This window comes from Candidatus Moraniibacteriota bacterium (assembly GCA_016699795.1).
In the GTDB taxonomy this organism is placed as follows: domain Bacteria; phylum Patescibacteriota; class Minisyncoccia; order Moranbacterales.
In genome coordinates, this window is sequence record CP065011.1 from 1,036,868 (window position 1) to 1,094,538 (window position 57,671).

Here is a 57,671-nt window from a genome sequence, read left to right on the forward strand (position 1 = left end):
TTTTGATCTTTTGGAGGTTTCGGAAGAGAAAAGAACTATCGTATTTGATCGCATTTCTCAGATTCTTCTTCAATACGGAACGATACGAGATTCACAACAAAAAGAAAATACTATTTTTTTACTTCTTTCTTATGGAGCAGGAGAATATGGCATAAAAGTTGAAGTAAATACCAGAAAGGTCGGATCTTTGTATGAAATGAAACAGTATTTTGGCATTCCAATGCTTGTTATGAAAAAAGAATCGATGTTTGCAAGTAAATTAATAGCGCTCATAGAAAGAAAAAAATTTGCGGCTCGAGATATGTATGATGTATATTATTTTCTAAAAAATAATTGGGATATTGATATTAATGTTTTGAATAAGTATGGAAAGAAAAACATTGTTTCTTTTTTGGATGAATGTATTCATTTTGTAGAAAATACCCCGGATAACTCTTTACTGGGAGGATTGGGAGAACTTGTCGAGGAAACGAAAAAAGACTTTATTCGAAATAAAATGAAGATGGAAATAGTTTTCTTTCTTTCCATTCGGAAAGAACAATACAAAAAGAGATACTAACTTTTTTAACAAAGAAAATTATTTGGATTTTATAAGTTGAAAGAAAGAAATGGAGGTTAGTAATAGTTCCTTTATGTACTCATTACTCTCCGGCTACTCCGTCGGCCTCGCATCCCTCATCAACTGGCTTTTACCGAAAGAGGGAAGTGAAAAATAAAGAAGTTTAACAAAAAATTAAGAATGCAAAAATTCCTCTCTAGCTCTCCCTTTGCCAAAAGGGAGTACTCCTAAGGGGGAGGGATTTGTATAAATTTCAAGCTCTAAGAAAAATTGTTGAACTTAGTATCGAAAAACTTGACGTAAAGCCATATTTTAGGTATATTTTTTGTACATTATTTTAAATACATTATGAAACAGCTTTCTACTCGAACCATATCAATTATTTCTCTTATAGCCATTGCCATTTTGGCATTAGGAATTTTTGCAATGCAAAGAGTTTACAACACACCTCTTCCTGTTGTGGAGGATGAAGTTGAACAAAAAGAGAATCTGAAAACAAATGATGATAATAACTCTAAAAAAGAGCAACAAAATATAGATGAAAATATCATGGCTATGGTAGAAACATTTGATGTTAGTGATTGGCAATTATATTCAAATAATGAACTTGGATTTAGTGTGAAACTTCCACCAACTTTTGATCTTAATGATCCCAGGATTTATGAAGATGAAAAATTCTTTGTAAAAAGTGTTTGTTTTCCAGATAATCAAGATATGCAGCTATATGCCAATGAAGGAGCAGAATCAAGGGGTCCAAGATTATTATGTTTTAAGAAAGGAGCATTGGGAAATGTGGATGACCTTATGACTAAATTTAAGGATAGTAGTAATCAATTTGTAAAATATAATATTCTTATTTCTCATGATATTTCTGCAAAACTTTATTTTGGCTTTGGGAGTGGAATAATCTTTGAGTCTAATAAATATAGATTGACAATCGAAGACTCTTACACCTTCAAAAGCGCTACCATTTTTAACAATGTTTCAAATTTGTATTACCTTGGCATGATCAAAACATTTGTTTTATTTGATGAGAAAAAGTAATAATTCATTTTCGGAATAATGCTCCAACCAAAGAGAAATCCTTCCCTTTGGTTGCCGGCAATGTTTCGGTATTCTGACCTTTGACAAATAGAGGAGTCTATTCGAATGAATATTCGATTGTTTCTCGTACTATGCTTTTTTACCACATCTTTCTCAGCATTCTCTGCTGAATCGATTCGTACGGTAACGGGATTCTATTATCCCATTGGAATGACAAAAGATACGATTGTAAAACAGGAAATACTTGATACGATAGCTAAGAATATTATTTTAAAGAATAATTTTCCAGAGTAAATCTTTCTTTGATTATCTCATTTGGATGTAATGGTTAGTTGATAGGCTACCGACGATGACCCATGGACTCAGTTTGACACTGGATATATGACTATCGAAAAACTTGACATAAAGCCATATTTTAGGTATATTTTTTGTACATTATTTTAAATACATTATGAAACAGCTTTCCACTCGAACTATAGCCATTATTTCCCTTATCGCCATTGCCATTTTGGCATTAGGAGTCTTTGCAATACAAAGAGCTTACAATACCCCACTTCCTGTTGTGGAGAATAAAGTTGAACAAAAAGAGAATCCGAAAACAAATGATAAAATCTTCATTGCCGATGTTGATATGAATATTGAAAATTGGCAAACGAAAGAAACGAAATTCTTTACGATTAAATTTCCAAAAGAGTGGTATTGGTTGGAATCTGATTTTGAAAAGATAGGATATCATTCACAAGCAATCACCAATAATCCAAATTTTGATATAAACAAGTATCCTGACATTGGAATGTTTACTGGATATGATTATCCAATGATACTTAAAGAAAATAGTGAGGTTATTATAACGTTTGGAGGTTTTCCCACATCCAATTCTGGCACACCAAAGGATAGCTCTGATTATATTAAGAAATCCGTTTTAGATAAAAATTCTTCCGCTCAGTGCAAGGAAATTCAGATTACTAATAACAATGATAGAAATGTAACTCTTTTTATTACCTGTTCTTTTATGGATATATATGGGTACAGCATAAAGAAGTATAGCGCTATTAATAACGAAATTTCTATTACAATAACCATTGGAATGACAAAAGATACGGTTGTAAAACAGGAAATACTTGATACGATAGCTAAGAATATTATTTTAAAGAATAATTTTCCAGAGTAGACCTTTTCTCGATTACCTTATTTGAATATGATTGGGTAATCTATGAAGCGGTAATATCCGTTTCTCAAAAAGCAATTGTTTTTTGACAATTTGAAAGAGGAGTTTTTTCCATGAACATGCTAATGAAGACTGTGCTATACACACTTCTTTTCTTATCTAATATGGGAGTATATGCCGGAACAGATGAATGCTATGGATATAAATCTACAACGAGTCATTTTGCGTGTGGTGAATATGGCAATTGTGTATGGTGGGCTGCATATATGCGTCCGGATATTGCTAGGGTTATAACGGGAAGTGGTTGGAATGGTGGAGATTGGTACGCTAAACTTAAGGGAACGATTCCAGTTGGTTCCGTTCCGGAAGTTGGTGCAATTGTGGAATTTGAAGGCCACGTTGCGTTTGTTAAGGATATACTGGACGAAGGAGCATTCGCTGTATCAGAAATGGATTATTATGGGCAGTTTGGTTCGGGCGTACAATATGCCACATACACTCCCAATGGTGATGGGACCTATCAACGAAATAATGAATCAAAGAAATGGACCCTCAACGGTTTCATTTATGCTGAAGATCCGGCAGTTATCCCTGGCAACACTTTTACGGTACGTCGGGTAGGTAACTATGCTTGGCATCCTGCAGACAGTTCGTGTATCAATGCAAAAAATTGGTACGGACTCAATAGCGATCGAAAAATCGTACGTACGTACGACGATAGCCAAGTATGCCAATGGATCTACGAAACACTCTACCCACAAGAGGTAAGCTATAATGCACTCTTCGGAAATGCTAATGCGTGCTATCAATAAGACGCAAAACGACCATTTGAGAGGTGCTAATCGTGAAAACGAAACGATTCTTTGAAGTAGTAATTACTTCCATTTTCCTCTTTGCTTTCGCAAGCGTTTACGCTTCCGATTGCGGAGAATTCGCAACTATCTCTGTTCCAAGTTCGGGCGGAGGATATGTGAGTGGAGGCGATGGCTACATCCCACCCCAAAATCCAACTCCCACAGACCCTGTCAATCTTACCCAAGATACTGACATTCTTGGTGCTGACGGCAATGAACTCTATGCTGGACGTGACTCAATCCTTTCTGGAATGAAAGTAAAAGTCCGCGTTGCAGTGCAAGCTGAAGGAGGGGATGCAGGAAACTGGAAAACGAGAAACGATGCCGACACTATAGACATCGCTTACTCCGTAAGTTCCAATGATGGTCCTTGGACTCAGTTTGATACTGGGTACATTACCATTTCTAAACTTGATGAAGGAGTTACTATTACAGAAACGAAAGAATACACTATTCCAAATGGCATCTCTTCGATTGCATTTCGCACAGAAACCGATTATCGAGATGAAGTCGAAGAATATGATGAAGGAGATAATACCAGTCGCGTAGAACGATTTGAGATTTCAAATCTCAAACCTGACTACAGCATCACTGATGTTTTCTTCTCTGATCCCAGTACAGGAGCCATATACCGAAATGGTGCAATACTCTTAGAAGATAGAGAGTGGTATCCCTATTGTGAGATAATGAGCACAGGAGAAATCAATGCTCCTATCAACGTAGAAGTTTCTCACCGTATGGATGGAACAGAAAGAGATACTGATACGCTAGGAATAGATGATATTTCTTTGGGACAAACATATCGTGAAGTCGTCTGGAGCAAATGGAAACTGGGAAATACAGGAACACGTACCTATACGTGCTGTGTAGATTCCAAAGGTTGGCTTCCAGAACTCAATGAGAGCAATAATTGCAAGAGTGCACTCTTTACGATAGTTCCATGGAAACCTAGTATCACCATCACTGATCTCTGGGTAGACTATGATGGAAAAGTAGTTCGTAATGGTGGAACAGGGAGCAAAGGGAAACGTTATCATCCTAATGTTACCTTCACCAATACGGGAAACAAAACAATGTCGTGTGGTGCTGAAGCAAAGTACTACATTAATTCTAACTCCTATAGAGATAGAGACGGGATCGATCCTCTTTCCGTGAATCAATCCGGACATGAGAGAGTCGAGAACGACAATATCAAACTTGGAGATGGAGGATGGAGATCATATCGTGTTACTATCCAATCTAGCTGTGGAGAGTTTCCTACAGTGGAAAGGACGATGAGTTTTTATCTTCGATGATTCTCGAGAGACTTCCCGCAAGGACGCGGGAAATACTGAAATGAATGAAGATGAACCAGTTTTGAAAAAGGCTGGTTTTTTTGTTTTTTTTCGCATCATTACTCATCAACTGGCTTTTACCTCCCTCCCATCATCCGAAAGAAGAAATAAAGTAACGCCATGGCGATCCAGAATTTCTCCCCCTGAGAAAAAAAGGGAGCTTTTTTCTTAAAGGAAAGAATTATACGAGAAAAGGGAAATATTCATGGTTACATGAAGGGTGTAAAAAATAGTAACCAATTGGAGTAACAAAATTTCTTCTTGTGTGTTAATATGGCTATATGAAAAATTTTCTGAAAAAGCAAATGAGAAAAAAATCGTTTCGCTTCATCGTGATAGGTTTCATTGCGGGACTGGCTTTATGGAATGCAAATTCCCTTGTTACAGGGAAGATTGGGACTATGTTTGTGCCACGAGAAATTTCTAAAGACTATTATGTTTATAGAGAATTCATAAATTCTCAAGATGAATATTTTCGAGTTCTTGGTATTCCCGTTCCTTCTAAATGGATGGTTTACACGAATAAACATCCAAAAATGAGTTTGGTAGATCTTACTCGTGAAGCCTGGCAAGAATTCGCTATTCCTCACATCGATGGACATCCAGAACGAAATGAACGTTGGTTATTAAGCCCCCTTGAGCAAGATTTTTCTGAGAGACTTTTGGATGTTTCCGCCATTCGTTATATTGCCATTCCAAGAGATGATGCGAAAAATGCAGATGATTTTTTTGGTGCTTATGGAGAACGAAAAGTATTTCTTGCACATTTAGACGCTATGCCTTTTTTGCATCGTATAGATGCTAAAACAGGGGAGATTATTATCTATGAGAACCCAGATGCACGACCACATATATATCTTACCAATGAAAAAGAGAGTATTGAAAAAGAGATCCCTTATACTCCCACTGATTTTCAATTTATTTCCCCATCTCAGTACAATATAAAGAATATTACATTGGCAGAAAATTTAGAAACATATCTCAACTTTAGCGAAAGCTATCATCCAGATTGGAAGATTCGCGTAGGGGATTTCTCTTGGTGGGATTCTCTTTGGGATAAACAGTACTTCCTTTCCGATGAATACCATATAAAGAATGATGCGGGTCTTAATTCTTTTATTCTACCAGAAGAAGTTTTGAAAAGTGAAAAATCTCTTACATTATTTTTTCGTCCACAAGCACATCTTTATTTGGGTTTAATCTTTTCAAGTTCCTTATTTTTTATTTGTATTGGATATTTACTATGGGTAAGTTTTCGATTTTTAAAACTTCGGAAAAAACCTAAAAAATAAAGTATTTAAAACAAATTTTTTATCTTCTTTATAAAACAAAAATCATCCTTCTTTCTTTTTATTTAATGAGAATGTTTATTTCTTTTAGATGAAAAAATATACAATATTTTTATTTTTACAACAACTAATTTTCTTAAATTTTTTCTAAGGGACGTTTCTTTAGTGTCAAACCGGGTGTTTCTTTTTCTACCTTTTTGGCTTCTTCTAAAGATTTCTTTGTAGGGGAGGGGAGTCCTCCGGCTATTTTTCGAAGAGCTATTCCATCAATTTTTAGAACATCATTCCATTTATCTAAAGGTTCCAAAATTTCTCGAATTCTTTCTTCATCAAAAGAATATGTTTTCCGATATGTTTTTTCAATCATTTTATCTTCACCAAAAACACGAAGGAGACCTTCTTGATTCATAAAATCTTCAATAATAGTCTGCATTTTCTTGATTCGGGAATTATGAGAAGTAATTTCTTTTTTGAGTGTAATATATTCATCAATAGCTTTTTGAGCATCCTGATGCTCTATTTTTTCTTTTTCTACACTATGTCGCCACATAGGACAAATGTTTTGAAACCCACACCAAGAGCATAATTTTGAGGCTCTTGGTTCGAATTTCTCTTGTTCTATATTTTCGATTACACTCAAGAATAAACGAGCGACTTCGCTAAGATCCTCAAGTGTTCTTGTCGCGGTTATTTTCTGCCTATGTTTCAGATAATAGAGACTTACTTTAAGATTTTTTAAATTATTTTTTTCTTTCGGATACATTTTCAAAAATGCCAAAAGATAGATAGATAACTGAATACTTGTATCCGCATCATGTTGTGTCGGCATCTTTCGAGCAGTTTTATAATCAATGATTTCATAACCATCAGCTGTTCTATCTATACGATCGATTATTCCAGAAATAACATGCGCATTTTCTTGGTTTTTTTCATCAAAAATATCTATTTCAAAACGTTTTTCAAGAGCAACGATATTTATATTCGCTATATCATTATCTTCATAATAGCGTTGTATGATATCAACTCCTTGAGAGAAGGCTCCTCTATTTTCCATTTCATTTTCAAAAAGAGAGTCATCCCAATGAGAAGCATAAAAATCAAGAGCATTTTCGAGACTGGGCGAAACAAATCCTGGAGTATGGATATATTGCATAACTTGATGCAAATGCGTTCCAAAAAACTGTTCCTTCGTTCGAGGTTCTTTTATTTTTTCAATTTCTTTATATTTATATTTGAGCGGACAAGTTTCGTAATTATCAAATGATGAAAATGAAATTCTCATAAAAAATAAATTTTAAAAATTTTGGACTAACTCATAAAAAATTAAAAGAGAGGAGATGCTAAATTTGAAAAACAAAAAGAGAGAAGAAACAAACTCACATAGAGAAAGGGATGAGAATAACCAGTAACAAGTATACGTGAAAATTATTTTTTGGTGAAATATTAGGTGTCGCAGAATGTATATTTTGCGACACCCCACAATTCGATTCTAGAAATTCTTCCTTAGGAATTACTCCATTTATATGCCTTATGTGAGGGAATCTTTTAAAAAATTAGATTTTATGCAAAAGTCTTATTCCTTGTAACTCCCATTCATACAAAAAATTACTTTTTTATATTTAGATACTATTTAAGGAACCAAAGTAACACCTTCTGGGATTTGAGAATCTTTCGAGAGATTATAGTATTCATTTTGTATTTTTTCGACTTGTTTAAGCTGATCTTCTATAGAATCACACTGATCTATGAACTTTAAATCTTGAGGACGATTCATATTGATAGAATCATTCATTTTTTCACACGAGATGTTGGGCATACTTTTAATTATTTCTTCGGGGGAGTCATAGTTCTTTTTTGATTTCGTTTCCGATTTTCCAAAACCAAAAGTAGGAAATATTTTTTTCTCTATATCTTTCATACATTCTCTATCTATAGAAAATCCCATAGGACGACTATCATTCCAAGTATAAAAAATTTCTCCATCAAAGATACTAATATTCAAACCTTCCTCAGTAGAAAAACACTCCGTTCGATAGATAATCCCATCTGTATATAAAATATGTCTCCCCTGTTCATTATTAAAAGAACAGCGACGCTTTTCTCCTTTTGAAAAAGAATCTGGCAATGCTTGCTTATCGTCATTCCCTTCTTTCTCCTCCCCTACTACTATTGGAGTAATTTCACCTTCTTTAGATACAGAAGAAGAAAGTGTGTCTTCTTCATTAGATATTCTAGTTTCTTCTCTTATCGATGAATTTTCTTTATCTTTTTCAGCTTCATTATTTAGTGAGGGTTCATTTATTAAAGAACAACCAGAAAGAAAAAATACAAGACCAATACCTATCGAGAATCCAGAAAAAATATTCTTTCTCATACATGCATTTCTTTTTTTATAAATGAATTTTTAAAATATCTTCTTTTATTTGTTTTTTAAAATAGACTCCCCCACCCTCCAGACATCTCCCGCTCCCATAGTAACAAGAACAATATTTTTATCCAAACTATGAAGAAGGATCTGCTCTGCTTTTTCTAAAGAGTGTACATTAAGAGCTTTTTCTGGAGTTATGTGATTTATTTTTGCTACGAGATCATCACTAGAAATCGTACCTACTTTTTCTCTTGCACTAGCATAAATATCCAAAAGAAGGACAACGTCAGCATAATCCAATGCTAAAGCAAAAGAATCCATAAAAGTTTCTGTTCGAGAAAAGGTGTGTGGTTGGAAAACAGTAATTATTTTTCTTTTTGGATATGTCTTTCGAAGAGCTAAAAGTGAGGCTTCAATTTCTTCTGGATGATGGGCGTAATCATCATATAAAAGTGCTTTTTTATATTCACCTTTTTTCTCCATACGTCTCGTCGTTCCAAGAAAATTTTTCAATGCAGTACCCACCATTTCTAAAGGTATTCCTAAAGCATCACAGAATGCTATAACTGCGGTAGCATTCTGAATATTATGCTTTCCCAAAAGTTGAAGTGAGAAAATTCCCAATTCCTTTCCTTCTTTCTGAATTGAAAAAGATTGAGCAAATCCTTTTTGAGAAGAAAGTTCGAAAATACGATATTTTGAATCTTTATGATAACCATAGGTTAAACGACGAGAAGCAACATTTTCCGTTACTTTGAGAGCTCCTAGATCATCATTTGAAACAACAATCCATCCATGAAGAGGAATTTTTTCAACATACTTTTTGAATGTGTTTTCGTATTCCTCTTTAGTTGGAAAGAAGTCGGGATGATCCCACGTTACATTAGTAATAATAAGTGACCAGGGATAATAATAGCGGAATTTATTTTGGTATTCATCTGATTCAAAAATAAAATAAGGGCCTGTTCCTGAAAGAGCGCCACTTTTCCAATTAAGAACTTCACTTCCCACCAAAGCACTTGGTTCTTTGTCTAAAAAATTAAGAACATGACCCAACATAGCGGTTGTTGTTGTCTTCCCATGAGTACCTGAAACAGCGACAGACATTTTCTGTTTTGTGATCATTCCTAAAAATTCTGGATAAGAATAAGAAGGAATTTTTTGTTCTTCGGCAAAAGAAATTTCTTCATTTGTTTCTTGATTGTAGGCAGTTGAATATACGATAACATCCACAAATCGAGAAATGTTTTTTTGAGAGAATGGGGAAAAAACTTTAATACCTGCTTTTCTTAAAAGAATATCGGTAAAGAAAATTTCTTCGCTATCCGAGCCAGTTACAGAAATTCCATGTGCTTTAAGAATCATCGCGAGTGATGCCATTCCCGCGCCCTTTATACCTACAAAATGTGCATGCTTATAAGGAAATTTCATTTGCATAAAAGAGAAAACTTTTCTAATTTTTTATCGGTGTTGTAGCACACGAAGTAGTAGCACATTCCAAAATAAGATCAGCAACTTTTTGTGCTGAATCTGGAACATCGAATTCAGCGATATTTTTTTGTATTTCTTCACGAAGTTCTTTATCGAAAAGTATATTTTTTATTTTTTCAGCAAGCATTTTTTCCATAAGATTCGCTTCTTCCAAAACTAATGTTGCTCTTTTTTTGGCAACAATAAAAGCATTCATTCTCTGATGATCATTCGCACTACTAGCCAATGGAATAAGTATGGAAACTTTTCTACAAGCAGCGATTTCAGCAATTGAAGTTGCTCCTGCACGACTAATAACAAGATCAGCCACTGAAAAAGCGTCTTTCATTTCTTCCTCATGAAGAAAAGTAATAGGATGGTAACCATCTCTTCCAGGTTTTATGCCTTCTCTTTTTTTGGCTCTTTCTTCAACTTCTTTCATATTCCCCTCCCCTGTTTGATGTATAATTTGAGCATAAGGAAGAATTTCAGCTAAAATATCTACTATATGCATATTAATAGCTTTTGATCCTTGGCTTCCCCCGAGAACAAGAATTACAGGTTTAGATTCTGAAAGAGAAAATGTTTTTCGAGCTCTCTCAGGATTTCCTTCAGTAATACCTAATCGAGGGATATTCCCTGTAAAGAAAACTCTTTCTTCTAAAAAATATTCCTTTGCTGAAAGAAAACCCAATCCTATTCGATGTGCGAATTTTCCAAGTGTTCGATTAGAAGTTCCTGGTATAGCATCTGATTCATGAATAACAACAGGAATGCGATACATACGAGCTGCTATCGCAACAGGAAAAGAAACATAACCACCCTTAGCAAAAACTACATCAGGCATTTCACGAAGAAGATACATGAGTGATTGAAACCATCCTATTAAAGTTAAAAAAGGATCTGTAAAATTTCTCCAGGAAAAGTATCTTCGTATTTTTCCTGCTGTAATGGTATAAGATCGATCACTCGCTTCATAGAGTGATTTTTCAAGTTCTGAACCTGATCCTACATAAATAATTTCTAACTTTTCATTTGAACGTTTTCTTAGCTGATCTATAACTGAAATGGATGGATATATATGCCCGCCGGTTCCTCCACCGGCAATAACAATTCGTTTCATAGTTTCATTTTCATTATTTTCGAAAACCTTATTAATAGTATACTACAATTTCTTATTATTTTCGAACAGATTGTCTGCTAATATTTAAAAGAAGTCCCATAGCAGCAAGTGAAAATAAAAGAGATGTTCCTCCATAACTAATAAAGGGCAAAGGAATACCTGTAAGAGGAAGAATTCCTGTTATCGCACCAACATTAAAAACGACCTGCATAGCAATCCATGAAGTTACTCCTATAGCAAGAAGTCTTCCAAAATCGTCTGGGGCTTCTACTGCTATTCGAAATCCTCGCCAAATAATAACAGCAAAAAGTATTAAAAGACAAAGTGTACCTATAAAACCCCACTCTTCCCCAATAATGGCAAAAATGGAATCACCAACAGGTTCAGGAAGATAGTTAAACTTTTGACGACTCTCTCCTAAACCAAGTCCAAATAAACCTCCCGAACCAAGAGCTATAAGTGCTTGATTTATTTGATAACCCTTACCTTGAGGATCAAGTTCTGGATTAAGAAAAACCATAAGTCTATCCCAACGATAAGGAGCGCTTTTTACAATAATGAAAAACCCTAACATCCCAACAACACCCAAAGAGGCAAGATGCGAGATTTGAGCACCAGCAGAAAAGAAAAGTATAACGGAAATAAAAATTATTGATCCAAGCGTTCCAACATCTGGTTGATTGAGAATAAAAACACCCATAAGAGAAAGAATGATAAGAAAAGGAATAAGTCCTTCAAAGAAATTACTCACCTTTTTCTTCCCCTTACTAGAAAGCCAAGCGCTTAAATAAACAATAATTGCTATCTTGGCCATTTCTGAAGGTTGAAAAGAAACTGGGCCAAGATTAAGCCATCGAGTTGCTCCATAAGCTTCATTTCCAAAACCAGGTACAAATATTAAACCAAGAGCTATAAGAGAAAGAATAAATCCAAATACAGAAAATTTTCGCCATTTATGATAATCAATCAGACTAAGGAAAAAAAGAACGGCCATACCAGGAAGAACTCCAAAGAGTAACTGTCTTTTAAGAAAAAAATATTGATCCTGAAATCGAATTTCTGCATACAGCGCAGAAGCACTTGCAATCATTAATAAACCAAAAACAACAGCTATAACTACAGAGCCGAATAATACTTTATCGTATGCATGTTTATACTGTAATCTCATTTCTTTTCATCTTTTTCAATAGGTACAGAATTTTCCCTTTTCCATTTTTCAATATGAGCATGATTTCCACCAAGAAGCACTTCTGGGACTTTCCAATCATGAAAAATTTCTGGTCTTGTATAAAGAGGGTGTGAAGATTCGCATGATTCCCCATAGCTCTCTCCTTTGAGAGATTCGCTATTTCCCAAAACACCGGAAGTGAGTCGTACAAGAGCATCGCATATAATAAGTGCGGGAAGTTCTCCTCCGGTAAGTACGTATTTACCAATAGAGATTTCTTCATCCGCTACATAATCTGCAACTCGTTCATCTACTCCTTGATAGCGACCACAAATAAAAGCAATGTTCTTCTTTTTCGCCAATCGAAGTGCGTCATTTTGTGTAAATTCTTTTCCTTTTGCAGAAAGAAGTATGGTATAAACTTCTCCCTCTTTTTCTTTAATGGATTCAACTGCGCGAAACAAAGGTTCTACTTTCATAACCATTCCCGGACCTCCTCCATAAGGAATATCGTCAACGGATTTATGAGGATCATTTGTAAAATCTCTTGGATTTATACAATGATAAGAAACAAGATTCTTTTTTTCAGCTCGACCCAAAATAGAAAGGTGTACATACCCCTCAATCATAGAGGAAAAAATTGTAAGAAAATAAAATTTCATATATAAAATTGTTATCGCAAAGCTTTTGCCACTGGATAATTTTACCATAGAAAAAAAATTTTTTCTATACACACAAAATAAAAAATGATATCATTTTTAGCGAAAGGTCGATATTTTTTGTCTTTAATAAAAAAACATACGTATGAAAAATAATAATTTTACAAGGGTTCCTATACTTGAAAAAGAAGATGTGAATGAAGAAACTCGAGAAATGTTTATTAAATGGGAAGGGGCTACTGGAAAAGTTCCTGAATGGGCAAGGGTTATGGCAAATAGACCCTCTATTCTTAAAGAATTTTTCGATCTTTTTAAGGCAGTTATGGGTCCTGGGGAAGTAGATGAGATAACAAAATGGCGAGTAGCTCATCAGACTTCAGTCCTCAATAAATGTGAATATTGTGTAGATGTCACTGAAATGAAGTTGAAAGCTATGGGACTGGATGAGGAAAAAATAAATGACGTTCTTACCAATGAAATGGCATCTCTTTCAGACGCTGAAAAAGTTGCTATAGTGTATGCACAAGAAACAACACTCAAAGCTAATCAAGTAGATGACACAGTTTTTCAAAATTTGAAAAACTACTACAATGATGCGCAAATTGTAGAAATCACTTCTGTTATAGGATTTTTTAGTTACATCAATCGTTTCAATGATGCCCTTCGAGTTCTTCCCGAATAAAACATTACGTTTTCCACAAAACATAAAAAGATAAAGACTCCCTCAAAAGGAGTTTTTATTTTTTAATCAACTTCTTGATCAGGATCTTCTTCGATGATACCTTCTTGTTTTGAAGTTTTTTCTTCTTTATTGATAATTCGAGGATAAAGCATTACATTTTCTTTCAAAACAGGATCGGAAAATAAAATACGCTGATTAGTGCCTGAAAATTCTAAGCAATCTTTTGAAACTTCTTTTTCACAATCAAGAGTAGAAAAGAAAATATTCAAAGAATCCATTATTTTCAAAGAAGGATTTTCATTGTCTACCCCTATTCCCTTACTTAGAATACCTTCAAATAAAGATTGATGTAAACCCTGAAAAAAACTTCCATTTGGAGATGCTACATCAATATTTTTAAAGTAAAAAAAGGAATTTCTTAAAACATTACCATTTTTTGGATAAAAGTTTTTTAACGTCATCGCATTATTTTTTGAATAAGCTTGGACATTGACAAAGAAAATATCACGGAGACGGACATCTTCTTTCTTAGTTTCTTTACTGCGAAGTCGCATATCATCTTCAGAAGAAGAAAGGTCCATAAAAATTGCATTTTCAAAGACAGTATCCATTTTTATGTTTTGAAAAAGAAAATGTCTAAGAGAGCCCCCTATGCCGGAAGGAAGAGATGTCGCTATGCCGTTTACTGTTTCATAAATATGAATATCTTTAGTAACAATTCGATTCATTCCTCCAGACATAGCCCTATCGATATGTATTGCATTTCTTGATTGTAGAATGTCTACATTTTGAATACGAATATTTTGTAATGGGTTTTCATCCATAGCTCGTCCTTCAGCATCTAAGCCGGACTGGAAAACAATACCATCTCCTTTTTCAGATTGAATTTTCCCCCCAGAATAGAGAATATTTGAAGAAGAATCTAGGACAACAGCATCACCATCAAGAGAATTTACTTTGATAATAAGATCTTGAAATAACATTTTGTTACTAAAAAGTGCGCGGATAGAATTTCGAGGTGAATTTTCAAGCGTAACACCTTCTACGCTTATATTCGAACAAAAAGAAAAACCTATCATATCAGGTCTAAATGCCATCGTATCTTTTAAACTGTATTGTGTACGATTCTCAACTTTTTCCCTTTCTTCACTTTCTTGATAGAGAAATTCGAACCAATATTTTTCACTCTCAGCATATTTTAGCCAAGCTTTTTCATTTCCTCGGATACTCCCCTTTCCAGAAATTTTAACATCTTCACATTCAAATCCATACAATAAGGGTTGAGACATATTCGTCCTTATACCTTCAAAACGATAGGGCACGCTTGTTGGATAAGAAAGAATATTTTCATCAAAAAGAATTTCCGAACCCTCCTCAATAGAAAAATCTATATGATTTTTTAGTAAAAGTGACTGTATAATCCAAGATCCCCTATCAATTACTATCCTTCCTCCCCCACCCAAAGAACACTCATTGATTGCATTTTGTACACTTGCTGTTATTTTTTCAGGAGAGTCTGTTTGTTTCACATTCTGTGAAATTCGATAACATTCTCGATTTGGTATATTATGTTCTACAGGAGAATTTAAAACGATATTCTGTAATCGCGAAAAAGTTTTCTCATCAAAAGGCATCATTGTGGCATCACTTCCATAGCCTAATCGAGAATAATAATCATAAAGATAATAAGCCCCCCCACAAAGAAAAAGAAAGAATATGCTCAAAACTATAACGTCACTTCTTGTCAATTTCATAACTTCATTTTATATTTGATTCTTATGAGAGCATACAAAAAATTTTCCTACAATGCAATGAAAAAATTAAAAAATCCTCTTTTTTGGGTTTATATTGCTTTAATTGCGTATTTCTCTTTTTCATTGCCCAATCTTACTCATTATACAACAGCCGATGAACATTTTTGGCTTCCTAATATTGGAGAGGAGCGTGTTCTTGAATATTGGAGAGCAATCGGTTCTGGGGATTGGGAGAAAACTCGAATTAATGATAAGCCAGGGATTACCCTTGCTTATATCTCGGGTATAGCTATACCGTTCACGCAACATCTTTATGATAAACAACGTTTTTCTGATCCTGATAACGTTGTTTTTCAATACGATCCCCAAATAACAAAAATAATGCATTTTTCTTATCGATTCCCTCTTGTCCTTTTTACCGGATTTTTCATGCTTTATATTTTTCATATACTCAAAAAAATAACAAAAAATAAAAAGATTGCTGCTATTTCAGTTATATTTTTTCTCTCTTCCCCAGTACTTGTAGGCATATCTCACATTGTAAATCCCGATTCACTTTTTTGGATTTTTGGAACAGCGACACTTCTTACTTATATATACACACTTCAAAATAAATCTTCATCACGATACATTTGGCTTACAGGATTATTTTTCGGTTTATCCCTTGCAAGTAAATATGTCAGTATTATCTTTATTCCCTTTCTTTTGTTACTTATGGGACTTTGGTATATTTTTCACTTTGAAAATGAATTCAATGATAATGCGAAGCGAAAAAATTTCTCCAAACACCTAACAAAAAATATTCGTAATTTTATAGCTATCATCGTAGGAAGTTTTTTTCTTTTTGCTCTTATGATGCCAGCTGCCTTAGTAGATCCTGTAATATTTTATGAAAGTACTATTGGTTTTCCTGGTATGCCCCCAGTTTTCGTTCTTATAGCTCTTTTTTGTTTCATCATCCTTTTAGATGCTTATTTTTTGAAATCAAAAATAGCTTTTTCTATTTTTTCTTTTTTATCAAAACATTCAGTATTCCTTGAACGTATTATTTATGGAATTCTCATAATTTCTTCCCTTTTTGTATTTTTCAACTGGATTTCCAAAAATAGTATTATTGATCTTTCTGGAATTCCATTCTATGCGAAAACAAAAGCATCATTTACAACAGATAATCCCTATTGGGTCCGTTATGTTATGGAATTTGTCCCTCTCGTTTTTGCACTTACGCCATTAACATTTTTTCTTCTTTTGCTCTATTGGATACAAGGATTTTTTCAACAAGTAAAGTATCGATTTTTTGGCTTTTCTCTTTCTCTTTTCTTTTTTATATTCTTTATTGCTGTAGTCGAGCAAGGACTTCTTGTAACCGTACGTTATAACATAATTCTTTTTCCCCTAGCTTGCATCTTGGCTTCGATGGCACTTATCGAAAATACTTCCTCTCTAAAAATAAAAGAAAGAATTCCAAGAAAATATTTCTTAATTGCATTATTAACACTTATTCTTACAGCTTATATTCTCAATGCGTTTGTTGGTTATCACAGTTCCCAAGAAGCTTCTTTAAAATTTCAATTTGAATATATTATTGGAATGTATAGAAGTATTATTTTCCCCCTTATTATTATTCTTTTTTCAGGATCTCTTTATTTTCTCTTTCGTTTTATAGATCGATCCTCATTTTTTCAAAAAATCAAATTTTTCTTTTTTTCCTTTCCTGTCATCGCATTTGGAATAGTAATCATCGCAAGTATTTCCCTTTTCAGCGCCTACCCTCATTTTTTTCTTTATACCAATAGTTATCTTCCTACTCGTTATATTCTCAATCATCCCTGGGGTTATGGAGGATATGAAGCAGCTCAGTATCTCAATGAACTTCCCGATGCAAAAAATATCACTCTCTGGGCTAATGCTCATGGGGTTTGCGAATTCTTCGTAGGAAAATGCATACGAAAACAAAAACTTGATATAGAAAAATATCCTATAGATTATTTATTTTTTGCTCATATGGGATCTTTGCAGGCTAAGTTTGAAACTGAGTCAGAAACAGTTTGGGCCTATTACCCTGATAATCGAAAGATAAATTTCGTAAAATTAGAAAAGAATGATTATCAAGCATCTTTAGAAAAAGCCATGCTAAAAAAATATATTGAAAATTTTACCCCTAAACTAGATCAGGAATAAAAAAACAAAAAATAATATGACAGCATTCTTTAATTTTATTAAAAAATATTATCTTCCTTTCGTTTTGTGTATCTTTTTTGGAATATATCTTTTTTTGGGAATTTCTACTCTAGGAAATTTCCAGACAGCCGATGAAGATCTTTGGTTTGCTGATCCTGTCAAAGGAAGGATTCACACCTATTGGGAAGCTATGCGTACTAAAGATTGGGAAAGAACTCGAATTAACGATAAACCTGGTGTTTCTTCAGCTATTTTTTCTGGTATTTTTGGTCTTCGTAATGATAGGGAGCCAGAAAAAAAAATAATAAAAGATGGGAATATGATTGATCAATTTGATCCTCAGTATTCTGCAAATGCTGTATTTTATTATCGACTTGGAATTCTTCTTACTAATGGTATTCTTGTATTTTTTGTCGCTTGGTTCCTTTGGGCATCTACAGCAAGCACTCTCGTAGCACTTTTTTCAAGTATCTTTTTATTTCTTTCTCCTATACTTTTAGGAATTTCTCAAATTGTCAATCCTGATGCTATGCTTTGGTCTTTTGGAATTGCAACAGCGACGGGGTACTTCGCCTTTCTCGTAAGAGGAAAATGGTATTATTTACTTTTGGCAGGTATTTTTTTTGGGTTCGTTCTTCTTTCTAAATATACAGGATCTTTTCTTTTCTTCATTCTTTATGGAATGACATTCGCTTCATTTTACTATATAGGTTCCTATTTAGAAGAAGAAAAAACCTACAGAAATTTTGTGCTGTGGCGACTTATAGGTTTTATTTTATTTTGTACAGTTTCTGTAGGTATATTCATTCTTTTTATGCCTGCCGCAAAAATTGAACCGAGATACCTTTATGAAGGAACTTTTAATTTTAAAGGTGCTTCTAATATGCAATCCATTCTCACTCTTATGGCTTGGATATACGGAATTTTTCTCTTAGAAGCAATAGTCATTCGTTCAAAAATAACCTTTTTTCTTTTCAAAAAAATTCAATACATAAAAGGACTCCCTTCGTTTCTTATAGGAATCATTCTCCTTTTGGGGGTTGCTTTTAGTATTTTTAATTGGAATTTTAATAATTATTTTCAACTTCAAACAGCGCCCTTTGATGCCGGAAAGGAAGCTGTATATACGTCAATTACCGATACAGGAAATAGACTCGCTCTCCAAATAAAACCTCTCATTTTCACACTTCCTCCTATTATTATTTTTCTCTTCTTTTTTTCTTTTTTTATACCTCTTTCCTTCTGTAAAAATCTTTTGAAAACACAGAAGCAAGAAAATGCTATCCGTTTGGGAATATCTCTATTCGGAATGCTTATTATCTTCTTCTTTTATGCAGCATTACAACAAACCGTACTCGTCCATGTTCGCTATTCCATACTTCTCTATCCGATTATTTCAGTTATCGCGGGAATATCTCTTGCCTTACTTATTTCGATCATCTCTCAAAAAAGTAATGTATTAGCCATGGCTTTGGTAGTTCTTGCTCTAGGAACATCATTTTATTCACTCATTTCCATACGCCCTTTTTATTTCAATTACACGAGCGATCTTCTTCCTAAAGATCAAGATGTTGTAGGAGCTTGGGGATACGGTGGCTACCAAGCAGCTATGTATATAAACGACCTCCATTTATTTCCAGAATACGTACTCGCTTGGTCTGATTATGATGGCTTTTGTCCATTTTTTAAAGGTGAATGCATTGAGGGTAGTCAAGTAAAATGGCATAAAAAAGGAACCTATGCTGGTATTGATTATTTTGTAGTAACAAGAAGAGGTCTTCTTAAAAACGAAAGTACTTGGAATAAAATACAAGAGCAAAATATTGTTGAATCTACGCCAATTTGGTCGCTTTATATCGGTGACAGGCCAGGAAATTTTATTGAAATCTATAAAGCGAAAAACTTCACTCCCAATGAATAATTTTTTCTTTCCTATGGTTATTTTAAACTAATTTATTTCAAATAAAATATTTATTTTTTATGGAGTTACTCTATGCTTAAAGCCCCCCCTTTTTTACTTATTCATACATAATAAAAGTACGTCTTTATTTCGAAACAGAAAACATTTTAATCAGATTTAAAAAGAATTCGTTAATTAAAACGAAAATCATTATCAAAAATTTTCTTTTTTAAAAAAAGTAAAGAAATTTAGCCAAAAGCCTGTTTTATTTTTCTAAAAATTTTCTTCGCACACTTTCTTATAAAAGCCCTAATTGCTTTTTCATTTGGAAAACTTGATGCTTATTCATTTGACCAGACTTTTCCATAGCGTCGAGCATCTCCAAGATTTTATCTTTATTCTTTGCAATATTTTTGGGATCAAGTGCTTTTCGCATTACTTCTCCTTGTTGTTCTGGAGACATTTTTTCGAATTGCTTCATCGCCATTTTTGCAAAAAATCCCATATTTTCTGGCTTTGTTGGATCTTTTACTTCTTCTTTTTTATCCTTCTTTTTTAAAGGGTTCCACATATATCTTTATAAATTTATATTATTTAATTATTTTGTATATTTCTTCTGAAAATGATAACTTGTCACCAAAAGAGCCGAAGCAACAAAAATTGAGGAATACGTTCCTGCAAAAACACCTATAAAAAGAGCAAGAGCAAATGATTGTATCGACGTTCCTCCTAGAAGAATAATAGCAAAGAGAACAACCAAAACAGTCATTGAAGTATTTATCGATCGAGCAACCGTTTCATTTATAGATCGATTTATAATATTTTCGAAACTTTCTTTCATACCATGTCGGAGAAGATTTTCTCGAATCCTATCATAAACGACTATAGTATCGTTGACACTATATCCAAGTATAGTAAGGATAGCTGCTATAAAAGGAATTCCTACTTCAATAGCATAAAACTCTCCCAAAATAGCGAAAACTCCTATAGTAATGATAATATCGTGCATCAGAGCAATCATAGCACCTACTCCGTATTGCCACGATGAAAGAGGTCGAGAAACTTTTCGAAATGCGATAGCAATAAAGATAGCAACAAGGAAAATAGCTACGATCGTTGCTTCAATGGCCTTTCTTGTTAATTCCTTGGACACTGAGGAACCAAAAAAATCAGTTCGGATTATTTTATTCTCTGCATCCATCTCAGTAAGTTTTTCCCGAACTTTCTCATTTATGGTTTCATCACCAGCTAAATATCTTACTATAAAAACATTATCATTTCCCGGCTGAACCAAAACACTCTCAGCTACAGAGGAAACATTGTTGTAAATATCCTCCTTGGAAATTTCTTTTGAAAAATGAATTTCCATAAGAGTTCCCCCTTGGAAATCAATACCAAGACGTAGTCCCCAGAAAGAAATAGCAGACACACTAAGAATAACACCGAGAAGGGAGATGGCGTAAAATATTTTTCGATACCGAATACTATTGAGAGTCATATACGTTATTATTATTTCTTGTTTTTGGATCGTTTAATTCTTGCAATCAACCAGAGATGTCGATCTAAAAATTGCATAGGAAGTGCTTTGACCATAGTCTGCACAATACCTATCGCAGTAAACATAGAAAATGAAACTCCTAAAAACAAGATAAGAGCAAATCCCTGAACAAAACCCGTTCCCATCCAAATAAGAATAACACACGTGAGTAGTGTTGAAAGATTACCGTCGCGAATACTTGGCCAAGCTCTTCGAAAACCTTCACGAATAGCACTTTCTATATATTTACCATTTCGTAGCTCTTCTTTTATACGTTCGAAAATAAGAACATTCGCATCGACAGCCATACCAATAGAAAGAATAAATCCAGCAATACCAGAAAGAGTCAATGTAATAGGCCAATCCCATCCAGGAAAAGAAGAAAGTTTGAAAATAGCAATAAGCATTGTTGTGTACATTATTAAAGCAACGCCTGCAATTACACCGAAAAATCTATAATAAACAACCATATAAATAATAACAGCAAGAACACCAAAAAATCCTGCTTTTAAGCTTTTATTAAGATCTTCCTGACCAAGAGAGGCCTCGATACTTTGTTGACCTACTAATTGCAAAGGAACGGGCAAGGCACCTTCATTAAGGCGTGATTTTAAACTCTGAGCTTCTTCTAATGTATATTGACCTGTTATTTCAGCGACACCATCAGGAATTATGCTTTGCACAGTAGGTGCTGTTACTTTTTCCTTATCGATAAAAATAGCTAATGTTTTACCTAAGTTTCGTTCGGTAATTTCTTTAAAAAGTTTAGATCCTTCTTCGTCAAAATGAAGTACAATTCGAGGATCTCCCATCGCATACTGATTTCCGAAATCAATAGAGGCACTTTCTAAATATCTTCCTGTAAGACCCGTTTCTTTATATTGCAATTCCGGAACCATATTTTTTTGCATTTTAGCAAAGAGAATATGACGAGAACGAACTTCCCTTTCTTCTCCTTCACCTCTACGTTCCTCTATTTTTATAATATGGTATCCGAAGCTAGATTCTACAATATTTGGATGAACAATTCCAACAGGATTATTTTCATCAAAAAGAATGATGTCAAATTCAGGAACAAAAGCTCCTTTTTTTTGAAAATCTAAATTTCCTCCGTCTTCTTTCGATCCTGGATCCTGACTTAACTCACTTGCGAGCTGTGCAAAGTCTTCTCCAGCAAGAGCCCTTTCAAGACCTTTTTTGGCATTTTCTAAAGACATTCCATTCACCATAGTCAATGTTTGTACCAAATCAGGATCATCGTCAGCTCTTTCCTCTCGAAACTCTAATGTGGGAGTTTCTTTAATAAGTTTTTTAGCATCTTCAATATCTTTTACTCCGGGAAGTTCTACGATAATACGACGCTCTTCTCCGGATCGAGACGTTTGGATCAATGGCTCACCAACACCAAAAGCATTAACTCTTCGCTCGATAACCGCTTGAGCAGAATTTATAGCATCTTCTCTTTGATCTTCAGGAACGGAATTCACATCAGCGACATATTCCAAATGAACACCTCCTTGAAGATCAAGACCCAAAGAGACCTTAAGTTGATTTACTTTCTGATATACAGGATCAATAAATACTACTATTTTTGGATAAGAAATAACTCCAGAAATAAGAGCTAAAAGAACAATTCCCGCAACCTGAAATCTTATTTTTCTTCCGTATCTCATAAATATCAATCAAAGCGAATAGAAATTATCTTTTTATAACTTTATTAGAATAAGCTATTTCTTATTTTTTTTCAAATCATTGCACCATTTTTCAATATCCTCTATACTATGGAACGTAATACTTTACATAAAATACAATAATTTATGAAAAAATCAATATTGTTTTCAGTTCTTGTTACTTTTTCAGTTTTTATTCTTTCTGGCTGTACTGCAGAAAAAAATAAAGAAGAAATAACTCAAATGGAAACAAAAATAAATCAAGAAGAAGTGATAATTTCAAATCAAGAGCCCTCTTCTCTTGAACCTACTCCGCAAGTATACACTCTCGAACAAGTAGCTGAGCATGCGACTCAAGAAAATTGTTGGATAATTGTTGACGACACTGTTGTTGATGCAACTTCTTTTTTTGGAAAACATCCAGGTGGTGACGACAAACTTTTGAAAGGTTGTGGGAAAGATGCGAGTGAAATGTTTGCTCAAATTAAAAAACACACCCCAGAAGGTTATGAACAATTGAAAAAATTAAAAATCGGAATATTTCTTCCCGAAAGTTCTTCTCAGCTCTCCCCTATTGAATAAAAAAATTCTTATTTTCGAACACTAAAAAAACCGTCAGAAATAATTTCTGACGGTTTTTAAAATACTTTCTTACTCTACTAAAACAAGAAAGTGATTATTCTATAACAGCTACGATATCTTCAGTTTTCACAATAAGATATTCTTTTCCTTCAAATTCAACCTCTGTTCCGCTATAACGATTATAGATAACTTTTTGATTCTTCTTTACTGCTATCTTTTTACTTTCACCAATTTCAATAACTTTTCCTTGTTGAGGTTTTTCCTTTGAAGCTGATTCAGGAAGATAGATACCAGAACCAGTTTTTTTCTCCTGTTCTTCAGGAAGAATAAGAACATTTTCTCCCAAGGGTCGTACAGTGACTTTTTTCATATTATTATTTCTTACAGATTAACGACAACTACAGTATACGAAACTTAGCAATCTCAAGTCAAGAGTGCTAAATGAATTTAAAAACTATTTTCCCCTTTAATCCCCTATTCATCTTCCATTTTGAATGTACTACACCCTAATTAAACCTTTCTGTACTACAAAAAGTTTCAATAAGCTCCATAAATAGCATTCTGAATTTAGAGTCTATTTATATTTTCACTAAAAATTATAAAATTTTCATATTATAAAAACAAATTTTTAGCACCCTGGGAAGTTTTTTATTTTAGATAAGGCGATATTTATTTCATATAATCTTTTTTATTTTTCTTCAAATTCCTTGACGTTGTTGAAAAAGTATTTTAAAATACGACTTGTTTAGTCTTATTTAGAATATATTCTCATGCATATATCAGCAAAAACATACTATGGAGTTAAAGCACTTTCCTGCTTAGCCCATTCAAAAAATTCCATGAGTATCAAAGAAATTTCTGAAAAAGAAGAGATTCCAGAAGAATATCTTGGTAAGATATTTCAACAACTTCGTCAGGCTGGTTTTATTTCATCCAAAAGAGGCTCTGGAGGAGGCTACCTTCTTTCTTATCTTCCTACTGAAATATCTCTTCTTGATATTTTTTTAGAATTAGAAGGTTCTTTCTTCGAAATTCCTTGTTTTGAAGAGTCTGGGTGTAAAAAGGAAAATTCTTGTCAGACAAAAAATCTTTGGAAAAAAATTAATACGACTATACATAACTCTTTAGAAAAGATCTCTCTTAACGATATTATTTAATTCATTATCTTTATGCTCAAAATTAGTTCCTATTCAGCATTCATTGAACAAAAGCAATTACTCTTTTCTCTTTCTCATACTTTTAAGAAAGGTAAAGTTCATATTCTTATGGGTCCGAATGGATCAGGAAAATCTACCCTAGCTATGTCTCTTCTGGGAATGAAAAAATTTACCCTCTCACCAGAATCAAAAGCTTTTTTAGAAACGACGAATCTTCTTGAATTTGAATCTTACAAACGAGTTCAAAAAGGTCTCTTTGTTTCATTTCAGTCGCCACCCTCTCTTTCTGGAGTTTCTGTATTTCAGATGCTTCGCATTGCTCTTCATGGAAAAATGGAAGCTCTGGCATTAAAAGAAACTATAGAAAAATTCTCCAAAGAACTTTCTATTCCTAAAACGCTTCTTTCGCGATCGCTCAATGAAGGCTTTTCTGGTGGAGAAAGGAAAAAAATGGAGCTTCTTCAAATGGCCATCCTTAATCCTCAATGTGCTCTCTTAGATGAAATTGATACAGGTGTTGATATTGATGCACAAAAAACGATTATTTCTTTTCTTAAAAATTGGCTTTCTCCAGAAAAAACACTTCTTATAATAACGCATCATCCTTCTTTTGCAGAAGCCCTTTCTCCTGATTCCGTAACTATACTCAAGAATGGTGAAATAGTTGCTTCAGGAAATGCTAGTCTTATACAGATTATTAAAGAGAAAGGTTATGATGCAGATTTTTCTTTATCTTTATGAGTAATAATTCTCTCAAAAAAAAGCAATCTCAAGAAACTAATTTTGACTACAAATTCGGCTTTTCCATGCCGGAAACTTCTGTAAAAAAAATACAAAAAGGTCTTAATAGTACTATTGTAAAGGAAATTTCAGCATTGAAACAAGAACCTGAATGGATGCTCAATATTCGACTTAAGGCATTTGAGCAATTTGAAAATAAACCACTCCCATCTTGGGGAGCGGATCTTTCTCCTATTGATTTTTCTTCTCTTACTTATTTCTTGAGAGCTACCGAGGGACATGCGAAATCATGGAAAGATCTTCCTCAAGAAATCAAAGAAACATATGATCGTATTGGCGTCCCCGAAGCGGAAAAAGATTTTCTTGCTGGGGTGAGTGCGCAATATGAATCCGAAGTTGTCTATGAGAGTGTTCAAAAAGAACTTCAAAAACAAGGAGTGCTCTTTTGTGATATGGACACTGCTCTCAAAAAATATCCCGATATCGTAAAAGAATATTTTGGTTCACTCATTCCTTCTGGTGATAATAAATTTTCAGCACTCAATACTGCTGTATGGTCTGGAGGATCTTTTGTTTATGTGCCACCAGGAGTTCAAGTAAATCTTCCTCTTCAAGCATATTTTCGAATTAATGCGGAAAGCTTTGGTCAATTTGAAAGAACGCTTATCATAGCAGATGAAAATTCAAAAGTTCATTATATGGAAGGCTGTACTGCTCCCATTTATAGAACGCAATCTCTTCATAGTGCAGTTGTTGAAATATTTGCAAAAAAAGGTTCTCATGTTCGCTATACCACTGTTCAAAACTGGAGTCGAAATATTTATAATTTAGTAACAAAAAGAGCTAAAGCCGAAGAAGAGGCTCTTATGGAATGGGTTGATTGTAATATTGGATCCAAAGTAACTATGAAATACCCCTCCATTATTCTCGCTGGGAGAAAAGCTCGGGGAGAGGTTCTTTCTATTTCACTTTCAACAAAAGATCAACACCAAGACACTGGGGCAAAAATGGTACACCTTGCGCCTGAAACATCTTCAAGAATTATTGCCAAATCAATTTCCAAAGATGGGGGTAGAGGTTCGTATCGAGGCTTAATTTCAATCTCTCCAAATGCTGAAAATGCATCTTCTTATACATCGTGCGATGCTCTTATTCTTGATGCTCTTTCTCGATCTGACACCTATCCAAAAATTATGAATAATAGTTCATCAGCACTAACCGAACATGAAGCTACGGTTGAGAAAATAGGTGAGGAAATGCTTTCCTATCTTTCTTCTCGTGGACTGAATGAATATGAGGCGAAAGGTCTTATTGTAAATGGATTCCTGGAGCCTATCACAAAGGAAATTCCTTTAGAATACAGCATTGAACTTAATCGTCTTATAACTATGGAAATGGAAGGAAGTATTGGCTAATTTTTTTAAGCATCTTTCATTCTTTTACTTACGTATCCCATATGATTCATTTTCAAGATATCTCTCAAGAAGATAAATGTTATTATCAAATTGTTGATCCTGGTATTTATGTTTATTTTTTTGAAAATAAAACAGCTGATATAACATTTTCCATTGAAACTTCCCATGCCTCTGTATGGATATTTGGTATGTATAAAGGAAAAGAAAATGATCATTATTCACTTTCAACCAAGCAACTCCACAAAGCTTCAAATTCCTCTTCTCATCTCATACTTAAAAGTGCCTTGGAAGATAATTCGAAACTTATTCATAATGCGATTATTCGTATCGAAAAAAATGCACTAAAAACAAATGCATCCCTAGAAAGTAAACACCTTCTCCTTGGAAAAGGCGCTCACGCAGAGGCTCAACCAAATTTAGAAATATTAGCTGATGATGTTTGTTGTTCTCATGCTGTAACCACATCACCGATACATCCTGATTCTCTTTTCTTTCTTAATACACGAGGCTTATCGTATGAAAAAGCAAAGAAACTTCTTTCAAAAGGATTTCTCAATGCTCTCCAAGAAAAAATGAATCAAATTCTAGAAAAAAAATGATTTTTTTTCAAAAGACTCCCTTGAAACTCTAGAGAAAAAAGAGTATGCTACTCTATATCAAAATATCAAATACTTTTCGTATTAAAAAGAAATTTTGATTTATCTTTTTTTCTTTTTTTATGACACTCACCTATTCTCCTATCGTTCGACGAATTCTTTTTTTTTCCGTTATAACCATATTTTTTCTTAGCAGTACCGTTCTTATTATTCACAGTTTTGGTTATAGATATAGCTTTGAAAAAGGTATATTTATCTACACAGGATCTATCACACTCAAAACAAATCCCCAACAAGTAACCATAGATATAAACGGAGAAGGTTTAGAAAAAAGTAAAAAATTAAATTATATAAATTCATCACAACAAATCAATTCACTGCGACCAGGAAAATATCATCTTGATATTAAGTCGCCCGGATTTCAAACATGGTCCAAAAATATAATTGTAGAGAGTGGGAAATCTACAGAATTTTGGAACGTTCTTCTTCCTCGAGAAACGTATGAAACACAAGATATTGATCTTCAAAATATTATCGGGATGTATCCATCTCCAAATTCAGATGAAGTTGCTGTAGCACGATTTAATGGAGAAGAATTTTCTATTGACATTTTAGATACCGATACACTTTTGGCAGAAAAAATATTCTCTTCCACCACCTACACACGTCCCGAGGAATGGAAACATAATATAGAATGGTCCCCTGATAACGAAATGCTTTTAATTCCAGTCGTTCCTATTCCTGAAAAAAACAATCAAGATGTGCACTTTACTACCGAAGAACAACTTCCTAGTGAAATACTCTTATTAGATCGAGAAACAAATCAATCTCAACAACTTTCAAGTCTTTTCCTTCCCGACTCATCTATGAAAAGATCATTTTATGATATTCGTTGGGGATCAGGAAATAATGACATCTACAGCATATCAGGAACATCTCTCATTGTTCTCGAAGAGAAAGGTTCTCGAGAATGGGAAAGAAGGGTTATTTTTGAAAATGTTCTCTCTTTTAATTTTACCGCTTCTCATATTTATCTCCTCAAAGAGAATGGCATGATTTATGAGGTAAATAAAGACTTTGAAGATGAGCGCCAAGTAACAACATCCCAACCACAAGAATTCGATTCGAAATCAAGAATTTCTCTTGTGATGTATGATGAGCATAGAGGAGCTATACATTCTCAGGAAGGAAAACTTTGGATATGGAATAAAGGAAAAAAAGGTAATTATTTTCATCTTCAAAAAGAAAACATACAAGGAACTCAATTTTCTAATGATGGAAAGAAGATTCTTTTTTGGAGTGATACTGCTATCTGGGTTTACTTCACAAGAGATTGGGAATCTCAACCAAATAGAGAAGAAAACACATTTATTAAGATTGCAAATTTTCTCTCTCCCATCTCAAATATTTCTTGGATGAAACAATATGAACATATATTATACACATTCCAAGGAAGTTTATATGTAGTAGAACTTGATCAACGTGATCGAAGGATCACCTCAAAACTTTCTCCAAGTCTTTCTGAAAAACCCATCATACTTCAAATATTTAATAAGGATATGGTATTCTTTTCAAAACCAAATGAAACTAATGGAAATATCCTTTCTTCTTTTCTCTTTCCTGAAGAAATCACCTTTTTTGGATTTTAAAAGCCTTTATTAACGAGAAGATTCTTCCCACTCCCTTCTTTGTTTTTCTATTTCCTCCTTGAGCTCCTTATTATATTTTTCCACCGCTTTATTTATTTTTTCTGCTAAATTTTTTTGTTCTTTATCTAAAGTTTCTTGAGTTTCTATGAATTTAGTTTCTTCCTCCGTTAACCATTCATTCTTTTTCATACGATCCAGTATGCGCTGAATATGAATAATTCTGGTATTCATAATTTCATTTATTCTTTGTATATCTTTTTTATTTTCCTTATATATTGAAGAATTTTTATCTATATTTTTCCAACCAGGCTGAATTTCCTTAATACCTTTTAAAGATTTCTCCCAACCTTCAATAATTTCTAAAGTATAATGAGGCGGTATATATCCCGCAACGTGTTGTATGATAATTTGGGTTGGACAACCATTAAGACTTCCTTGAATAACAGCGATACCAATCTCCTCTTTTCGATCATCGAAAAAAAATTCCTCATTATCAGAAAAGGAAAAAATATGCTCAATTAATTCCGTAGATTCATAATATCCCAAAGTAAAAGATTCTCCCCAAATAATATTAGAATAACCAACATCAGACATTGCTTGTTTCATAGTATAGTTATTTTCTTTTTCTTCAAATGAAAAATCTCCACTTTCAAGAATAGCTTTTCCTCGTAAAGAAGCTGATTTAGCAAGAAGTGGCTGATATTGAAGAGGTTTTGCTCCTCGGGAAATTCTTCGTACATTAATTTCCTGAACATATTTTTCAATATCAAAAAATATTTTTGCCGTCTCTTCCAAATCATAAGAGGGATCATGCCAAAACGTATCATACACTCCTTTTTGTTTATTATAAGGTAAAACATGATCTATATCCGAAAGATCAATAAAACCCAAATTAAAACGAGAATCATTACTTCCCTTTCGATTATCACCCATAACAAAAAGTTTATTCTTTGGAATAACTATCTCCTGACATTCCTGAAGAAACGGCCCTCCGAATGTTGATCGAGCTTTCGCTACATAAGGCTCTTTCTGAGCCTCCCCATTTCTAAAAAAGATTCCATCACGAATCTCTATTCTATCCCCTTCCAATGCTACAACACGTTTAACAAATCCTCCGTCTAAAGATGTATAATTTTTCTGAGAGATTTCTTTTGTTTTTTCATTTGAAAATGTTACGATATCACCCCTCTCTATAGGGCGAAAAAAGAAATCATTTCCCTTAAATTCAAAACCGGAAGGATATCTTAGCATAGGAACAACAGCGACCGTTTGTTGAGAAAGTAAGATTGGATCTGTCCCCTGACCCTTAGGAAAGGTAGGAAACATTGAACCTGTTCCTGCTATAGATTGCTCATCTTTTGTTATATCTAAGGTATCTTGAATCCAGAAAGTTGCTTGCACATAACCTGCAAGCCAAATAGGAAATAAACAGAAAAAAACATATCCAAGAAGAAAAGTATAAAAAAGAAATGGATGAGATTGAAAACGCTTTAGTTGAAAAGAACGAGTTTTTCTTCGCGAAAATAAAGACTGTATAATTTTCCAAAAAAGAAAAAATGGGAGCGTATAAAGAAGAAAAAAACTCAAAAAAGAAGAAAGGTATACCTTCTTTTTTTTAGCTTTTATTTTAAAAAGAGTGTCTACTCTTCTTAAAAGATCAATAATAAACAAGAATAAAAAAAATAAGAAAGCTATTTTTAAAAGAAAACTAGTATTCTGAAAATAAGAAGTATAATTCAAAAATATATCTCGATGTTGTAAAGAAGATAGAAGCCATAACCATGAAAAACTAGAAAGGAAAAAAGAATAAAGAATAAAAAAAACATTTCTCAAAAAAAGAAAAATACTACGCATAATAAAAACAAAGAAAAGCGGATTTTTTAATTTCTTTTTTAATTGTACAGAAAATAAAACTGAGAGTAAAGAAAAGCACTCTTTGTTTTTAACGCAGAGTGCTTATGAAAGAGAATATCTCAGATGAATCTTCACTTGAGATATTCAAAGGTTATTTTTATGGAATCGCCCAATTTAAGACCGCGTATCATTCCTCCTCGAGAAAGAAAAGAAATTGATCTCCCTGCAAGCATCGAATGATTTTTGAGAATTCCATGAGATGCTCGAGAAGAAAAAACTATAGTATTGTTTTCAAATCGAATTTCCAAATTTGAATTATTAGGAAAAATATATTCCATAAAATTCTTTGGAAACCCAACTGATTGAAAAAAATCTGAATTAAGAGCAATGCTCGACCTTTTTTTCTCTTCATGAAAAACGGTTCGAAAATCATTATTCTCTCCTCGAATTTCTATATAAATCATGATCAATACTCCCCTACTTTGTATGAACAAACCTATCACCCTTCATTGAAGATGATGTTTTCTTCATAACACGAAATGTCAACTTATCCAAATTTATAAAATAACATACTCCTATAAAGAAAAATTTCTCTTTGTTAAGAATCTACTTTATTTTCATTTTCTTCGGTCATATTGAATAGTTGGATAGCAAAAAAAACGGACATAACCTATGTCCGTTTTTTAAAAATGTTCAACAAAAGTCAAGATTTTTTGTTTATAAAGAAGACTCTATATCTGAATGTCATTAACAACATCATCAAGACTACGTTTTTCTTCTTCTTTTGGAAATTCACGACGTCGCTCTTCCCGTTTATCTTCTCGTTTGTCATCTCTTCTATCTTCCCGTTTGTCTTCTCGTTTCTCTCGAGTTGATCCTTCTGGTTCATTTATTTTGAGATTAACACGAGCATTGTGTCTAGCTCCAATAACTCGAAGCAAGGTTCGAAGTGCTTTTGCAGTAGCGCCATCTCTCCCAATAATCATACCCATATCTTGAGCATTTACATCAAGGGTTATGAGTACTCCCATTTCATCTATTCTTCTCTCCACTTTAACATCGTCTGGGTGATCCACAAGTAATTTGGAAATGAATTCCACGAACTCTTTATCCGTATATTTTTCTTCAGTCATGGCTGTAATTGTTAGATTATTATCTTTCTCTTTTTGCTTCGGAGGCGGTTCGACCCCCACACTCTCGAGACTCATACAATGCTATTGTATAAAAAGGCACTCCATAGTGTCAAACTCTCAAAATATTAATTCACAATATCTTCTAAATAACGCCTTAATTCTTCCACTGAATAAGGACTACCATCATATTTTACTATGAGATGATCAGGCTTTCTTTCCACTTCCTTAAAAAGAATATCAGCGAATTGTCCCGTCATATTATTTTCTATAATGATAATTTTTTCAGCAGAAAGTATTCTTCTCTGTATTTCTTCTCCGAGAGGATAAACTTGGTTTACATGAAGATACCCAATATGATTATTCTGTAAAGATTCTAATGCTTCTGAGATAACCCCATATGTTGAGCCCCATCCTATAACAAGAAAAGCGTCATGATTAGATCCTTTATATACAGGATCGAGAACATCTTTTTTTAAAAGCTCCAAGCGATACATTCTTTTCTCCATCATGCGATTTCTCATTTCCTCATCTTCAATAATACGTCCGTCCTCATCATGTTCATCACTATCAACATGAACAAAGCCATCGCCAAAACCAGGAATACCTCGAGGGGAAAGTCCGTCAGAAGTAAATGCATATCGCTTATAAGAACTTTCTGTTTCTATAAAATATTTTTGAGGCTTTTGTTCAAATGAAAAAATTTCCGCATTAGACTCATATCGAGAATCCAAAAGGAAAGTATCGGTCATAACTATTACAGGAATCTGATATTTGTCAGCTAAATCAAAAGCTTTTTTTCCGCAAACAAAACATTCTTCCGGTGTTCCAGGAGTTAATATTGCGCGCGGAAACGTTCCATGGCCTGTATGTAGGGCGAAATCAAGATCTCCTTGTTCTGTCCTCGTTGGGAGTCCTGTTGCCGGCCCTGGTCTTTGGGCTAAATGAATAACTACAGGACTTTCGGTCATACCCGAAAGAGACATACTTTCAGCCATAAGAGCGAAGCCACCACCGGATGTTGTTACTAATGCTCGAGCACCTCCAAACCATGCCCCTAGGGCCATATTTATGGCCGTGATTTCATCTTCGACTTGTTCTACCGCCAAAGGTATTTTTTGAGAATATTCTGCCATAAGCGTAAGAACTGCTGTTGCAGGAGACATGGGATAGGATGAAATAAAATTACAACCTCCAGCCAAAGATCCTAATGCTATACCTTCAGATCCATTTAAAAACATAGTATTCTTTTTTTCATTCTTTTTTTCAAAAGAAAAAGTTGTTTCCTCTAATTCACTTCGGACTTTTTCACCGAGAATTCTTCCTTTTGTAGCTGCTAAGATATTTTTTTCTACAATATCCTCTCCTTTCTTAGCAAAAATATTTTTTAAATAAGAAAGAAATTTTTTATTATCAATATTAAAAATAGCAAGAATCATCCCCGCTACAATAGTGTTCATAAAGACTTTGCCTCCCACTAAATCAGCAGTTTCTTCCAAAGGAATAAAAAAAATATTTTTTTCAGCTTTTATTTTTTCCTTAACAAATAGAGGATCCACTATAATAATTGTTTCTTCATCAAAACGATACGCCAATCGTTCAAAAGAGGCTTCGTCCAAAAGAAAGGCGATATCAATTTTTTTTACAAATGCTTTTCTTGGAATTTCACCAATTCTCATTTCTACAGAATTACTTCCTCCACGAACTCTTGACATATATTCACTTGTCGAGAAAACGTGAATTCCCTCTTGTTGAAAAAACATAGCGATTATCTTTTCAACCGTTTGAAGTCCTTGACCTGCACTACCACCCAGAACAATTGAGATATCTTTCTTTTTTGTTACATTATCCATACAATTCTCTTTTCTAAAACATTATATTTTCTAGTATAGCACAAAAGATCTTGTGTGTAGTATTACGCAGGTAATGACAAGCCTCCCCAAAACACACTCCTTTCTTCAAAAAAGACTCTTCCCTCAGGAAGAATCTTCTGTTCTAAGTTTTTGTATTTTTGTACTTTACTTTTTTACCTTGTTAGTTTCTTACGTTTTTGTACTCTTTAAGGATTTAGTTCTTTGTATCTTGCACATTGATTTGTAGTGCAAGAAACACTACCGGCACCTCCTTTACACGTCCACGTCCATTTTCCAGAAACGTATTTTGGATTACCCCCAGTGCCAAAATTTGAATTAATACAAAGATCACTAGCGGTCTTTGAAGAAAGATCTCCTTCATAACAAGAATTTGTATAGGAAGTATTACATTGTCCCTCGACACCATGGCAATCAGAACCTGTATAACCAATACGACATTCAAAATTTGCATTAAGATTCCCATCTTTATCCATAACTACAAAACAAGGAGAAGTGTCGTTTTTGCAAGTTGTATTATCAGGAAAAGGATAACCTCTATCCCATCCCATAAATTGGGCATTACCATTAATTGGACTAGCTTTAATAGGATCGATGGGAGTTCCCTCATTAACTTTTGTTGAACAAAGAGGAGAGCAGGGAGAAGCATTCACTTCTACTGACCCAGGACCCTCCTTCGAAACGTTAAGTGTGTATTGTTTCGTAACAGTTACCGGAACAGAATCAGTTCCACTTCCTCCTGGTCCGGTGCACTCAATGGTATAGGTAGAAGTATTTTGAGCGTCATAGATACTATCGGTTCCTGTTGTACTTTTTGGAAAAGGAGAAAGCCATTTATCACCTGCTATTGCAGTACAGCTCGTAGCATTGATTGCGCTCCATGAAAGAGTGAGATTAGTTCCTGCTATTACAGAAATATTTGTTTCCGAACCATTAATCTTGAGATCAACTACAGGTTTGGGAATAACAGTTACCGTAACAGAATCGCTTCCACTTCCTCCTGGTCCGGTGCACTCAATGGTATAGGTAGAAGTATTTTGAGCGTCATAGATACTATCGGTTCCTGTTGTACTTTTTGGAAAAGGAGAAAGCCATTTATCACCTGCTATTGCAGTACAGCTCGTAGCATTGATTGCGCTCCATGAAAGAGTGAGATTAGTTCCTGCTATTACAGAAATATTTGTTTCCGAACCATTAATCTTGAGATCAACTACAGGTTTGGGAATAACCACGCAAGAAGATCCATTCCAAGTATAGCCAGTATTACAATAATATTGACACTTAGGTACGGTATTTTCTTCACTATATACATAGGAAATATTCGCATTAAGTCCTGTAGTATCGCCACTGTGAACAGTTGTGTTTGCAGGAAGTGTCCCTGTGCATGTGTAAGGAACTGTGTATTGTATGTGTTCATAAAATGTTCCCACATTACTTTCACAGGGTCCTGGATAATAAGTATTGTTTATACCACAGGACTCATTAGGAAAAATTTCATACCCGTATGTCTGAGGATATACATCCGCTCTGTAACTCCCCGCGGAAGATCCAAGATTTGGAAAAGTATAGGACTGATCAAAATTACAAGTTGTTATATTCCCCACGGTTGTATTCGAAGAATTACTCGCATTACCGAGTAATTGAACTCTTCCTCCTGAAGAATCATCTATAGAAAAGGAAAATTCACAATGATCAAAAAGATTCTTCATCGCCGTTGAAGTTTGTGGGAAACAAGCATAACATTTATCTAAATAGCCCAAATCACTATAAACATTATATTTAACGTAGTATCTCGAAGGCGTATTTCTAAAAAAGCTTGTTGGTGGAACTGATGGACAACTTATCGGTCTACCTTTGAGAACCCAATGCGTCTCAACACACCATTCAGTATCTCCAAATCGCTCAGACCAATCTATTACGTACGATCCTTGTATCCGTATAGTATCACCTGCCTTAAATGTTCGGTCATGAGTAATAGAGGGAATAGTCCCAGTAAAACCACTATTCTTCCAACTTACACAGCTACCTCCATAGGAGCACCCTATATCAGCATAACTCGTATTTGGGAGAAAAAGAGGTAAAAAGAAAAGAAAAGAAAAAGCAAGAAGAAAGAATCTTTTTTTTGAAAAATATTTTTTGAGAGTATTCATATTCTTAGCAGTATCATTCATCATATTTTTTAATTATTCTACTATTACAGGATTACATTCTGCGCTAGCCTCTGCCCCAACAGAATCTTTTGTCCATACTTTGGCTTTTTTCGTTCCTGGAGTTTCATATACTTTTTCTACTTCCCCATCTTTTCCGGATAAGCCGTCATCTCCAGTCCACGAATATTCATATTTAGCAACTCCCGTTTTTTTGTAATAGAGAATCCACCGAACCCTTTCACCTATCTTTACAGCGGAAGGTATTGGTTCACAAGATATTTCCAAAGGAATTGGCTCTACAAAAACTGAAACACTTGTTTTTATACTCTCATCTTTATAAAGAGCTCCAGAAATCTTTGCTTCTCCGACGGATCGTGCATCTAACTGACCCCGAATTCCTGCAGTATCCGATGCGAAGATAATTTTATCATCACTAGAAGACCAAAATACTTCTTCTGTAACCTCTTTCTCTCCAAGAAAAGCTTTTATATTATCAGATTTTCCATTTTTTATAATAAGATCTTTTGGTTCTATTCGTAAAGAAAAAGCTTCTTCTTTTTTTAAAACACTCTCTTCTTTTTTATTAGAAAGACTCATCCAAATATACGCCAAAGAAAAAACGAAAATGCCTATAAGAATGAATCCGAGAAGTATCTTTTTTTGTTTCATATATTTTATACACTATTTATTTTTAGGAGAACTTTTATACTGATTGAAAGTATAGCAAAAAAAAAGAAAAGACTCAAAAATATATCTTAAAATTTAAACTATGAAAGAAATTTTAAAAAATTTTAGCTAAAAGACTTGTCAAAAAGAAAAGCAACAATTTTTGTTGCTTTTTTATTCAAAAGAACCAGTCTTATTCTTTCTTTTCAAGAATAAATCCCTCCATTTTGGAAAGAATATTTCTCTCTAAAAGTTTTTGAACAAGAAAATAAAAATAATTCTCAGGTATGCCCATTTTTCGAAAAACACCGAAGACATCTTGCAAAGAAAGAAGTGTTGTCCTTGATTTTCTCAATTCTTGTTCTAGTTCTTCTTCTTTTATCTGTAGGCTAGAGACACAAATCGGTGGACGACTTTTCATTTTCTCATCACTCCAAAAACATCCTAAAGACTTCTTTTTAATACAGGAACATCATTCTTTCGTCAAACATATTCAGTATTTTTTGCTTGGCCACAAATAATATCCAATGTTTTCTGAGCGCATATATCCCAAGAAAAAAGAGCTAAACGTTCTCTCCCTTTTTGAATATTCATTTTTCGCAAAAACTCATTGGTTAAAGCTTCCTCCAATCGAGTGCTCATATCATCTACAGAATAAGGATCAAAAGAAATAACAGCATCACCACCAACTTCATCTAAACTTGAACCACGAGAACAAACAACGGGAATTTGTGCTGAAAATGCTTCCAATATAGGAAGACCAAACCCTTCATAGAGAGAAGGATATGCAAAGACACAGGCATTACGATAAAGAGCTATAACCGTATCAAAAGATATCCTTCCAGTAATAAGGATATCTTCTCGAAATGCACTTTTATTTCGAGCTTGTTCAATCTCTTCCCATAACCACGCTTTTTCACCAGCAAGAACTAATTTAAGATCTCGGAAACTTTCTTTCTCTCGAAGTTTTTCAAAAGCATGAATAAGGGTAACGAGATTTTTTCTTGGTTGAAGAGCTCCCACATAAAGAATATAACGAGAGTTTTCCAAGCCAAATGTTTTTAAAATATTTTTATCTAATGGACCAACAAACATCTTTCCGTCATAACCATGATGTACCACAAATATTTTTTCGGGATTAATTTTTGGATAGAAATGCAAAATATCTTTTTTAGTATGATGAGAAACTGCAATAATAGTATCGGCATTTTTTATCGCCAAATCAGCAAGAAATAGTAATTTATAACGATCTTTATATGGAAAATGTTCAGGAAAGTACCGAAAAGCAAGATCATGAATAGTTACTGTTGTTCGAAGAGATTTTCGACGGATTAAAGGAATAGATTGTACTGGCATCCAAAGAAAATCTGGCTTATCCTTCCAGAGAGAATATGCGAATCTTGTCTGTGTCCAAAGAATTGGTTGAGGTATTCGAGATACATGATAATTAGAAAAATCTGGAGGGGTGATTTGCGAATTAAATATTTCTCTATGATAGAGAGAAAACATATCTTCGGGGCGAATCTTTCCAAACCTTTTCAAAAGTTGCCATAAATATACTCTCGTTCCATCTATACGATTCGCATCAAGATCTGCTGCCTGAATAGCTATGTGCATATGTTTTTTATTTTTTAAGAAAAGGTATTTGCTAATTCTAAAGATATTTTTTCCTTCGCTTCCTCGAAAGAAGTATTGAGTAAAGAAATTTCTTCAAAAAGAATTTTGAGAGCCTCTTTTGCTTCTCTCGTTTCCATCATACGAATACGTAATTCTTTTGCACCCACAAAACCATGGAGGTAAGATTTAAAGAAACGTTTCAAAATATCATAATTTTTATTCTTTCCCCAAAATGAATCAAAAAGAAAAATGAGTCGAAAAAGAGCTTTTAATCTTTCTTCCCATGAATGATCTTTTTCATCTGTATCAAAAACCCAAGGATTTCCATACACTGCTCTTCCTATCATAATACCAGAAACCCCTGTTTTTTCAGCAAGAAATTCCCCTTGTTTTCTACTTTTCACATCTCCATTTCCAATAATAGGAACTTGATATTCTGAAGCCACAGTAACGGCTTTTTCAATTTCATCCCAATGAGCTTCTACTTTGGACATTTCCTTTCTTGTTCTTGCATGTACTGTTATAAAATCAGGTTTTGTTTGACAAAGATTTTTAATCCAATTTTCCGTATCTAAAACATTATATCCAATTCGTGTTTTTATAGAAACAGACATTTTTCCAGCACCTTTTCGAGTTGCTTGTACAATTTCTCTCGCTCGCTTTGGATCATTGATAAGAGCAGCCCCCGCACCTTGTTTTTCTACCTTTTTGTCAGGACATCCCATATTAATATCTATTCCATCAAATCCCAAACTTTCAAGAAGTTTAGCCACAGGGGTAAAATCTTTTGGGTCTCCCCCAAAAACTTGAGCAATTATAGGTCTTTGCTTCTGGGTATAAAACAAATCACGAATAAGATGCTCTTTTCCTTTAGAAGAAAGTAAGCCCTTACAAGAAACAAATTCTGTAAAGAAAATATCTGGAGCTGTATAGGTCGATATAAATTCTCTAAATACAACATCTGTAACTTCCGCCATAGGCGCAAGTATAAAAAGGGGTTTTTCTCTTTTTTGTATATCCAACATACTTCTTATTTTTTCATTTCAGAAGAATTAATTGAATCACAAAGAAGAGATTCTCTCCCATTTTTATTGGAAAAAATCATCAAAAGAAGAAAAAACAGGGAAATAAAAGTTGCTATCCAAACAAAAAACCAAACACCCAAAGATAGCTTATCAGGCATACCTATAATCATCGAGGTCAGAAAGAAAACTAAAACACCTATTCTTTTCTTCCCTAATTCCCACACAAAAGAAGCATTTTCTTTTTCAAATTTTTTCCCCAAAACAAAGGAAATAAAAAATAAAAAAAGAAGAGCTAGTGTTATCTCAAAAAATGATACATGGGAGGAAAGTAAATTTGGAAGTAAAAATTCTGAAAAAATAAAAATAAAACAAAAGAAGAGCATTATCATTAAAGCCTCAATGCTTAATTTATAGCTTATAGCGATCATCGATTTTTTCAAAAAATCATTATTCCCTTTTTTCATAAACCAAATCGTTTCAAAATTCGTATTCGTAACTCAGCTAAAAACTTTCGAAAATTTTCCCCATTCACTTCTTTATCGAACGTAATGTTCATCTCAGAAAGATCCATGTTTTCATAAGCCATAAGACGAAGTTGATATTCCACTCCTCTACCATCTACATTTAAAAGAGAGGAAGAGCATCCATAACCAGAAAATATGGAATCTTCTTTCAGAATACACGATATCGATTCTGGATGTGCTTCGATAATAACAGGTGGAATATTTTCATATTGTTTGAGTATATTCTCTCCCCGTATTAAGCGTTTTTTTTCAGATTCTATAAAAAATGTTTCTCCGGAAACCGTATCAATAAAAACTGTTCCATCTATATGAGTTCGACGAGCATTATAGATTTCTCCTTGCTCATAAGCGAGAAATTCTTCTTCTGTTATTTTTATAACATCTTCCCAAGAATATCCTTTTGAAAGAAAAGATTGTGGACTATCTATAGGGCGAGCCTTTCCTTCGCTAGAAACATAAACACCTCCCTGATAATCCATAAGCGTTCCATTAGCAAATCCCAAAACCTTTGAAACTCCTTCGTCAGGAAAATCACGATTCATATTCCTAGCATATTCTTTTTTATACTTTGAAAGATACGCTCTTTCACTTACAAAGAAATCTATTCGATTTTCTTTTATTTGATAATACATTCCATCACGATGAAACAAACTTCCTTGAATCCAATATTCATCTTTTCTGATATCATCCCCTCTTGTCTGAAAAGAAAACTCATTTTCCCCGATAGGGAGAAATTGTTCTTTTGAAAAACCTAAAATATCAAAAATATCTTTAGGAATATATCGAGTTTTTCCCTCTGATACGATGAAAAATTTATCTTCAAGGGAAAGGAGTGTTCCATCAAAAAAAATAGCTGGAAGCCCATCTGGGTACGTCATGGCACGATATTTTCTCACAAAAGAAATCTCTCCCTTTAATTCTTGATCCTTTGAAGAAGTAAACCCCGCATGAATACTTTTAAAATCACCTTCAGCAATTGCACCAAAATTTATAAATTCACCTTTTTGAATACCTCCGTCACTCTTCAATTCCCCGATCTCACGAGGCTCAAGTAATGAATTTTTAGGATCATCATAACGAGAAAACTCGAATGTACCATAAATATCAGGAAAAACCACTTTCAGAAAAAGAACTGTTGTCAAAAATAAAAAAAATCCATACAAAACAAAACGACCAATTCCATATACAAATTGGTATTTTTGAGGGATAATAATTTGGTGCATTCTATCGTAAATCATTCCTTAGTATAGGCACATTTTTCATTCTCTGAAAAGAGGTAAGAAAAACGCTCCATTATCATTTTATTTTATGAAAAATATTCTTGTTACAGGAGGAGCTGGTTTTATCGGATCACACACCGTTATAGAACTTGCCCAGGCTGGTTATAATCCTGTTATTCTAGATAACTTTTCCAATTCAGATCCTCGTATTCTTTTAGGTATAGAAAAAATACTTGGACGAAAACCTCTCTTTTATAAAGGTGATTGTTTAGATGATATTTTTCTTTCTAAGATTTTTTCTCTTTATCATTTCTCAGGGATCATTCATTTCGCAGCATTTAAATCAGTTTCTGAGTCAATAAAAAATCCTCTTCTTTATTGGAAAAATAATATCGATTCCCTTCTTCATATTTTAGAAATAGCTCTCAAAAAAAATGTCTCAGCTTTTGTTTTTTCATCATCGGCTACTATTTATGGAGAGCCTAACGAGGTTCCCATTTCAGAAGTTTCTCCAAGAAAGCTAGCTACATGCGCTTATGGAGCAACAAAACAAGCAGGTGAAGATATTCTTCAAAATATCTGCACGACACCTGCAAACAAAAAAATATTGAAAGGAATTTCTTTGCGCTATTTCAATCCTGTTGGTGCACATCCTAGTGGACTCATCGGAGAACTTCCTCTTGGAATTCCTCAAAATCTTATTCCTTTTGTTACTCAAACCGCAGCAAAAATACGAAAAGAACTTATTATATTTGGAAATGATTATCCAACACCAGATGGAACCTGCTTACGTGACTATATTCATGTAGTCGATCTTGCAAAAGCACACATCTCAGCTCTCACCTTTCTTTTAAAAGATAACGCTCCTCAATATGATGTTTTTAACATAGGAAATGGCAAGGCTTCTAGTGTACTTGAAGTTATCCATACGTTTCAAAAAATCACCAACGTTTCACTTCCCTATCGTATAGGTCCTCGCCGAGAAGGAGATGTTGTAAGTTGTTATGCAGAAGTCTCTAAAGCGGAAAAAATTTTGAATTGGAAAGCAGAATATACACTTGAAAACGCTCTTCGCGATGCATGGAACTGGCAAAAAAATATTCCTTTTTAATACGTTTTATTTTACACTTTCATTTTTTCATCTTCTCGAAGCTCTGAGACAGCTCGAATAACAGCCATAACAAGAAAATAATAAGCATACACCGCATAAGCTTCCGCTTGATCTTCTCTCTCAAAAACCAAAAGAAGTGGTGTTGCACAAAGAAATATTAATGCGGGTATGGCTAACATACGACTCGGAACTTTCTCCATAATAGACCAAAGAAAAATAAAAAATATAAAAATTTCAACAAGATCCCACTGAAAGAATGCTCCCATAATGACACCAAGAATCATAAAAATTGCATGAAGCTTTTTTTCCTTCCATAATGATACGAACCAAGATTCTATAGGAGATATTTCAATTTTTTTCATAATCATTTTTTAATATAAAAAATCCCAAACAACTCACTTTTCATACTGAAATAAGTTTTTTTCTTCGCTTTCGTAGATGCGCTAAAATTATTATTCCAAGGATAATAAAAAGAGAGACAAGAGAAATAATCATTCCAAGAGATGCGAATTTTTTTGGAGCGAATACAATTTCTATTTGATCACCTTCCTGTATATTTGAAAGATTCCATCCATTAAAAAATCCCAAAGATCTTTTCAAAGAAAGTGTTTCTTTTTCACCACTTGTATGTACGAGTGTCGCTGACCACAACGCATTAAATGGCTCAGAAAATGTAAGTATCTTTTGTGAAATCTTTTTATCAAAATGTATTACATACCCTGATTCATTTTTTATATAAGAAATTGGAAGAATTTCTGTTTTATTCACATCTTCGTAAGAAGCTAAAATACTACTAGGATCATCGAGAAATGAAAAGGTAAAATTATGTACATAAAAAAGTGGGAATATCCGCTCATCTCGAAGACGATACATATCAAAAACATCTGTCTGAACAACTTTTTTCCATTCTCCTATTTTTTCTAAATAAAGAACTTTTTCTTGAATATTTTGAAAAGATCCTGGCACTCCATCTTTATGAACAATAACATAGCGGACGTTTCCTAAACCAAGAAGAACTGTCAACCATTTTGGATCCTGATTTGATTGGGAAAAAGTTTTTGCATAATTCCATCTTTCAAAATAAGAAGATTGGGGTGATATCGTTTTTCTATCAAAAATTGAAGAAAAAATATCTTCTCCAAAATATGAATAGGAAGGAAAATAATCCCATTCACTTTCTTCGTATTTCGGTCCATAAGGAAGTCGTGCGATAAAACCATCCGCGGTACTCTCACGAAAACGCTTTCCTATTTTATAATATTCCTCAGGTAGTGTTACAAATACACCAAGGTCGAAATCATCCTCTTGTTCAATCTCATTTTTTTCATTAATAGGAATTTGATTATTTTTATACACACCTCCCACAAAAAAAGGAAATGCAACAAAAGAAGTAAGAATAGCTGAGAGAGCTAGTGTGAAAGTAAATTTTTTAGAAAACATAGCCGCACATATCCCAATAAAAATTCCAAGGGAAGGAAGAAAAAGAAGAAAATCACTCCCATTTCCAAGAGCGGCCATTCCAGGAAGTGTCCACATTCGATTTCCAAAAAATCCTGTAAAACCAGGAAAGCCAGAAATAAAAAAAGTAAAAAATAAAAGAATAGTTGTCATTGACCAGAAAAAACGACGACTTATTGCTAGAGAACTTTTTTTCTGTAAGAACCAGCCAGAAATAAGCCAAATAAGAGGAAGTAATGTAAGGAGTATGCCCACTGTATGCATTCCTTTGTAGGGTGAAGCGTAAGGAAACATCTGAGCATAATTCAAAGAAAGCCATCGAGATACTTGCAATAAAGAGGAGGGCTTCTCAAGAAGATGCAAAGATTGCTCTATTCCTGTTTGTGGGAAAAAAGTATCTTTTCCATATTCAAGACGAATAAGCGCCGAAGGAATAGCATAAGCACTTACAAGAAGAAAAGAAAGGATGAGAATTCCAAAAGAAATCATCTTCTTCCAAGAAAAAAACGATTCTGTGAAAATAGCTATGGAAATTGTCATAATAAGAAAGAATACTACGGTAACGATCAATGCTGACGGGTATAAAAATAAAGTAGAAAAAAGAAAAAAGAAAAAAGAACAAATAGCACCCATTCCAATAGAAGGGTTTCGTAAAAACATCCGATAAGAAGCAATAAATGCCGGTAAAAAGGCATAAGCAAAACCTAAAGGAGTAAAAATTTTTCCCGAAGCCACAAGATGTAAAGTAAAAATATTTATGGCATATACAAGGGAAAAAGAAAAAACCGTAAAATGAGAAGCGTGAGGAAATACTTTATAAATAGCCCAGCGCATTGATAAAAATGAAAAAAATAAAAAGAAATCCAAATAAATAGTCAATTGTGATCCATTGCTAAAGTTAAGAGTATCTAAAAGCCAAAATACTCCATACCAAAGAAAACCTCTCCATTCACTCTCTTCTACATAAGAAAAAAAATCTTGTGAGGCATTTGTAGGCATGGAGACGCTTCCTGAAACAAGAATGGCATCATTGGCAAATGTTGCTACACCAACAATCCATACAATAATAATAACGCCAAGAAACCGCCAACGCACATCGGAGGGGATTTTTTCTGTAAGATAAAAGAAAAGTCTTTGAAACATAGATAATAAGTGAAGTCTATTTTTTAGGAATTTTTGCTGTTATTCGAAATCTCTCTAGGCCAAACTTTCTTTTCACTTCATCTTTTGAATCAGTATAGCGAACCCGTACATAAATAAGGGCAGTATCTCCTTTCTCAGCTGTAAAAGTAAAAGAGTATTCTTGAGATTTTCCATCTAACTGAATATAAGGAATTTCTTTCCAATTTTTGGCATCATAAGAATATTCTAATGCGATCTGATCTTCATAATTACCGTATTGACTTGCTTGGATAGTCATTTCTGAAAAAGGAGATATTGTTGAAATAGGATACATAAAGTATTCTCCCACTTTGGAATCCCCTAAAACTCGGGATTCTTTTGGTTTAAAAGAAATGCTTGGAGTTGCTTCAGAAATATTAGCAAAATCAGAAATTGAATTATTACTTCTATACTCATAGCGAAGATAAGGACCAACATCTTCAATTTTTGCACCAGGAAGGAGAAGATTTTTCTCATTTTCTTCAAATGCATGTCGAATCTGAGCTACAACAAAACCCTCTTTTCCATCATCAGAAGTAACACGAGAAAATTCAAGAGTTCCTTTTTTGTCTTTTTCACGATAGCGAATTCCTAAAGCATAGCTTTTTCCTGGTTTTAATGAAAAAGGAAATGGAATATCAGACATTCCAGTTTTTTTCTTATATTTATCAATATCTGCTTCTGGAAATGATACCGAATGAATAATTTTTTTATCGACAACTTTACTTTCAGGATCATAGCCAAAAATATCGAGAACATAACGTTCGTCAGAAAGAATATCTCCTCGTCTAGCAGGGATAGAAACTGAATACATAACATCCCCAGGAGAAACAAAAGTTCCCCAAGAAATATAATTAGAACGATCAGGAAAAAAGATCTCTTTTTCAACTTTATTATCCACGAAAACACTTGCTATTTGAGATTTTCTTAATAGCGTAGGTTGAAGATTTTTTATAGCAGTTTCATCCGTAATTTTTAATCTTGTGGTAAATATATCTGAAATTATAACTTTTCCTCCTCTCCATCGATCTTCTTGTGTTTCCCCACTTTTTCTAATAATAATGTCGTGATAGAAATCATTCAATTGGAAAACGAATTCTTTAAAAACTTCTTCTCCGGAACGATCTAACTGTACTATTCCTATTTCTTTCTCTTCCCCCCAATCTGAAATAGCAAGAATATGGAGCTCTTCATCAGAGTCTAATGCACGAGCACCGACACCAATACGATACCAATCACCCTCTATAGAATCCAAGATATCAGGATATATTTTCTCTGGAATACTTCCAGAAAGATCTGCAGAGATTTCAGATAATTTTTCTTCAGAAACTTTAAGGGCATCATTTTTTCCAAGTTCATCTGTTGGAACAACTACTACATTATACCAAATAGAAATTATAAAAATAAAAAGAATAGCTCCATATTTTCCCCTTAAAAATAAGAAGAAATTCTTAAATAAGGAAAAATATTTATGTATCCATTCATAAGAAATCTTTTTTTCTTTCATATAACCATATTCTTTTTATTATAACCGATCTATAAATACTCTCTAAAAACCCATTCTATACTCTCTTATTATTTTTTACTAGAGGATCTCTACTATTTAACCCTATAAAATAAAAATATTTTTTAAGTCTATACTATTTTCCCTAAATTTTAAAATTTAGGGAAATATTTAAAAAGGCGCCTTGTTTTTTACAAGACGCCAAAAAAGAAATGAGACCCGATAAGATCAAAAGCTATCCAGGAGCGGATATCATTCGAACTTCTACGGATTTAAGTCCTCTCTCAACATTTCCGCCAATTTCCAAAAAAGTTGCCACCGTAGCATCTACTCGGTTTTTTCTCGTGCACGATCTTTTGGGACAACGATCCGAAGCAAAAGCTCTCACAGATTTCCCTGTTTTCGGATCTCGTATTTCCAACATAGATCCTAAGGGAAAGCGAGAATCTACTGCTACTGTTAATGAATTGGGATCCATGACAGCACCGCTTGCGGTACAACTGCCAGTTGGATGATAAAAAGAAAGATCTATCTTCATCCACGACTTTTTTATCGTTCGGGAATCAGAAGAGTATTCTTTTTTTACGGAAGATAATGATTTACAGCCTCCACTCCGTTTACGTACATTCTTACGCAAACTGTTCGTTGGTTCCTCAGAAATTTTTTTCTTCTTTTCTAAGGAAAGAGACTGACTTTTTTCAGCTTTTCTTACTTGGATTCTTTCCGAAGCGGATAAATCCATTGTTTGCAAAAAAAGCGAAGAAAGAATGATTAAAAACTTTGTTTTCAATGAACCATACCTCAGTTGAAAAAGTGTCACAAAACACTTACCCAAAATACACAAGTTTTTCTCTCCCGTCAAATTTTGTACGGTTATCTAATCAAAATTACATTTTGAAGATTTTTGATAATTACTCTTACCAAGAAGAAAATACAAGTAAACGACTACTTTTTAAAAACATTTTGCAAAAAAAATAAAAAACCCGTTGAATGTTTCCAAACAACGGGCAAAGTGGGAGACTAACTCTTAGGGCTTAAAAAACGTATAAGAATCCCCCAAAAAAGTTGTTCCGAGCGGAAAATCCCACATATCTACCGCAACATACAGATCTCTCTCACCTGCTTTACAGACCAGGAATCCATATGTGCCAAATGGAAAGTTGGGAATGTCTGCGACTACCGTATAATCATCCAGTTTCTTTACAGATCCCTGGATATAGGTAAAGTCAGGATTCCAAAATTGAAATCCGCAACTTGAAAGTTGCTCAGAATCCATGGGCTCCATAAGGCCATCCTTGTCCGAAAGGGCATAGATTTTATTGGTTCCGAAGTCCATTCGAACGGTATTGGTATTCTTGTCGATAATGGAAACATTTGGTTCTCTATAGTTTCCCATAGTGAAGAGATATTGTGCATCCACAGAGAATGGCTGTCCGGTCACATTAGTGACCGCCCAGTATGCCATATTAAACGGCATGTAATGGAATGTCCCTTCTTGACATGAAACTCTCATCCCGAAATATCCTTTAGCGGGATAGTTTGTCGGAACAATCATGAGGGGTCGAAAGAATTTGGCCCACGAAGCATTCTTCTCTTCCCATCCATTAAAATCGCTATGGAAAGCAACTTCGTAGGTTTCCTTTATGGGAGTACATCCAAATTCTTCAGGTGGAGTGTCAACAAGCCCGGTAAACGTAACCCGCAAGGGAAGGATGGCAAGTATCACACCCTCTGGCGTGATACGAATCTGCCCCACGCAGTTTCCCCATCCATTGTTTTGAGCTTCGCAATTGCGCGAGCTCACCTCGACGATTCCCGCAGCCGTAAATTGCTGCAGGGAGAATGCATTCTCTGTCATGCTGACAAAGAGAACAAAAAAAATAACAACAAGTAGCCTTTTCATTGGGAACCTCTTTTTCTTAAGGTGCTTTGGAAAAAACTTTTGAATACCTATTCAAAAGTAACCATTCGCATCTATTCACATTTTCTTTATTTTGTCAAGACTTTGCACAAGATAATCGCCTAGGTAACTAACTCAAAAAATCTTTAAAATAAGCCTTTAGAGAAGATGGTCGCACATCTTCAAATTCAAGCCTTTTCAAAATATATTCATACTGTTATTTTCTTTCTATTTTTGCAATCGTTTTTTTTCTCCATTCTTCATAAAGAAAAACAAATCCTGTTGTAAAAAATACCACCAACCAATCATATCCATCTACAGGACGTGTTCCGAGATATTTCTGAAAGAAAGGCACGTAGAGAAAAAGTCCTAAAATAAAGAATGACATCAAAAGAGCCCCCCATGCATATTTATTACGAAACCATCCGATTTGATGCATACGCAATCGTTCACTTCTAGCTTCAAAAAGGTTTGCCATTTGTGAAACAGCAAGAACGACATATGCTGCCGTAGCAGCCTCAAGATACAATTCACTCTGCGTATCAATCGTAGCACCCCAAAACCAACCACCTCGTTGAAGAGACCAAACAAAAGCAAAAACAGCACCAATTGCCATAATTCCTCCTAAAATAATAAGACGACGAATACCTTGCACATCAATTATTTTTTGTTTTGGAAAAAGCTTCTTCATTTTTTGATGAAAAATATTTTTTGATGAAGATGTATCTTCTCCTTTTGCTGAAGGCGTGTCTAACTTCTTTTCTGGTTCGGCCGGTTCCAATCCGAGAGCAAATGATGGGAAAACATCAGTTCCTAAATCAATAGCAAGAATTTGAACAGCGGAAATGGGTGTAGGCAATTGAAAAATAAAACCCAAAATAACCGTAAAAAGTTCACTTACGTTCGATGTAAATACATAATGAACAAACTTTCGAATATTAGAAAAAATAACACGACCCTCATGAACACCCTCTACAATGGAAGAAAAATTATCATCCAAAAGAATCATATCCGATGCCTCTCTAGAAACATCCGTTCCTATTATACCCATAGCAATACCGATATTTGCTTTTTTTAGAGCAGGAGCATCATTCACACCATCTCCCGTCATAGCGATAATCTCCCCCTCTGATTGAAGGATTGTTGCAATTCGAAGTTTTTGATTTGGAGCAATTCGAGCAAACACAACATCTCTTGTGTGAATATTCTTTGCAATCTCTTTATCTGTAAGCTTTTCCAAATCTTTACCACCAATGACGTCAAAAGATTTACCTTTTTCTCCTGAAATAATCCCAGCCTCTCGTGCGATAGCCTCCGCCGTTGTTGCATAATCACCCGTAATCATAAGAATACGAATCCCCATTTCTTTGCACTTCTTTACAGCATTCGCAACTCCAATTCGAGGAGGATCTATCATTGCCAACATTCCAACCCAAACAAGATCACGTTCCATTTCACTTTCGTAGGAACCCTCTTTTACTTGAGAAATATCTCTAAAAGAAAAAGCTAATAATCTCAGGGCTTGACTGGATAAATTTTCATATTGATTTCGAACGGATTGTTTTTCTTCTTCAGAAAAATGAATTATATTTCCAGATTCATCTAACCTTTTAGAGGCCAAAGAAAGAAGCACATCCGGAGATCCTTTTACATAGGAATATTTTACATTCTCTTCATTCCCTAAATAATTCTTTTTTGCTTCATAAGCAACGCTCATACACATCCTTTCTGAACTAAAAGGTATTTCCATTAACTTACCTTGTCCTGAAAGAAAAAAATTCGGTTCAGCATTATATTTTTTTGCCGCAACAACAAGAGCACCTTCTGTAGGATCTCCCAAAATAGAATATTTTCCATTTTCTTCAACTAAATCAGCATCATTACAAAGAGATGCTATTCGAAAAAGAAGATCTCCATGAGGAATTTCTTCGGACTTAACAGTTTTTCCATCAAGAGAAAAAACTCCTTTTGGTTCATATCCCGATCCACTTACCGAAAAAATAGAACCTCCCACAATCATTTTTGTTACCGTGAGCTCATTCTTTGTAAGCGTCCCTGTTTTGTCGGTACAAATAATAGTAACGGATCCTAATGTTTCTACAGCCGAAAGTCTTTTAGCAAGAACATTCTTTTTAAGTAATCGTTTCATCCCAAGTGCCAAAGAAACTGATATTGCTGCTGGCAATCCCTCTGGAACAACTGAAACAGCAAGAGCCAAAGCCAAAAGAAAATTTTCATACCAAGAAAAATGCAAATATTGACCCACGAGCATAACCACACCCCCAATAAATATTGATAAAACAGCAATGCTTTTTCCCAACATCTGCATACGCTTTTGAAGTGGTGTAGGTTCTTCAACAACAGCTGTTGTTATTTTTGCTAATTTTCCCAATTCAGTTTCTTCCCCAGTTGAAACAATAACTAAACGAGCTTCTCCGGAAACGATTGACTCCCCCATAAAGATCATATTCTCAATATCAGAGAGGCCTGTTTCTTCTTTCATCACACCCACTTGTCTTTTTTCTGGACGAGATTCTCCACTAAAAATGAATCCGTCTACTCGACAAGAATAACTTTCTACAATATATCCGTCAGCAGGCATTTCAGTACCAGCATCGACAAAAACAACATCTCCAGCAACAAGGAATTGGGCTTCAATTTCTTGACGTTCTCCATCACGAAACACCAAAGCTTTGTCAGAAGTAAGTGTCCGCATTTTTTCCATAACTTTTTCAGCTTTATATTCCTGAAAAAAGCCAATACATGCATTTAAAAAAACTATGATAAGAATAATTACACCATCTCGGGTTGCTCCAGTAGCAAAGGCGAGAGCTGAAGCCACAAGAAGAATAATAACAAGCGTATCAGAAAATTGTTCAAGAAAGAGAATTATTGTTCGATGACTCTTTTTCTTTGGAAGCTCGTTTTTTCCATCTTGCACAAGTCGACGAGCTGCTTCATTAGAAGTTAGTCCAGAAAGAGACGTTTTTAATCCATCAAAAACTTCTTTCGCAGACATAGAATGCCATCGTTTTGATCGAGAATTAGTTTTCTGTTGAAATGCTTCTTTATTCCCTTGAAAAAAATTCATATTATTTTTTTATTTACTCTAAAATTTTTACATATTTCTTTCAGAATACATCAAAAAAATATTCTTCGAAAATACATAAAATATTTCTCTATTTTATTCATCAGCATACTTATAAAAAGTTTACTCCAAAACTTCCCAGATACCTTCCATTTAATATATTTGTGTACCTTCGTATGCCTCCCCTTCCAAATAAGCTCTCAATCTTTCCAGTTTTTTCCCATTCATAATTATAACCCTAAGATCATTTTCTTGAGAAAGTTTTGCCGCAATAGGATCAAATGGAGCGTTAAGCCCTGGGTTCCAAACATCGCCAACGATTTTTCGAAAGTCAGCCCATGTCGTTTCTTTAATTTTTTTTGCTTCAGGAAATATTTTTGGATCCTTATCGTAAACATAATCAATATTGGAAAGATTAATAAGGGATGATATGCCTAAATATTTTGCCAAAAGAACGGCATCATAATCAGTAGAACAACCAGGACGAAAGCCTGCTGCAATAATAATAGGCTCTTTCGCAAAAGAAAAATCCTCAAGATCATGAGGATTTGTATTGATTCTTGGATAGGCATATTTACGAAAAATTGTTCGCATCAAATGAGCATTCAATCGTGTGGAGTGTATACCAAGCCAATCCTTATCTTCGTCAGTCAAATCTGGATCAACACGATATGCGGACTCCTGATATTTTCTCGCTGTTTTTCCTCCTCCAGTAATAAGAATAAAATTCCAACCTTTTTCAACATATTCAATAATAAGATTGTGAAAATCACTGAGATATTTCCAATCTATCTCATCAGGAACAATAAGTGATCCACCTAAAGAAATGACACATCTTTTTTCTTTGTTCATAATTTCTTCTTTTTATCCAAAAATTATTTCTTACCTTTAATGTTGTAATGTTCTAGGATTTTTCAAATAAATTTTTTTATTCTTATTGTATGCATCCTTCTTGATAGCCAGCCTGTTTTGCTTCTTCGGCGTTTTTAAAGCATCGGATATTTTCGGGTTTTATCCTCTTTGCCCAAGAACACGTAGGTGAATGATATTTATCGCTATTTTTACTTCCTACAAAAAGACAATCCGCTTTATTTCCAGATAATCCCTCTCCTGTATTTTCTTTCGAAACAGTCTGCCCTAAAACTGTAGATGATTCTTCTTTATTAGATAATGCACATTTCGGGCAATCTTCCCTTACTTGTTCAAGAATTAGAGGCTTTTGATTCTTCTCTTGAGCGTACAAAAACCCTATTTCAAAAGATACCACGGAAGAAAAAAATATAATAGCAACTATCAAAAAATGGAACTTATTTTCTCTAAGCCATGCTCTAAGTTTTCTTAATCGTGAAGGGAAAAATTTTCCCTTTTTATCTGTTTCTAGAAATTGTCTTGACATAAAGTCTTATTTTTCGTACACTCTCTTCTGATAGGAGATATATTCTCCACTGTAACGCAATCATTTTTTTTGGCAATATGGCACATAGAAAAGCAGGTGGATCGACGCGTCTAGGACGAGATTCTATATCGAAAAGATTAGGAATCAAAATTTTTGGAGGACAGCCCGCAAAAAGCGGAAATATTATTGTTCGTCAGAGAGGAACAAAATTTCGTCCTGGGAAAAATGTAAGAAAAGGTGCAGACGATACTCTCTACGCATCAAATGATGGTATTGTAAGCTTTCTCAAAAAGAAAGTTATTAGCTATACTGGAAAAATAGTTAAACGACAATACGTACACGTCAAAGATCCTATAGAATTAAAAAAGTAAAGAAATTTTTATTTTCCTTTTCTGAAAAAATCCCTCATATGAGGGATTTTTTAAATGAAATTCTACGTTTTATCAGAAAAGAAAGTTAAAAATATATCTCTAGGAATTGAAATTTTTCTTTCTTTCTCCTGATTTCTTTAGAAATTCATTAAAGAGTGGATGCCCTGTTAGAGGTCTGGATTGAAGTTCTGGATGAAATTGAGTTCCCACAAAAAAGGGATGCACCTTTCGAGGGAGTTCAACAATCTCCATAAGTCTTTTGTTGGGAGATTTTCCTGAAAAAATCATTCCAGCAGTTTCAAGTTTTTCAATATACTGAGGATTCATTTCATAACGATGACGGTGACGCTCGGAAATGCGTTCTTTTTTGTAAGCGGCATTTGCTATTGTTTGAGGAGAAATCTCAGCAATATAAGAACCTAAACGCATTGATCCTCCATAATTTTTTTTCTCAAGAAGCTCTTTTTGTTCAGGCAAAATATCAATTACAGGAAAAGAAGTTTTTGGATTAATCTCTGTTGTATGCGCATCCTTCATACCAACAATATTTCTTGCGTATTCAACGATCGACATTTGCATTCCATAACAAATACCCAAAAATGGAATTTTTTGTTCACGAACATATTGAATTGCAAGAATTTTCCCTTCTATCCCACGCGAGCCAAATCCTCCAGGAACAATAAGTCCGTGCAAATCCTTCAATTCATCAAGTGCTTTTGGATCATTTTCATACTTTTCAGCATCAATCCAAAGTATTTCAGGTTTAAAACCATATAATGCCCCTGCATGCTTTATGGATTCTATTACGCTAATATAGGAATCAGAAAGAACAAAATCACCAGTTGTAAAATATTTTCCAGCTATTCCAATTCGAACCTTTTTCTTTGAAGATTTCAATCGATCTACAAAAAATTTCCATTCTTTTAAGTCTGTCTTTTTGGAATCAAGATGAAGTTTCTTTAAAATAAGTTCGCTAAGATTATCTTTCTCAAAGTTAAGAGGAACTTCATAAATACTATCAATGTCAGGTGCGCTGATTACATCCTCTTCGGAAACATTACAAAACATAGCTATTTTCTCTTTTCTCTTTTTATCTATAGATTTCTCCGATCTTCCTATAATAAAATCCGGCTGTATACCAGCTCCTTGTAAGGTTCTTGCTGCATATTGAGTTGGTTTAGTTTTCATTTCCCCTATTTTATTGGGGATGGGTAAATAACTCACCAAGACAAAAAGAACATCTTGCGGATACTTACTTTTCATCATTCGAGCCGCTTCAAGAAATAAAACATTTTGATATTCTCCAATAGTTCCTCCAATTTCAACCAAAGTAATATCAGCTTTTGATTTTTTTTGGGCGTTTTCTATCCTTCTGATAACTTCTAAAGGAATATGAGGAACAACTTCAACGCATTTTCCCTTGTATTCGAGATTTCTTTCTTTTTCAATAACACTCAAATACACACGACCCGTCGTCATATAATTATCATTGGGCAGATTCATATCCAAAAATCGCTCATAATTACCCATATCCTGATCGGTTTCATATCCATCTTTCAAAACAAAAACCTCTCCATGTTCCGTTGGATTCATCGTGCCCGCATCAACATTAATATAAGGATCGATTTTTAAAGCAGTTACAGAAAAACCCCTTGATTGCAATATCTTCCCAATAGAAGAAGTGGTAATTCCTTTTCCTACACCACTCATAACACCACCCACAACAAAGATATATTTTCCCATACTTTTTAGTATTTCTTCATAAATCAATTAGTTTTCTTTTGTAACAAGGATTCGAAGTTTTTCAGTAGCTTTAATCTTTGGAAAATAAATATCTATCAAATGTTCTCCTACTGTTTTTATTCCATGATCTAAGATGATTTGCTTTTGATCCAAGTCAAATCCCTTTACTTTCAAGGCTTGAATAATTTCTTGAGCTGAAATAGAAGCGAAAAGCGAATCTCCTGAAACTTTTTTTGCAAAGGAAAGTGTTATGTTTTTCAATTGAATTCGAATTTCTTTTTCTTCTTTAGTCTTTTCTGTAATCTTCTTGATCTTAATTTGTTCTTTATTCTTTGCATCAGCTACAATTCCTGAAGTTGCTACTTTTGCAAGTTTTTTGGGAAAAAGAAAGTTACGAGCATATCCATCAGAAACTTCTTTAATTTCCCCCTTATTACCTAATTTTTTCACATTTTCCAAAAGAAATACTTTCATATTCATTTTTCATTAATCTTTATATAATCTCTTATTTTTTCTTATCACTGCAACCCTCCGTAAGATAGAGCGAGGTAGCTTTCAAAAGAAGCGTCTTTATAATATCAGCATCTTGCGGATTAATATGATGTCGTCTCAAAATACAGTAAGCCGAAACGCCTTCAATTTCTTCCTTCATACGAATAATAATATAAGCACCATTTTTAGTCGAACTATTCGAAGTTCGATAAAAACAAAGCTCACGATTTATCTTGGGATGAAATCCTTCTCGGGTTCCCGTTTCAAACAAAACCTTTGATTCTTTAGTATCATAAAATCCCAAAATAGCATCTTTACATCCACCAAAAATAGAAATGGCATTCAGAATAGATTGACACAAAGAATTATGAGCATTCGACGAGTCTTCATCTATTTTTTTTGAAGAAATTTTTATAACTTCTTTAAGAATTTCTATTTTTCTATTCAAAATTCCAATATAAGAATAAGAAGATGCAAGATCCTTATGAGCATCTGACATTTTCCATGTACAACTTTCTTGTCGATCTCGATATCGTTTCAGACGAAGGTCTACAATATGATATAAAGTAAGACCAACAGCTCCTAAAATAAATAAAAGAGCTATTTGCAATTCCTCTCTATTTGCATAAGGAAAAATATCCTTTTCAAATACAATATAAGGAATAAGCGTTATAAACAAAAAAAGTAGTGTAGTAAACCAGTACAAAGCCGTGAAAATATGGAATTATCTCCCCTTCTCTCGGTTGTGTATTTGTTTTTGTATGAATTTTTCTATTGGAATTCGTAAATCATCTCGGTCCATTGCATATTCCAGATTCGCCATCACATAACTAAGTGGATCCCCAGTTGTTAACCATTTTCCATCCATTATTTCTTTTACTCGAACTATTTTCCCCGAAAGAAGATATCTTTCGATCGCATCAGTGAGCCAGAGTTCATTTCCCTTCCCCAAACTCGTTTCTCGGAGAGAATTTATAATATCCTGATCGAGAATAAAGCGCCCAAACTGAGCCAATTGAGAAGGAGCATTTTGAGGTTCAGGCTTTTCAACAATACTCTTCATTTCATTCGTACCTTCTTTGAGCTCTACGATACCATACTTATGTACTTCATCCGGAGAAACTCTTTGTACTCCTACAATGGGAGTTTGATATTTTTCATACTCTTCTACCATTTGTTTTGTAAATGAAGTTTTTGATTTAACGAGATCATCTCCAAATGCATAAACAAAAGGTTCATCATCAACAAGAGAGGCTGCACTCAAAAGAGGTGTTCCATTACCATAAGGACCTTTTTGTCTGACATAAATAAAATTCGCCAAGTCAGCAATCCTTCTCACCTCTTGAAGCTTCTCTTCTTTTCCCGCTTTTTCCAAATCACTTTCCAATGCCCACGAACGATCAAAATGATCTTCTAAAGGTTTTTTATCCCATTTAGTTACCAAGATAATATCTTCTATTCCAGCAGCGACCAATTCCTCCACAATAAGCTGAATAGCTGGCTTGTCCACAATAGGAAGCATTTCTTTTGGCATTGATTTGGTAGCAGGAAGTAATCTTGTTCCCGACCCAGCTACGGCAACTATGGCTTTTCTAATAGGCTTTTTTGACATAACCAAAGGTAATTGATTTACTCATACGTTTTACATGATCATTATACTCAGAAATGGCTTCGTTGACAATTGGATCAAATTTTTCTCCCATAGCAGAATTCTTTGCAAACAAAGAAGCTTCCATAAGCGTTTCGAATGTTCCCGTATCAAACCATTTCCCTTCAAGGATATGAATATCCAGCATACCTTCCTTCAAATACACATTATGTATCTCTGTTATTTCAATCTCACCGCGAGCAGACGGTTTTACTTCCGAAGCAATCTTCGAAACTCTTTTGTCAAAGATATAAATTCCTGGAATAGCATATTGACTTTTGGGCTTCTCAGGCTTTTCTTCGATAGAAATCACCTTTCCCTCTTTATTAAATTCCACAACACCAAAACGTTCAGGATCATTTACTTTTGTTGCAAATATTCTTCCCCCTGAGGTAAATGATGTAATCGCTTCGGTAAAGTCATCTTCGAAAACATTATCTCCCAGAATCATAACAACATTATCTTCATCCAAGAAATCTTCTCCCAAAATAAAAGCATCTGCGAGCCCTCGAGGAACTTTCTGCACCATAAAAGAAATTTTGACTCCATGTTGAAGAAAAAGAGATCCCAAAAGATTAAGAAATTGACCACTATGATCAGGTGAAACAATAATCAAAATATCTTTTATCCCTGCTTTTATAAGCGTATTTAGGGGATAAAAAATCATCTGCCTATCATATATAGGAAGAAGTTGTTTTGATGTAGTTGCTGTAAGAGGAAGCAATCTTGTCCCCGATCCTCCCGCGAGAATTATGCCTTTCATATTTTTCATTCTTAATTTGGAGAGTAAACAGGAAATTTTTTGCAAAAAGTTTTTACTTCTTTTTGTATATATTTAAGTT

At 34.1% G+C, this 57,671-nt stretch carries 55 protein-coding genes (2 of these 55 running past the window's edge); 19 read left to right on the top strand and 36 right to left on the bottom strand.

Annotation, left to right across the window (positions count from 1 at the left end; genetic code table 11):
- From IPN70_04820 to IPN70_04855, 8 genes are all read left to right on the top strand, one after another.
- A protein-coding gene (locus IPN70_04820; GenBank protein ID QQS61178.1) for a nucleotidyl transferase AbiEii/AbiGii toxin family protein crosses the window boundary here: on the top strand, window positions 1-559 show its 3' portion. Its footprint begins 149 nt before the window's first position; the window shows 559 of its 708 coding nt (coding positions 150-708); its start codon lies off the left edge, out of view; it ends in the stop codon at window positions 557-559.
- Window positions 560-907: 348 nt separating this feature from the next.
- Window positions 908-1,603, top strand: coding sequence for a hypothetical protein (locus IPN70_04825; GenBank protein QQS61179.1), 696 nt, complete (start codon window positions 908-910; stop codon window positions 1,601-1,603).
- 105 nt (window positions 1,604-1,708) lie between these two features.
- Window positions 1,709-1,897, top strand: coding sequence for a hypothetical protein (locus tag IPN70_04830; GenBank protein QQS61180.1), 189 nt, complete (start codon window positions 1,709-1,711; stop codon window positions 1,895-1,897).
- 157 nt (window positions 1,898-2,054) lie between these two features.
- Window positions 2,055-2,774: a hypothetical protein gene (locus IPN70_04835; protein QQS61181.1), complete on the top strand. Its 720-nt coding sequence runs from the start codon at window positions 2,055-2,057 to the stop codon at window positions 2,772-2,774.
- Between the two features lie 110 nt (window positions 2,775-2,884).
- The gene (locus IPN70_04840; GenBank protein QQS61182.1) at window positions 2,885-3,583 is read left to right on the top strand and encodes a CHAP domain-containing protein; all 699 of its coding nucleotides are present in this window, start codon (window positions 2,885-2,887) and stop codon (window positions 3,581-3,583) included.
- 32 nt (window positions 3,584-3,615) lie between these two features.
- The gene (locus IPN70_04845; protein QQS61183.1) at window positions 3,616-4,920 is read left to right on the top strand and encodes a hypothetical protein; all 1,305 of its coding nucleotides are present in this window, start codon (window positions 3,616-3,618) and stop codon (window positions 4,918-4,920) included.
- 40 nt (window positions 4,921-4,960) lie between these two features.
- Window positions 4,961-5,131: a hypothetical protein gene (locus IPN70_04850; protein ID QQS61184.1), complete on the top strand. Its 171-nt coding sequence runs from the start codon at window positions 4,961-4,963 to the stop codon at window positions 5,129-5,131.
- Window positions 5,132-5,240: 109 nt separating this feature from the next.
- Window positions 5,241-6,251 carry a hypothetical protein gene (locus IPN70_04855; protein ID QQS61185.1) on the top strand — a complete coding sequence of 337 codons (1,011 nt, stop codon included), beginning with the start codon at window positions 5,241-5,243 and terminating at the stop codon, window positions 6,249-6,251.
- A 133-nt stretch (window positions 6,252-6,384) separates the two neighbouring features.
- Here IPN70_04855 and IPN70_04860 read toward each other — a convergent pair whose 3' ends face one another.
- From IPN70_04860 to trmD, 6 genes are all read right to left on the bottom strand, one after another.
- Entirely contained in the window at window positions 6,385-7,530 is a 1,146-nt protein-coding gene (locus IPN70_04860; GenBank protein QQS61186.1) for a PD-(D/E)XK nuclease family protein, read from the bottom strand.
- A gap of 348 nt (window positions 7,531-7,878) precedes the next feature.
- Window positions 7,879-8,622, bottom strand: coding sequence for a hypothetical protein (locus IPN70_04865; protein QQS61187.1), 744 nt, complete (start codon window positions 8,620-8,622; stop codon window positions 7,879-7,881).
- A gap of 45 nt (window positions 8,623-8,667) precedes the next feature.
- Window positions 8,668-10,053 carry a UDP-N-acetylmuramate--L-alanine ligase gene (gene murC / locus IPN70_04870; protein QQS61188.1) on the bottom strand — a complete coding sequence of 462 codons (1,386 nt, stop codon included), beginning with the start codon at window positions 10,051-10,053 and terminating at the stop codon, window positions 8,668-8,670.
- A 16-nt stretch (window positions 10,054-10,069) separates the two neighbouring features.
- Window positions 10,070-11,209 (bottom strand): undecaprenyldiphospho-muramoylpentapeptide beta-N-acetylglucosaminyltransferase, encoded by a 1,140-nt coding sequence (murG, locus tag IPN70_04875; protein QQS61189.1) that lies wholly within the window; start codon window positions 11,207-11,209, stop codon window positions 10,070-10,072.
- Between the two features lie 55 nt (window positions 11,210-11,264).
- Complete coding sequence (gene ftsW / locus IPN70_04880; protein ID QQS61190.1) at window positions 11,265-12,377, bottom strand: putative lipid II flippase FtsW; 1,113 nt, start codon at window positions 12,375-12,377, stop codon at window positions 11,265-11,267.
- Window positions 12,374-13,039 carry a tRNA (guanosine(37)-N1)-methyltransferase TrmD gene (trmD, locus tag IPN70_04885; protein QQS61191.1) on the bottom strand — a complete coding sequence of 222 codons (666 nt, stop codon included), beginning with the start codon at window positions 13,037-13,039 and terminating at the stop codon, window positions 12,374-12,376. Before trmD ends, ftsW begins: the two co-directional genes overlap by 4 nt.
- A gap of 142 nt (window positions 13,040-13,181) precedes the next feature.
- Between trmD and IPN70_04890 the strand changes: the two genes are divergently transcribed.
- Window positions 13,182-13,718, top strand: a complete 537-nt coding sequence (locus IPN70_04890; protein QQS61192.1) for a peroxidase-related enzyme — start codon at window positions 13,182-13,184, stop codon at window positions 13,716-13,718.
- A gap of 62 nt (window positions 13,719-13,780) precedes the next feature.
- On the opposite strand, the gene IPN70_04895 is transcribed toward IPN70_04890, so the two are convergent.
- Window positions 13,781-15,472: a hypothetical protein gene (locus IPN70_04895; GenBank protein ID QQS61193.1), complete on the bottom strand. Its 1,692-nt coding sequence runs from the start codon at window positions 15,470-15,472 to the stop codon at window positions 13,781-13,783.
- Window positions 15,473-15,529: 57 nt separating this feature from the next.
- Here IPN70_04895 and IPN70_04900 point away from each other — a divergent pair, with 57 nt between their 5' ends.
- Together IPN70_04900 and IPN70_04905 are read left to right on the top strand one after the other, a co-directional pair.
- Window positions 15,530-17,653, top strand: a complete 2,124-nt coding sequence (locus IPN70_04900) for a glycosyltransferase family 39 protein (GenBank protein ID QQS61194.1) — start codon at window positions 15,530-15,532, stop codon at window positions 17,651-17,653.
- Window positions 17,654-17,669: 16 nt separating this feature from the next.
- On the top strand, window positions 17,670-19,574 hold the full coding sequence (locus IPN70_04905; protein QQS61195.1) for a phospholipid carrier-dependent glycosyltransferase: 1,905 nt from the start codon (window positions 17,670-17,672) through the stop codon (window positions 19,572-19,574).
- A gap of 277 nt (window positions 19,575-19,851) precedes the next feature.
- Here IPN70_04905 and IPN70_04910 read toward each other — a convergent pair whose 3' ends face one another.
- From IPN70_04910 to secD, 3 genes are read right to left on the bottom strand one after another with little or no spacing between them, the layout of a single operon-like run.
- A complete protein-coding gene (locus IPN70_04910; protein QQS61196.1) occupies window positions 19,852-20,124 on the bottom strand; it encodes a hypothetical protein in 273 nt (90 codons plus the stop codon).
- Between the two features lie 27 nt (window positions 20,125-20,151).
- Window positions 20,152-21,051, bottom strand: coding sequence for a protein translocase subunit SecF (gene secF, locus IPN70_04915; GenBank protein ID QQS61197.1), 900 nt, complete (start codon window positions 21,049-21,051; stop codon window positions 20,152-20,154).
- A gap of 11 nt (window positions 21,052-21,062) precedes the next feature.
- The gene (secD, locus tag IPN70_04920; GenBank protein QQS61198.1) at window positions 21,063-22,763 is read right to left on the bottom strand and encodes a protein translocase subunit SecD; all 1,701 of its coding nucleotides are present in this window, start codon (window positions 22,761-22,763) and stop codon (window positions 21,063-21,065) included.
- 144 nt (window positions 22,764-22,907) lie between these two features.
- Here secD and IPN70_04925 point away from each other — a divergent pair, with 144 nt between their 5' ends.
- Complete coding sequence (locus IPN70_04925; GenBank protein QQS61199.1) at window positions 22,908-23,342, top strand: cytochrome b5 domain-containing protein; 435 nt, start codon at window positions 22,908-22,910, stop codon at window positions 23,340-23,342.
- A gap of 94 nt (window positions 23,343-23,436) precedes the next feature.
- Here the strand turns inward: IPN70_04925 and IPN70_04930 are convergent, their stop codons facing one another.
- A complete protein-coding gene (locus tag IPN70_04930) occupies window positions 23,437-23,712 on the bottom strand; it encodes a co-chaperone GroES (protein QQS61200.1) in 276 nt (91 codons plus the stop codon).
- Between the two features lie 400 nt (window positions 23,713-24,112).
- On the opposite strand from IPN70_04930, the gene IPN70_04935 reads away from it, so the two are divergent.
- The 5 genes from IPN70_04935 (at window position 24,113) to IPN70_04955 (ending at window position 28,900) form a co-directional block, all read left to right on the top strand.
- Window positions 24,113-24,499 (top strand): Rrf2 family transcriptional regulator, encoded by a 387-nt coding sequence (locus IPN70_04935; GenBank protein QQS61201.1) that lies wholly within the window; start codon window positions 24,113-24,115, stop codon window positions 24,497-24,499.
- Window positions 24,500-24,511: 12 nt separating this feature from the next.
- On the top strand, window positions 24,512-25,240 hold the full coding sequence (sufC, locus tag IPN70_04940) for a Fe-S cluster assembly ATPase SufC (GenBank protein QQS61202.1): 729 nt from the start codon (window positions 24,512-24,514) through the stop codon (window positions 25,238-25,240).
- Window positions 25,237-26,655 carry a Fe-S cluster assembly protein SufB gene (gene sufB, locus IPN70_04945; GenBank protein QQS61203.1) on the top strand — a complete coding sequence of 473 codons (1,419 nt, stop codon included), beginning with the start codon at window positions 25,237-25,239 and terminating at the stop codon, window positions 26,653-26,655. Before sufC ends, sufB begins: the two co-directional genes overlap by 4 nt.
- Before the next feature lie 41 nt (window positions 26,656-26,696).
- Window positions 26,697-27,254, top strand: coding sequence for a SufD family Fe-S cluster assembly protein (locus IPN70_04950; GenBank protein ID QQS61204.1), 558 nt, complete (start codon window positions 26,697-26,699; stop codon window positions 27,252-27,254).
- Window positions 27,255-27,373: 119 nt separating this feature from the next.
- A complete protein-coding gene (locus tag IPN70_04955) occupies window positions 27,374-28,900 on the top strand; it encodes a hypothetical protein (protein ID QQS61205.1) in 1,527 nt (508 codons plus the stop codon).
- A 9-nt stretch (window positions 28,901-28,909) separates the two neighbouring features.
- Here IPN70_04955 and lepB read toward each other — a convergent pair whose 3' ends face one another.
- The 11 genes from lepB to IPN70_05010 form a co-directional block, all read right to left on the bottom strand.
- Window positions 28,910-30,487, bottom strand: coding sequence for a signal peptidase I (gene lepB / locus IPN70_04960; GenBank protein ID QQS61206.1), 1,578 nt, complete (start codon window positions 30,485-30,487; stop codon window positions 28,910-28,912).
- 398 nt (window positions 30,488-30,885) lie between these two features.
- Window positions 30,886-31,218, bottom strand: coding sequence for a hypothetical protein (locus IPN70_04965; GenBank protein ID QQS61207.1), 333 nt, complete (start codon window positions 31,216-31,218; stop codon window positions 30,886-30,888).
- 267 nt (window positions 31,219-31,485) lie between these two features.
- Window positions 31,486-31,887: a KH domain-containing protein gene (locus IPN70_04970; protein QQS61858.1), complete on the bottom strand. Its 402-nt coding sequence runs from the start codon at window positions 31,885-31,887 to the stop codon at window positions 31,486-31,488.
- A 125-nt stretch (window positions 31,888-32,012) separates the two neighbouring features.
- Window positions 32,013-33,737: a 2-oxoacid:acceptor oxidoreductase subunit alpha gene (locus IPN70_04975; protein QQS61208.1), complete on the bottom strand. Its 1,725-nt coding sequence runs from the start codon at window positions 33,735-33,737 to the stop codon at window positions 32,013-32,015.
- A gap of 206 nt (window positions 33,738-33,943) precedes the next feature.
- Window positions 33,944-35,929 carry a hypothetical protein gene (locus tag IPN70_04980; protein QQS61209.1) on the bottom strand — a complete coding sequence of 662 codons (1,986 nt, stop codon included), beginning with the start codon at window positions 35,927-35,929 and terminating at the stop codon, window positions 33,944-33,946.
- Between the two features lie 9 nt (window positions 35,930-35,938).
- On the bottom strand, window positions 35,939-36,574 hold the full coding sequence (locus tag IPN70_04985; protein QQS61210.1) for a hypothetical protein: 636 nt from the start codon (window positions 36,572-36,574) through the stop codon (window positions 35,939-35,941).
- 190 nt (window positions 36,575-36,764) lie between these two features.
- Entirely contained in the window at window positions 36,765-36,992 is a 228-nt protein-coding gene (locus IPN70_04990) for a hypothetical protein (GenBank protein ID QQS61211.1), read from the bottom strand.
- Between the two features lie 62 nt (window positions 36,993-37,054).
- The gene (locus IPN70_04995; GenBank protein ID QQS61212.1) at window positions 37,055-38,188 is read right to left on the bottom strand and encodes a glycosyltransferase family 4 protein; all 1,134 of its coding nucleotides are present in this window, start codon (window positions 38,186-38,188) and stop codon (window positions 37,055-37,057) included.
- A gap of 14 nt (window positions 38,189-38,202) precedes the next feature.
- Window positions 38,203-39,213 carry a tRNA-dihydrouridine synthase gene (locus IPN70_05000; protein QQS61213.1) on the bottom strand — a complete coding sequence of 337 codons (1,011 nt, stop codon included), beginning with the start codon at window positions 39,211-39,213 and terminating at the stop codon, window positions 38,203-38,205.
- A 5-nt stretch (window positions 39,214-39,218) separates the two neighbouring features.
- Window positions 39,219-39,677, bottom strand: coding sequence for a hypothetical protein (locus IPN70_05005; protein ID QQS61214.1), 459 nt, complete (start codon window positions 39,675-39,677; stop codon window positions 39,219-39,221).
- Window positions 39,674-40,960, bottom strand: coding sequence for a hypothetical protein (locus tag IPN70_05010; protein ID QQS61215.1), 1,287 nt, complete (start codon window positions 40,958-40,960; stop codon window positions 39,674-39,676). Before IPN70_05010 ends, IPN70_05005 begins: the two co-directional genes overlap by 4 nt.
- Before the next feature lie 85 nt (window positions 40,961-41,045).
- Between IPN70_05010 and galE the strand changes: the two genes are divergently transcribed.
- A complete protein-coding gene (gene galE / locus IPN70_05015) occupies window positions 41,046-42,068 on the top strand; it encodes a UDP-glucose 4-epimerase GalE (protein QQS61216.1) in 1,023 nt (340 codons plus the stop codon).
- A gap of 11 nt (window positions 42,069-42,079) precedes the next feature.
- Here galE and IPN70_05020 read toward each other — a convergent pair whose 3' ends face one another.
- The 8 genes from IPN70_05020 to IPN70_05055 all read right to left on the bottom strand — a co-directional run bounded on the left by IPN70_05020 (window position 42,080) and on the right by IPN70_05055 (window position 52,575).
- On the bottom strand, window positions 42,080-42,430 hold the full coding sequence (locus IPN70_05020) for a hypothetical protein (GenBank protein ID QQS61217.1): 351 nt from the start codon (window positions 42,428-42,430) through the stop codon (window positions 42,080-42,082).
- Between the two features lie 40 nt (window positions 42,431-42,470).
- Complete coding sequence (locus tag IPN70_05025) at window positions 42,471-44,669, bottom strand: hypothetical protein (protein ID QQS61218.1); 2,199 nt, start codon at window positions 44,667-44,669, stop codon at window positions 42,471-42,473.
- A 16-nt stretch (window positions 44,670-44,685) separates the two neighbouring features.
- Window positions 44,686-46,194, bottom strand: a complete 1,509-nt coding sequence (locus tag IPN70_05030) for a hypothetical protein (protein QQS61219.1) — start codon at window positions 46,192-46,194, stop codon at window positions 44,686-44,688.
- Between the two features lie 232 nt (window positions 46,195-46,426).
- Window positions 46,427-46,933, bottom strand: coding sequence for a hypothetical protein (locus IPN70_05035; GenBank protein ID QQS61220.1), 507 nt, complete (start codon window positions 46,931-46,933; stop codon window positions 46,427-46,429).
- A 285-nt stretch (window positions 46,934-47,218) separates the two neighbouring features.
- Complete coding sequence (locus IPN70_05040) at window positions 47,219-48,094, bottom strand: hypothetical protein (GenBank protein QQS61221.1); 876 nt, start codon at window positions 48,092-48,094, stop codon at window positions 47,219-47,221.
- A gap of 214 nt (window positions 48,095-48,308) precedes the next feature.
- Window positions 48,309-51,182 carry a cation-transporting P-type ATPase gene (locus IPN70_05045; GenBank protein ID QQS61222.1) on the bottom strand — a complete coding sequence of 958 codons (2,874 nt, stop codon included), beginning with the start codon at window positions 51,180-51,182 and terminating at the stop codon, window positions 48,309-48,311.
- Window positions 51,183-51,332: 150 nt separating this feature from the next.
- Window positions 51,333-52,031 carry a UMP kinase gene (locus IPN70_05050; GenBank protein ID QQS61223.1) on the bottom strand — a complete coding sequence of 233 codons (699 nt, stop codon included), beginning with the start codon at window positions 52,029-52,031 and terminating at the stop codon, window positions 51,333-51,335.
- An 82-nt stretch (window positions 52,032-52,113) separates the two neighbouring features.
- On the bottom strand, window positions 52,114-52,575 hold the full coding sequence (locus tag IPN70_05055) for a hypothetical protein (protein ID QQS61224.1): 462 nt from the start codon (window positions 52,573-52,575) through the stop codon (window positions 52,114-52,116).
- 77 nt (window positions 52,576-52,652) lie between these two features.
- Here IPN70_05055 and rpmA point away from each other — a divergent pair, with 77 nt between their 5' ends.
- Window positions 52,653-52,946 (top strand): 50S ribosomal protein L27, encoded by a 294-nt coding sequence (gene rpmA, locus IPN70_05060; GenBank protein ID QQS61225.1) that lies wholly within the window; start codon window positions 52,653-52,655, stop codon window positions 52,944-52,946.
- A 99-nt stretch (window positions 52,947-53,045) separates the two neighbouring features.
- On the opposite strand, the gene IPN70_05065 is transcribed toward rpmA, so the two are convergent.
- The 6 genes in view from IPN70_05065 to IPN70_05090 are tightly spaced (at most 45 nt apart) and all read right to left on the bottom strand, a layout consistent with a single transcriptional unit that may run on beyond the window.
- Window positions 53,046-54,689, bottom strand: coding sequence for a CTP synthase (locus IPN70_05065; protein QQS61226.1), 1,644 nt, complete (start codon window positions 54,687-54,689; stop codon window positions 53,046-53,048).
- A 27-nt stretch (window positions 54,690-54,716) separates the two neighbouring features.
- The gene (gene rplI, locus IPN70_05070) at window positions 54,717-55,163 is read right to left on the bottom strand and encodes a 50S ribosomal protein L9 (GenBank protein QQS61227.1); all 447 of its coding nucleotides are present in this window, start codon (window positions 55,161-55,163) and stop codon (window positions 54,717-54,719) included.
- Between the two features lie 31 nt (window positions 55,164-55,194).
- A complete protein-coding gene (locus IPN70_05075; GenBank protein QQS61228.1) occupies window positions 55,195-55,860 on the bottom strand; it encodes a hypothetical protein in 666 nt (221 codons plus the stop codon).
- A gap of 45 nt (window positions 55,861-55,905) precedes the next feature.
- Complete coding sequence (locus IPN70_05080; protein QQS61229.1) at window positions 55,906-56,793, bottom strand: UTP--glucose-1-phosphate uridylyltransferase; 888 nt, start codon at window positions 56,791-56,793, stop codon at window positions 55,906-55,908.
- Entirely contained in the window at window positions 56,774-57,592 is an 819-nt protein-coding gene (locus IPN70_05085) for an NTP transferase domain-containing protein (GenBank protein ID QQS61230.1), read from the bottom strand. Before IPN70_05085 ends, IPN70_05080 begins: the two co-directional genes overlap by 20 nt.
- An 11-nt stretch (window positions 57,593-57,603) precedes the next feature.
- Window positions 57,604-57,671 carry the final stretch of a serine hydroxymethyltransferase gene (locus tag IPN70_05090; GenBank protein ID QQS61231.1) on the bottom strand. 1,180 nt of this gene lie beyond the right edge of the window, so the window shows 68 of its 1,248 coding nt (coding positions 1,181-1,248); its start codon lies beyond the right edge, outside the window; it ends in the stop codon at window positions 57,604-57,606.

What these genes read in the sequence shown, in the direction of transcription:
- IPN70_04825 (QQS61179.1), top strand. Translation starts at nt 908, where the DNA reads ATGAAACAGCTTTCTACTCGAACCATATCAATTATTTCTCTTATAGCC.
- IPN70_04830 (QQS61180.1), top strand. Translation starts at nt 1,709, where the DNA reads ATGAATATTCGATTGTTTCTCGTACTATGCTTTTTTACCACATCTTTC.
- IPN70_04835 (QQS61181.1), top strand. Translation starts at nt 2,055, where the DNA reads ATGAAACAGCTTTCCACTCGAACTATAGCCATTATTTCCCTTATCGCC.
- IPN70_04840 (QQS61182.1), top strand. Translation starts at nt 2,885, where the DNA reads ATGAACATGCTAATGAAGACTGTGCTATACACACTTCTTTTCTTATCT.
- IPN70_04850 (QQS61184.1), top strand. Translation starts at nt 4,961, where the DNA reads ATGAATGAAGATGAACCAGTTTTGAAAAAGGCTGGTTTTTTTGTTTTT.
- IPN70_04855 (QQS61185.1), top strand. Translation starts at nt 5,241, where the DNA reads ATGAAAAATTTTCTGAAAAAGCAAATGAGAAAAAAATCGTTTCGCTTC.
- IPN70_04860 (QQS61186.1), bottom strand. Translation starts at nt 7,530, where the DNA reads ATGAGAATTTCATTTTCATCATTTGATAATTACGAAACTTGTCCGCTC.
- IPN70_04865 (QQS61187.1), bottom strand. Translation starts at nt 8,622, where the DNA reads ATGAGAAAGAATATTTTTTCTGGATTCTCGATAGGTATTGGTCTTGTA.
- murC (QQS61188.1), bottom strand. Translation starts at nt 10,053, where the DNA reads ATGCAAATGAAATTTCCTTATAAGCATGCACATTTTGTAGGTATAAAG.
- murG (QQS61189.1), bottom strand. Translation starts at nt 11,209, where the DNA reads ATGAAACGAATTGTTATTGCCGGTGGAGGAACCGGCGGGCATATATAT.
- ftsW (QQS61190.1), bottom strand. Translation starts at nt 12,377, where the DNA reads ATGAGATTACAGTATAAACATGCATACGATAAAGTATTATTCGGCTCT.
- trmD (QQS61191.1), bottom strand. Translation starts at nt 13,039, where the DNA reads ATGAAATTTTATTTTCTTACAATTTTTTCCTCTATGATTGAGGGGTAT.
- IPN70_04890 (QQS61192.1), top strand. Translation starts at nt 13,182, where the DNA reads ATGAAAAATAATAATTTTACAAGGGTTCCTATACTTGAAAAAGAAGAT.
- IPN70_04895 (QQS61193.1), bottom strand. Translation starts at nt 15,472, where the DNA reads ATGAAATTGACAAGAAGTGACGTTATAGTTTTGAGCATATTCTTTCTT.
- IPN70_04900 (QQS61194.1), top strand. Translation starts at nt 15,530, where the DNA reads ATGAAAAAATTAAAAAATCCTCTTTTTTGGGTTTATATTGCTTTAATT.
- IPN70_04905 (QQS61195.1), top strand. Translation starts at nt 17,670, where the DNA reads ATGACAGCATTCTTTAATTTTATTAAAAAATATTATCTTCCTTTCGTT.
- IPN70_04910 (QQS61196.1), bottom strand. Translation starts at nt 20,124, where the DNA reads ATGTGGAACCCTTTAAAAAAGAAGGATAAAAAAGAAGAAGTAAAAGAT.
- secF (QQS61197.1), bottom strand. Translation starts at nt 21,051, where the DNA reads ATGACTCTCAATAGTATTCGGTATCGAAAAATATTTTACGCCATCTCC.
- secD (QQS61198.1), bottom strand. Translation starts at nt 22,763, where the DNA reads ATGAGATACGGAAGAAAAATAAGATTTCAGGTTGCGGGAATTGTTCTT.
- IPN70_04925 (QQS61199.1), top strand. Translation starts at nt 22,908, where the DNA reads ATGAAAAAATCAATATTGTTTTCAGTTCTTGTTACTTTTTCAGTTTTT.
- IPN70_04930 (QQS61200.1), bottom strand. Translation starts at nt 23,712, where the DNA reads ATGAAAAAAGTCACTGTACGACCCTTGGGAGAAAATGTTCTTATTCTT.
- IPN70_04935 (QQS61201.1), top strand. Translation starts at nt 24,113, where the DNA reads ATGCATATATCAGCAAAAACATACTATGGAGTTAAAGCACTTTCCTGC.
- sufC (QQS61202.1), top strand. Translation starts at nt 24,512, where the DNA reads ATGCTCAAAATTAGTTCCTATTCAGCATTCATTGAACAAAAGCAATTA.
- sufB (QQS61203.1), top strand. Translation starts at nt 25,237, where the DNA reads ATGAGTAATAATTCTCTCAAAAAAAAGCAATCTCAAGAAACTAATTTT.
- IPN70_04950 (QQS61204.1), top strand. Translation starts at nt 26,697, where the DNA reads ATGATTCATTTTCAAGATATCTCTCAAGAAGATAAATGTTATTATCAA.
- IPN70_04955 (QQS61205.1), top strand. Translation starts at nt 27,374, where the DNA reads ATGACACTCACCTATTCTCCTATCGTTCGACGAATTCTTTTTTTTTCC.
- IPN70_04965 (QQS61207.1), bottom strand. Translation starts at nt 31,218, where the DNA reads ATGATTTATATAGAAATTCGAGGAGAGAATAATGATTTTCGAACCGTT.
- IPN70_04970 (QQS61858.1), bottom strand. Translation starts at nt 31,887, where the DNA reads ATGACTGAAGAAAAATATACGGATAAAGAGTTCGTGGAATTCATTTCC.
- IPN70_04975 (QQS61208.1), bottom strand. Translation starts at nt 33,737, where the DNA reads ATGGATAATGTAACAAAAAAGAAAGATATCTCAATTGTTCTGGGTGGT.
- IPN70_04980 (QQS61209.1), bottom strand. Translation starts at nt 35,929, where the DNA reads ATGATGAATGATACTGCTAAGAATATGAATACTCTCAAAAAATATTTT.
- IPN70_04985 (QQS61210.1), bottom strand. Translation starts at nt 36,574, where the DNA reads ATGAAACAAAAAAAGATACTTCTCGGATTCATTCTTATAGGCATTTTC.
- IPN70_04990 (QQS61211.1), bottom strand. Translation starts at nt 36,992, where the DNA reads ATGAAAAGTCGTCCACCGATTTGTGTCTCTAGCCTACAGATAAAAGAA.
- IPN70_04995 (QQS61212.1), bottom strand. Translation starts at nt 38,188, where the DNA reads ATGCACATAGCTATTCAGGCAGCAGATCTTGATGCGAATCGTATAGAT.
- IPN70_05000 (QQS61213.1), bottom strand. Translation starts at nt 39,213, where the DNA reads ATGTTGGATATACAAAAAAGAGAAAAACCCCTTTTTATACTTGCGCCT.
- IPN70_05005 (QQS61214.1), bottom strand. Translation starts at nt 39,677, where the DNA reads ATGAAAAAAGGGAATAATGATTTTTTGAAAAAATCGATGATCGCTATA.
- IPN70_05010 (QQS61215.1), bottom strand. Translation starts at nt 40,960, where the DNA reads ATGCACCAAATTATTATCCCTCAAAAATACCAATTTGTATATGGAATT.
- galE (QQS61216.1), top strand. Translation starts at nt 41,046, where the DNA reads ATGAAAAATATTCTTGTTACAGGAGGAGCTGGTTTTATCGGATCACAC.
- IPN70_05020 (QQS61217.1), bottom strand. Translation starts at nt 42,430, where the DNA reads ATGAAAAAAATTGAAATATCTCCTATAGAATCTTGGTTCGTATCATTA.
- IPN70_05025 (QQS61218.1), bottom strand. Translation starts at nt 44,669, where the DNA reads ATGTTTCAAAGACTTTTCTTTTATCTTACAGAAAAAATCCCCTCCGAT.
- IPN70_05030 (QQS61219.1), bottom strand. Translation starts at nt 46,194, where the DNA reads ATGAAAGAAAAAAAGATTTCTTATGAATGGATACATAAATATTTTTCC.
- IPN70_05035 (QQS61220.1), bottom strand. Translation starts at nt 46,933, where the DNA reads ATGGATTTATCCGCTTCGGAAAGAATCCAAGTAAGAAAAGCTGAAAAA.
- IPN70_05040 (QQS61221.1), bottom strand. Translation starts at nt 48,094, where the DNA reads ATGAAAAGGCTACTTGTTGTTATTTTTTTTGTTCTCTTTGTCAGCATG.
- IPN70_05045 (QQS61222.1), bottom strand. Translation starts at nt 51,182, where the DNA reads ATGAATTTTTTTCAAGGGAATAAAGAAGCATTTCAACAGAAAACTAAT.
- IPN70_05050 (QQS61223.1), bottom strand. Translation starts at nt 52,031, where the DNA reads ATGAACAAAGAAAAAAGATGTGTCATTTCTTTAGGTGGATCACTTATT.
- IPN70_05055 (QQS61224.1), bottom strand. Translation starts at nt 52,575, where the DNA reads ATGTCAAGACAATTTCTAGAAACAGATAAAAAGGGAAAATTTTTCCCT.
- rpmA (QQS61225.1), top strand. Translation starts at nt 52,653, where the DNA reads ATGGCACATAGAAAAGCAGGTGGATCGACGCGTCTAGGACGAGATTCT.
- IPN70_05065 (QQS61226.1), bottom strand. Translation starts at nt 54,689, where the DNA reads ATGGGAAAATATATCTTTGTTGTGGGTGGTGTTATGAGTGGTGTAGGA.
- rplI (QQS61227.1), bottom strand. Translation starts at nt 55,163, where the DNA reads ATGAAAGTATTTCTTTTGGAAAATGTGAAAAAATTAGGTAATAAGGGG.
- IPN70_05080 (QQS61229.1), bottom strand. Translation starts at nt 56,793, where the DNA reads ATGTCAAAAAAGCCTATTAGAAAAGCCATAGTTGCCGTAGCTGGGTCG.
- IPN70_05085 (QQS61230.1), bottom strand. Translation starts at nt 57,592, where the DNA reads ATGAAAGGCATAATTCTCGCGGGAGGATCGGGGACAAGATTGCTTCCT.